Below are 57,671 nucleotides of genomic sequence, written 5' to 3'. Positions count from 1 at the left end.
CAAGTACTCCGGCGACCTGTTCCACGGCGACAAGGACGCTGAGAAGCGGGCCGATCTCCTGTGGAGCCTGGACCATCTGCCGCAGGGCAACTCCTCCTTCCTGGTCTCCACGTCCCTGCAGGGCGAGGAGAACTACCAGCCGACGCAGAAGTTCATCGAGAAGGTGAAGGCGCCCGCGCGCGTCTCGTCGATCACCCTCGACCACGGCGGCCACAACTTCGTCACCTGGGGCCGGGAGATCCCGCCCAGCCTGGAGTGGCTCAGCGGCCGCCTCTCCGCCGAGTGAGAGGGCGGCGCCCGCGCGGGCGAGTGCGGGGGGCGGCGCGGGAGATCGGGTGTGACCGGATAGGGCGACTGGTGGCGAACTGCCCGGTACATGGATCTGGCGCACGCGGGCCGGGGTGCGCGAGGATCACGCCTCACCCGCACCACATCCCGTCACAGGAGGATGTCCATGCCTCGCCGCACACCCCGCGGCCTCACCGCCGCGGCCACCGCCACCCTGGCGCTGGCCACCCTGACCAGCCTGGCCGGACCGGCCACGGCGTCCGGGACGGCCGCCGCCGCGCCGCTGCCCCAGGCCCGCGTCTTCATGGTCAACCCCGTCCAGTCCTCGGGGGATCAGACCCTCACCGACGCCAAGGACTCCGCCGCCGCCGTGCCCGCCTCGGCCTACACCACCGCCGCCCTGCGCAACCTCGACGCGAGCGGCCGGCTGTCGGGGAAGTGGGCGTACGTCAGATCGGACACCGGCGCCTCGGCGAACCCCGCGGACGCCGGCGGCTACGACCGCACCGACGACCAGTTCGAGCAGGTCATGGCCTACTTCTGGGTCAACGAGGCCCAGGAGTACCTGCAGGGGCTGGGCTTCGGGACCGAACTGCCCGGGGCCAACGACCGGGCCCAGCCGGTCCGCATCAACCAGTGGGGGGCCGACAACTCCTTCTTCACCGACAAGAAGTCCGAGATCCGCTTCGGCAAGGGCGGGGTCGACGATGCCGAGGACGCCGAGGTCATCGTCCACGAGTACGGCCACGCCGTGCACAACGCGCAGGTCCCCGGCTTCGGCACCTCCCCCGAAGCCGGTGCGATAGGCGAGGCCTTCGGCGACTACCTGGCCGTGGCGGTCGGGTCGCACGCGGCCGCCGCGTACGGCTGGCCGCAGCGGGCCGACCTGGCCTGCGTCGCCGACTGGGACTCGATCGCCTACAGCGCCGCCCCGCACTGCCTGCGCCGCATCGACGGGAACAAGGTCTACGGCGACCTGGAGGGCGAGGTGCACGCGGACGGCGAGATCTGGTCCCGTGCCCTCTTCGACATCCGCGGGGCCCTGGGCGCCCGGACGGCCGACCGCGTCATCGTCAACGCGCAGTTCGGGTTCGCGCCCGACACCTCCTTCCAGGACGCGGCACTGACGACCATCGCCACCGCGCAGCGCATGTACGGCACGGGCACCGCCGACGCCGTGCGCGCCGCGTTCAAGGCCCGTCAGATCCCCGGCATCCGGTAACACCCGGCCGCTTCCCCGGACGTGGCACACCACCGCGTCCGGGGAAGCGGAATGTTCCGTTTTTGGTCGCTGAGCGAACATCGCTCCTCCCTCTCCGGACAACAGCTGGTCAAATCCTTGTTGCATACCTGTCAATCGGACGCTCCTTCCTGGCAAGGTCAATTGCCTGACCCCCCACGGCAATTGAAGGAGCACGAGTGATCCTCCCCACGGCCTCATCCCGCACCTCCCGCAGCCGCACCCGAGCGCTGCGCGCCGCCGCCGTCGTCGCCTCGGCGGCCATGGTCGCCATCTCCGTCCAGAGCGGCTCCGCCAACGCGTCGGCCGAGCGGGAGGCGGGAGCCACCGCTCTCGCCCTGACCGCCGACGCGCGCGCCCAGGCGATCAGCGCCGCCCAGGACACGGCGGCGGACACCGCGCGGGCCATCGGCCTGGCCGACGAGGAGCGCCTCGTGGCCCGCGATGTGATCAAGGACGCCGACGGTACGGTGCACACGCGCTACGAGCGCACCTACGCCGGAATGCCGGTCCTCGGCGGCGACCTGGTGGTCCACCAGAAGAAGGACGGCAGCCGCAAGACCACCAAGGGCGTCGAGGCCCGAATAGCCCCGGCCGCCGCCCGCGCCTCGCTGAAGGCCGCCCCCGCCGGTGCCCGCCAGGTCGTGTGGGCCGCGAGCGGCAAGCCGGTCTTCGCCTACGAGGCCGTCGTCACCGGCACCCAGCACGACGGCACGCCCAGCGAGCGCCACGTCATCACGGACGCCGCCACGGGCGCCGAGCTGTACGCGTACGAGGCCATCGACACCGGCACCGGTACGAGCGGGTACTCCGGCACCGTCACGCTGGGCACCACGCAGAGCGGGTCGGCGTACAACCTGACCGACGGCGGTCGCGGCGGCCACAAGACCTACGACCTGAACGGCGGCACCACCGGCACCGGCAGCCTCTTCACCGACGCCGACGACAAGTGGGGCGACGGACTGCCCTCGAACCGTCAGACAGCCGCTGTCGACGCCCACTACGGCGCTGCCGTGACCTGGGACTTCTACAAGTCCGAGTTCGGCCGCAACGGGATCGCCGGAGACGGCAAGGCCGCCTACTCCCGCGTCCACTACGGCAACGCCTACGTCAACGCCTTCTGGTCCGACAGCTGCTTCTGCATGACCTACGGCGACGGCGCCGCCAACCAGAAGCCGCTCACGTCCCTGGACGTCGCCGGCCACGAGATGAGCCACGGTCTGACCGCCGCCACGGCCAAGCTGAACTACAGCCGCGAGTCGGGCGGGCTCAACGAGGCCACCAGCGACATCTTCGGCACCTCGGTGGAGTTCTTCGCCGCCAACTCCACCGACGTCGGCGACTACCTCATCGGCGAGAAGATCGACATCCGCGGCGACGGCACGCCGCTGCGCTACATGGACAAGCCCAGCAAGGACGGCGCCTCGGCCGACTACTGGTCCAAGAACGTGGGCCGGCTCGACGTGCACAACTCCTCGGGCGTCGCCAACCACTTCTTCTACCTGCTGTCCGAGGGCAGCGGCGCGAAGACGATCAACGGCGTCTCCTACAACTCGTCCACGTACGACGGCTCGACGGTCACCGGCATCGGCCGGACCAAGGCCTACAAGATCTGGTACAAGGCGCTCTCGACCTACATGACGTCCACCACCAACTACGCGGGGGCGCGGACCGCGACCCTGCAGGCGACGGCCGACCTGTACGGTTCGACCGGCGCCGAGTACCAGCAGGTGGCGGCCGCCTGGAAGGCCGTCAACGTCAACTGACGCACACCGTCGGCCACCGCTCCGGACGTCCGGAGCGGTGGCCGCCGCGTGCGGGCGCGTCCGATGCGGCGCCGGGGGCCCGGGTCGGGGATCGTGGGCACATGACCGAGGACCGATTCGAAGGCCGCTTCGACACCTGGGCCGCCGGGGATGCCTACGAGCGCTACATGGGCCGCTGGAGCCACCCGGTGGCCGAGCGGTTCGTGGCGTGGCTCCGCTGGGGAGCCGGTGGGCGGTGGCTGGACGCGGGCTGCGGCACCGGGGCCCTGACCAGCGCGCTGACCGCCCACGCCCGGCCCCGTACGGTGGTGGGGTTGGAGCGCTCCCCCGCCTTCGCGGCCTCGGCGCGCCGGGCCACCGGCGCACCCTGCGTGGTGGCCGACGCGCAGGCGCTGCCGTTCGCCGACGCGGTCTGCGATGCCGTCGTCAGCGGACTGGTGCTCAACTTCCTGCCCGCTCCGGAGGCGGCCGTCGCCGAGGCGGTACGGGTGGTGCGGCCCGGCGGGCTGGTCGCCGCCTACGTGTGGGACTACGCCGAGGGCATGGACCTCCTGCGGTACTTCTGGGACGCGGCCGTGGGCGTGGACGCGTCGGCCGCCCCGCTGCACGAGGGCCGCCGGTTCCCCGTGTGCCGGCCCGGGCCGCTGCGCGCGCTGTGGACTCGGGCGGGGCTGGTGGACGTGGACCTCGCCGCGATCGAAGTGGCCACCGTCTTCGCCGACTTCGCGGACCTGTGGGAGCCGTTCCTGGCCGGCCAGGGCCCGGCTCCCGGTTACGTCGCCTCCCTCGACCCGCCCGGGCGGGGCCGGCTGCGCGCGGGACTCCGCGCGTCCCTGCCGGTACGGCCGGACGGATCGGTCCCGCTCACGGCCCGCGCGTGGGCGGTACGGGGAGTGCGGCTCCCCGGGTGAAGTAACGTTCGGTCATGAGCATGCCGCCGCCCCAGCACTCCCCCGGCCCGTACGGGAGCCCGCCCCCTCCGCATCACCCGCACCAGCCGCACCAGCCGCCGTACGCCGGTCAAGGACCGTGGGGCTACCCGCCGGTGGGACCGCCGCCGCGCAAGGACCGGACCGGCATGGTGATCGGGATCGTCATCGCCGTGCTGGCGGGGCTCGGTGTCGCCGGCTTCGCGGTGAACCGGCTGTCGGAGGCCGGAGCCGTGGCGAGCGGAGCAGGCTTCCCGAAGGCGGAGTACAAGCTCACCGTGCCGAAGACCCTGCTGAACGGCGAGTACGAGCTGGCCCAGGACCTGTCGCAGACCCAGGGCAAGGAAGCGGTGAAGGGCGGTTACGACCCGAAGATCCGCAACCCGGAGCCGGCGGTCGGCCAGTACACCGCGGACAGTCCGAAGGGCATGGGCGTCCTCGTCATCTCGGGGATGTACGGCCAGTTCAAGGACCCCGCGAGTGCCCGCAGGAAGATGCTGTCCGGCGCCGCGGACGCCGAGGGCGCGTCCATGGCCGTCCCCGCCAAGGACATCACTCCGGCCGGATCGGGCATCACGCTCTCCTGCCAGGTGCTGACCACGACGGAGGACGGGGCCAGGACCACCGTGCCCATGTGCGCCTGGGCGGACGAGAACACGGGCGCCGCGGTCGGTGTCATCACCCCGGAGAGCGCGAGCCAGGCCCCCGCGTCCGTCGACCTGGCGAAGGTCGCGGAGACCACCCTCAAGGTGCGCGCGGAGGCCCGGACGCCGATCGGCTGATCAGCTCGCGCCGGACGCCGTGTCCGGCCCTGCCCGGAGCGTCCGGCGCGGGGCCTCGAACGTCGTGAACGCGCTCCGTTTCGGCAGCCGGTAGGCCTCCCGGCCCGTGACCGCGTTCAGGATCGTGGCGTTGCGCACCGCGCCGATGTCCAGGTTGGGCGAGGAGACGCCGTGGCTGTGGGTTTCGGCGTTGGCCACGAAGACGCGGCCGGTCACCCCGTCCGCGAGCTCGACGGAGTGGTCCAGGCGTACCCGGTGGCGCCCGCGTGCGTCCCGTACCAGCAGGTCCTCGATCGGTGTCAGGAACGCGGGCGGGCGGTTGCGGTAGCCGGTCGCGGCCACCACCAGGTCGGTGGTGTGTTCGAAGGCCCGGCCCGTGTCGCGGTGCCGGCAGGTCAGCACCGCCCGCCCCGCCGGATCCGTGGCGGCCGACTCGACCGTGATGCCGAAGCGCAGCTCGACCTCGGCCAGACCGTGCTCCAGCTGGCGGCGGTAGAGCAGTTCGTGGATCTCTTCGAGGGTGTCGGTGGAGATCCCCTTGTAGAACTGCCACTGCTCGCGGGTCAGCCGGTCGCGTACCTCCTCCGGCAGGGAGTGGAAGTACTGCATGTACGCCGGGGTGGTCATCTCCAGGACCATCTTGGTGTAGTCCAGCGGGGCGAACGAGGAGGTGCGCGTCAGCCAGCTCACCGCCGGTCCGCCCGCGAGGTTGCGGCCCAGCAGGTCGGCCGTGACCTCGGCCCCGGACTGGCCCGAGCCGATCACCGTGACCTTCGCGGCGGCGTCCACCTCGGACGCCCGGTACAGGTAGTCGGCGGTGTGCAGCAGCCGGGACGGGGGCAGGCCCGCCAGGGCGTCCGGTACGTACGGGGCCGTGCCGATGCCCAGGACGAGGTTGCGGGCCCGCATCCGCAGGCGCGTGCCGTCGCCGCGCACGGCGTGCACGGTGAAGGCCTCGGCGGCGGCGTCCCAGTGGACTTCCAGGACGCGGTGCGAGAAGCGCACCGCGGGAAGTCGCGCCGCCGCCCAGCGCAGGTAGTCCTCGTACTCCCGGCGGGAGGGGAAGAAGTTCTCGCGCACCGTGAAGGTGTAGAGCCGGTCCATGTCGTGGAGGTACGTGAGGAACGACAGCGGATGGCCGGGCGCGACGAGGGTGACGAGGTCGGCGAGGAAGTTCACCTGCATCGAGGCGTCGCCGAACATCATCCCGCGGTGCCAGGTGAGCTCGGGCTGCTCCTCCAGTACGACCAGGTCCAGGCCGTCCACGGTCGAGGCGAGTGCGGCGAGCCCGAGGTTGAAGGGGCCGCAGCCGACGGCCACCACGTCGTGCTCGCTGGTGGGTCCGTTCATCGGGGCATGTCCTCCTCCCGGCGCGGGTGCACGAGCAGGGCGGCGGTCTTGTCGGGGAGGACGAACTCCCCGGCGTGGCGGAACCCGGCCGCGGCGAACGCCTTGAGCGAGGGGGCGTTGTCCACGTCCGGCTCGGCCACCACCCGCGTGCACGCGGGGTCGGCGGTGAGCAGGCCCTCGGCGAGCACCCGCAGCAGGGTCCGGCCCAGGCCGCGTCCGGTGCGGCTCGCCTCGCCGATGGCGATGTGCAGGCCCAGGTCGTGGGGCAGGTGCGGGTAGTGGCCGGCGAGGCGGTCCCGTGTCACCCGGTAGACCTCGATGTACGCGAACGGCTGTCCGTCGTGGCCGATCAGGACGGGCAGGATGGCGTCGTCGGCGAGGTGTCCGGCAATCTCCTCCGCCCAGCGTTCGCGAGGCCATGCCTGGTGCCAGAAGGCGTCGATGTGCGGTGACTGCATCCAGCCGTGCACGAGGTCCAGGTCGGCTCCGTGGGCCTGCGCCACCCGTGCCGACCAGGGGCCGCCCAGGAGCGGGATCGGCGGGCCGGGGACGGTGGCGCCGGCGGCGAGCCGGTCGTCGTCCTGGTGTAACGGCTGTGCCGAGGTCATGCCGTGGCCTCCTGGAGGGGGTTGGGGGCGTCGAGGTACACGGACTGGGCGTCGAGGGGGGCGAGCACCTCGTCGATTCCGTGCAGCCGGGTGAGCAGGTTGCCCTTGCAGGGCAGGGTGGCGGCCTCCAGCCAGCGGCGGGCGAGGCGGTCGCCGTCGGGTCCGGCCGCGGCGAGGGCGGGCAGCGCGGCGCGCAGCCGGTCGGCGAGTACGGCGAGCAGCTCGCGCTCGTCCGCGAGGCCGTCGACGGCGAGGCAGCCGATGACCGACAGGGCCTGGTTGCGCAGCAGGTAGTACGACAGCCGGTCGTCGACGAGGGCGTCGTCGACCACGGCCAGGGTGGAGGAGCCGGCGCCGAGCCGCCCCAGCAGACCGGGCAGGTACGAGGCGGCCAGGTAGTAGCCCTGGTTGTCGCGGAACGTGCCGCCGGTCACCCGGCCCCGGCCGTCCAGCCTGACGAGGGTGTTCTGCTGGTGGGCCTCCAGACCGATCCCGGTGGCGGCGTACAGGTGCAGCATGGGGACCAGCACCTTGTCGGTGTAGTCGGCGGTCCACCGCTCGGCGGCCCCGGCGCCGAGGCCGGACACCAGCTCGCCCAGCCTGCTGCGGCCCAGCCCGGGGCGGGGTGCGACCAGGCCCACCAGGCAGCGCAGGTCGGCGATGTCGCGGGGCACTTCGCGTACGGCGACGTCGAGGCCGGTGACCTCGGGTCCGTCCGGGCGGCCCGGCTCGTCCACCGCGAGCCAGGCGGGGTCCCGGGTGATGGCGAATCCGGGGTGGGCGTGGAGGGTGCTGTCCGCGTACCCGGCGTCGAGGAGCCGGTTGATCTCCAGGCCGCGGCGCAGCTCCGTACGGGTGGACTCGCGGCGGGAGTTGGTCAGGCGCAGGCCGAGCGAGAGCTTGAGCATGACGTCGGCGTCCGGCCGGTACACCGTGCGCACGCTGGAGGTCGGCCACCATGCGGGGCCCAGTTCGCCGAGCGGTTCGAGCGCGCCGGAGGCGATCAGGGCGGCGGTGCGCGGGCGGTGCAGCAGGTCGCGGGCCTGCCACGGGTGTGCGGGAACGAGGACCCGGCCGTCGTCCAGGCGGCGTCCGGCGAGATCGGCGAGGAGGGCGACCGTGTCCTGTCCGGCGAGGGAGGGCGCCTTGTCCACCGCGTCGTGCGAGACCACCGACTCGTCCGCGGCGAACCAGTGCAGCCGGAAGGAGCCGCGCAGCTCGGGCGAGAAGGCGGCCGCGTCGTTGTCCGAGATGCCGTCGCGGCTCTTGGGCGCCGGGTGGTTCAAGTGGCCGAGCAGCAGGGCTTGTTCGGAGTCGAGGAAGCCGTCCACCCCGGCGGGTGGCCGCGGGTGCGCGCGCCGGTCGGAGATGAAGGAGGCGACGCGGCGTACGGACTCGGCGGTGCGCTCCACCAGGTCGGCGACCTCGCCGGCCGGGACGCCGCCGGGGCGGGTTCCGCCGCGTACGGCCGCCTCGGTGGAGAGCAGGGCGACGGCGGTGACGGGGTCGGCGCTCGCGCCGAGCGGTCCGCCGGGTCCCTCCAGGCGGACGGGGGCGAAGCGGTGCCAGCCGGTCGGCGAGCGGTGGGTGACCTCGGTGACGAGCGCCAGTCCGGAGGTGGGGAGTTCGATCCGCAGCGGGCCGGGGGTGACCGGTGTGCCGGTCTCCAGCAGCCAGCAGCGCAACAGGGCCTCGACGTGCGCGTGTTCGGCGGCGCCGCGGGCGTCGGGTCCGTGCAACGGATCGGCGGGGGCGGCCGGGGAGGGGGCGGGGGTGGGTGCGGGGGCGGGGGTGGAAGCCGCGGCGGTCGTGCTCATGCGGCGCTCTCCTCTACGAGTCGTTCACAGGTGCGGCCGGCGTCGAGGACGATGTCCACGAGGCCGTCGATGTCGTCCGCGGTGGCGGTGGGGTTGAGCAGGGTGAACTTGAGGCACACCCGCGCCGGGGAGCCCGGTCCGGCGGTGCGGACCTCGGTACGCCCGATGAGGGCGCTGCCCGTTTCCAGGAGCCGCCTGCGCAGGGCGCCGTTGAGGCGGTCGGTGGCGTCGGGGTCGGGGTCGGCGCCCCGGTAGCGGAAGACCACGGTGGTCAGTTCGGCGGGCGAGACGAGTTCCAGTTCCGGTTCGTCGAGGATGCGGCGCTCGGCGTGCCGGGCGAGACCGTGGCAGACGTCGACCATGCGGCCCATTCCGGTGCGGCCGTAGGCCAGCAGGGTGGCGGCGGCCTTCACGGCGTCGGGGCGCCGGGTGGTCTGCAGACTGCGGCCGAGCAAACCGTCGTATCCGGCTTCGGAGTCGTCGGCCGGATTGAGGTAGGCGACCTCCCGGTCGAGGGCGGTGAAGGCGGTCGGGTCGGACACGAGCAGCACACTGGTGGCGGCGGGCTGCCAGCCGATCTTGTGGAGGTCGACGGTGACGGAGTCGGCCAGTTCCAGTCCGGCCAGTCGGTCGGCCAGCCGCTCGGAGAACAGTGCGCCGAATCCGTACGCGGCGTCCACGTGCATCCAGATGCCGTGCCCCGCGGCGATCTCGGCGAGCTCCGGGAGCGGGTCGACGGAGCCGAAGTCCGTGGTGCCGGCGGTGGCGACGACCGCGAGCGGCGTCCGGCCGGGGCCGAGCCCGTCCAGGGCGGCGGCCAGCGCGGCCGGCCGCATCCGCCACCGCTCGTCGGTGGGTACGAGGTGCACGGCCCGCTCGCCCAGCCCGAGGGCGGCGCAGGCCCGTTGCACCGAGAAGTGGGCGAGTTCCGAGCAGAACACGACCGGGCCGGGCAGGGCCGCCACCCCGTCCTCCCGGGCGTCGACGCCCAGCCGCAGGGCGGCGGCGTCCCTGGCCAGCAGCAGGCCCAGCAGGTTGGACAGCGAGCCGCCGGGGGTGAGGACGCCGTCGGCACGCTCCCCCAGTCCCGCGAGGCGGGTCAGTACGCCGATGAGCCAGCGCTCGACGGCGATGGCCGACGGGCCGGAGTCGTACGTGTCCAGCGAGGCGTTGGCCGCGCTCGCCAGGGTGTCGGCGGCGACGGCGACCGCCAGCGGGGGCGGCTGCAGGTGGGCGGCGGCCCGGGGGTGTGTCAGGTCGATGCCGTGTTCGACGAGCACGGTGGCCAGCAGGCGGAGCGCGGCTTCGGCGCCGAGTCCCTCGGCGGGGAGCCGGGCCGGCCCCAGTGTCCCGGCCGCCGCCGCGAGGACGTCCGAGGGCGTGCCGGCCGGGATCGGTCCGGACGGGCGACGGGCGTTCAGCACGGCGCCGACCGCGCCGGCCAGCGCCGCGGAGACCTCGGCCAGGCCCTCACGGGACCCGGCGAGCAGGGAGGACGGGAAGGAGGGCGGGAAGGGGAACGGCGCGGGTGGTGCCTCGGTGAGCGGTATCACTCCCTGGCCTCCTCAGGCTTCTGCCAGCGGGTTGGGGTGCGTGCCGTTCGGATACAGCGCGTGGCGCAGGGCGCGGTCGCCGTAGCGGGTGACGACGATCCGGTCGCGGTTCAGCCCGTACCGGGGGATCTGCGGGGTGAGCAGGTCGTACTCGGCGAACCGGTCGGCCAGTTCGGGGAAGCGGTGCTGGAAGTCGAGGATCGTCTGGCGGGCCATGCGCCAGAAGGTCTTCTCCGGTACGCCGAGCTGTTCGGCGCAGAGCGGGGCGAGGTAACGGAAGTGGCCGACGAAGACCTGGTCCATGACGTGTTGCTTGATGATGGAGGGGTGCTTGCGGGGCAGGACGTGGTCGTGTCCGTCCGGCTCCGGTCCGCGCTCGGGCACGTCGGTGAAGGACACGCACACGTCGTCGACGAAGTCCTTCAGGTACAGGCGGGCCGGGACGTCGTTCTCGTCGTAGCCGATCAGCGTGTTCTGCCCGTGCGGGTTGAAGGTGACCCCGTACCGGTAGAGCACGTGCAGGATCGGGACGAGCAGGGTGTCGAAGAGCCGGCGCAGCCATTCCTGCGGGTCGAGGCCCGAGGCGCGGACGAGTTCGGCCACGAACGCGTCGCCGGTGTGGTCGACGTGGAGCAGCGAGGCGAAGGTGCGGACCCGCTCGTCCGGGTCCTTGCGGGCGGTGACCGAGTCCCGCCATATGCAGCCCAGGGTCTCCAGGTGCTGGTAGGGCGCGTCCTCCAGCTTGGACAGGTAGGGGTGGCGGACGGTGACGGAGGCGACCTCGCCGAGGAACACGGTCCGGCACTCGTCGGCGAGGAAGGCGTCGCGCTCCACGAGTCCGCGCAGCCACTGGGTGACGACGGGGGCGCCCATGGTGCAGTGCGGCGGGATGCCGCGCCAGACGAGGGTGTTGAGGATCTTCAGGGGGAGTTTGACGTCGTACCGGTCGGGGGTGGTGGTGTTGGCCATGGTGCGGATGGACTGGCCCGGCAGGTACGCGTCGGGGCTGTCGCCCAGCGGGATGACGCGCCGCTGCGCCACGTCGGCCGCGTGCAGGATCTGGACGGCGTGGTCCCACTGCCAGGGGTGCACGGGCATCCACACGTAGCCCTGCGGGTCGACTCCGGCCGCCTCCAGGACCGCCGTGAAGCGAGCCCGGGTGTCCTCGTCCAGCTCGCGGGCCAGGATCTCCTGTTCGGACAGCTCGGAGGTGCCGCGGAACTCGGCGAGACCGCGGTGGACGGCCAGCCACCGGAGCCTGAGCGACTGGGCCGACTCGGGGGCGTAGTTCCGTACGTCGGTGGCCGAGAAGCCGATGCGGCCCTTGTTCGCGACGAGGAGGTTGTGCCCCGTCATCCGGCACTCCAGCTCGGTGTGGCCGAGGGCGCGCAGCTGCGCCACGGTCTCGCCGCCGTGCGTGATGCGCGCGGCGTCGACCGCGAGCGTGGCGGACAGCTCGGTGAAGTAGGTGGCGATCGTCGAGGCGTCGCTGCCGAGGGTCGACGCCGCTTCGAGGAGGAACTGCTGGGCGTCCCAGGCCGGTTCGGCCACCGCGTTGCCGAGCATGCTGGTGGCGGTGCGCGTGATCGAGCCCGGGTCGACCCGCAGCCATCCGAACGCGCCGGGCGCGGCGTCGAACGCGTAGGTCGTACCGCTGTCGAGATCGACGCGGTAGCCGCCGTCTCCGGTTTCCGTCGCCTTGAGCATGTCCTCGAAGCACCACTCGCCCAGCGCCTTGGCGAGAAGCCGGCGGTTGGCCTCCCGCCAGGCCGCGGGGGCCACTTCGGAGAGGGTGGGGACGGGATGGTCGGGGGGGATGGGCATCAAACGGCTCCGTGGTCGCTGGATCGGCTCGCCTGGGGGCAGGAGCAGCCCAGGCACAGGTCAGATTAGGTAAGCCTCACCTAACCAGCAAGCTCAACTTCCGGCCATCCGTGCCGCATGACGGGATGTCAATAGATTCATTAGGTTAGGCTAACCAAACCTTCCTCTCCTTCGGGATTCTTCTTCGAGGTGATCAGCGATGCCTCCCTGCCGTCGCACTCCCCGATGGACATTCGCCCTGGTCAGCGCCGGTGGCGTGGTGATGACCCTGGACGTCACCGTCGTGAACGTCGCCCTCTCGGACATCGCCCGGGACCTTGATGCCGGTCTCGGCCGGGTGCAGTGGACGGTGTCGGCGTACTCGCTGGCCTTCGGCGCCCTGCTGCTCACCGCGGGGGCGCTCTCCGACCGTGTGGGACGGCGGACGGTGTTCGCCTCCGGGATGGCGCTGTTCACCCTCGCCTCGGCAGGATGCGGACTGGCGCCCGACGCGGGCAGCCTCATCGCCGCCCGGGCGGCCCAAGGCCTGGGCGGCGCCCTGGTGTTCGCACCGACGCTCGCTCTGCTCGCGGCCGCCTACGAAGGCGTCCGCCGCCAGCGGGCGATAGCCGCGTTCGCGGCCATCGCCTCCGCCGCGGGGGCGCTCGGGCCCGTGGTCGGCGGTCTGTTCGTGCAGACGCTCGGGTGGCGGTGGATCTTCCTCGTCAATGTCCCGATCGGGATCCTGGTCGTGGCGGGTGCGCTGGCCCGTATGCCGGAGTCCGCCGCGCCGGGGGAGACGCGCCGGCGGCTGGATCCGCTGGGCGCGGCACTCGGCGTCGGCATGCTCCTGGCCCTGCACTATCCGCTGGTCACCGGCCCGGAGGCCGGCTGGACGGCGCCGCGGGTACTCGGTTCCGCCGCACTCGGCGTCGTACTCGCCGGGGCCCTGGTCGCCAGTCAGCGCGGCGGCGACGGACTGATCGACATGGCGCTGCTGCGCATCCGTGCCTTCTCCGGGGCGGCTCTCCTGGGATTCCTCGCCCGGATGTCGAGCCTGGGCGTCCTCGCCTTCACCACGCTCTGGCTGCAGAGCGCCCACGCGTTCTCGGCACTCGAAGTCGGCCTGTACTTGCTGCCGCTGACGGGCAGTCTGCTGGTGACGGGCCTGTTCGTGGCGCGGCTGCAGAAGGCCTTCGCACCCGATCGGCTGGTCGCCGCCGGGTTCGCCCTCCAGGGGCTGGGCCTGCTCGCGCTCGCCGCCGCCGCGGGGGCGGGCGCCGGGCCGGCCGCGACGACCGGCGGCCTGGTCCTCCTCGGCGCCGGCGGGGCGGTCATCTTCCCGCCGCTGATGGGCGTGGCGGTGGGTGCGGTGCCCGCCGAGCGGGCCGGGATGGCCTCCGGGCTGACCAACGCCTGCTACCCGCTCGGCACGGCGGCCGGTGTCGCCGTCTTCGGGGCGCTGTTCTCGGCCCGCCTGGAGGCCGGGCTGGGATCCGGACCGGGGTCCGGGCCCGAAGGCCTCGTACCGCCCCGGGCGGCGGTGGAGACCGGGCGGTTCGAACTCCTCGAACCCGCCCTCCGGCCGCTCGCCCGGTCCGCTTTCTCGGGCGCCTTCACCGCCGTCTGTCTGGCCTCCGCTCTCGTCTGCCTGTTCGGCGTACTGGCGGCACGCACGCTCAGGGCCGAGGCGCGAAGCCTCGGCTCCGCCGAGCGGCGCCGCTCGTCCTCGGTCGCTCAGACCTCCTGAGTCCGGCGCAGCAGCCACACCAGGTACGGGGCACCCACCAGCGCGGTGACGATGCCCACCGGAATCTCGGTCGGCGCGAGGAGCCAGCGGCCGAGCGCGTCCGAGGAGACGACCAGGACGGCTCCGAGCACCGCGGCCATCGGCACCATCCGCGCCGTGCTGTTGCCGACGATGCGCCGGGCCAGGTGCGGGGCGACCAGTCCGACGAAGCCCACCGCGCCCACCGCCGCGGCCGTCCCGGAGGCCAGTACGGCGCCCGCGCCCAGCACGAGCAGCCGGGCCCGCCCCAGGTCCAGGCCCAGTGCGCGCGGCAGTTCGTCACCGAGGGCGAGCAGGTTCACCGGCTTCGCCGCGATCACCAGCAGCATCGCGGCCAGCGCCGGCAGCGCGAGCCAGCCGAGCGCGGTGAAGTCACGGGCGTACGTACTGCCGGCGAGCCAGCTGAGCGCGGCCGAGATGTTCATCTGCGCGCCGACCACCATGATGTTGACCAGGGCCATCGAGGTGGCGGCGGCCCCGAGCCCGACCAGGACCACCCTGGTCGGGTCCAGGCCGGCACGGCCCCCCTCCCTGCTCCCCCGGGCCACGAGGAGCACGAGGGCGAGCATCAGCACACCGCCGATTCCCGCGGCCGCGGGCAGGGCGGCCAGGGGCGCCGAGGGCACGACGAGGATGACCAGGACGGCGCCGAGGGAAGCCCCTCCGGTCACGCCGACGAGCCCTGGTTCGGCGAGGGGGTTGCGTACGACCGCCTGCACGGCAGCGCCCGCCACGGCCAGGCAGGCACCGGCCAGGGCTGCCACCAGGATGCGCGGCAGCCGGTACGACACCACCGCTTCGGTGATCTGCCCGGCGGACCCGAACAGCGCCGTGCCGAGCTGACTCCAGCCGATCTCGACGTCGCCGACCCGCAGGGAGAGCGCCATCGCGACGGCCAGCGCGACGAGCCCGCTCCCGATGGCCACGGTGTAGGCGGGGGTCCGGCGGCCGCCCGAGACCGTGACCGCGGCGCCGGTGTCGGCGTCGCCGGTGCTCACCCGGCGCGCGAGCAGCATGAAGACGGGGCCTCCGATCAGCGCGGTCACCACGCCGACCGGGATCTCCGAGGTGTAGACGGCCGACGGCGGCACGGCCAGTTGCGCGGCCGCGTCCGCCGCCAGCAGCACAGTGGCGGCCAGCACCGCCGCCATCGGGATGAGCAGGGCGTGCTTGCGGATCCCCAACTGCCGCACCATGACGGGTGCGATGAGTCCGACGAAGCCGATCGGTCCGGCCAGCGACACCGCGGAGGCGGACAGCAGGACCGCGATGAGGAAGGCGGCGGGACGGATGCGCTCCACGCGCACGCCCATCGCCTCGGCCGTCTCGTCGCCGAGCGCCAGCAGGTCCAGCGGGCGCGCCAGCAGCGGCGCCGCCAGCGCGCCCAGGCCGACGACCGCGCCGAGCGTCAGCGGCCGTTCCAGCCCGGACTGCATCAGGGTTCCGTTGCCCCAGAAGAACAGTCCGCGGGTCGCCTGGAGGTCGAGCATCTGCAGGAACTCGGCGGCCGCCGTGCCGGCGAGCGCGACGGTCGCCCCGGCGAGCAGGACCCGCCCGGGTGTGAGCACGCCCCTGCTGCTGAGCAGGTAGACGAGGGCGATGGCGAGGACGCCGCCGAGGAAGGCCGCGGCTCCGGCGGGCAGCGGGCCCAGGCTCACCCCGGTGAACGCCACCAGCACCACGGCGAAGTAGGCACCGGCGTTGACGCCCAGGGTGTCGGGAGCGGCCAGCGGATTGCGGGTCGCGCCCTGGACGAGGACTCCGGAGACACCGAGCGCGACGCCGACGACCAGGCCGGTCAGCGTGCGCGGCAACCGGCTGCCGACCAGGACGTCCCGGGTGTGGGGTTCGCCATGACCCGCGAGCAGGTCCACGATGTCGCCGATGCCCACACCGGAGGCCCCCAGACCGAGGTGGACGACGGCGACCAGGCACAGGACGAGCGCCAGGGCGCAGCCCACGAGCACGGCGCGTGGGCTGCGGCCCGGCACGCGGGCGGGCGCGAGCGGACGGGCGCGGTCGAGCGGACGGGCGGGGGAAGTCATCAGACCTTCAGAGCCTTGCCGGTCTCGTCGAGGATGTGCAGCGCCGACAGCGGGCCGCCGAAGAGCCAGGTCCCGGGGTCGAGCGGGAGGACCTTGTCGTTCTTCACGAACTCCAGCCCCTTCCACACCGCGTTGCCGGCGAGGTCGCCGGTGAACGGGTTGTCCTTCTGGCTGGCGACGTACAGGAAGGTCGCGTCCTGCTCGACCTTGGTCAGGCCCTCCACGCCGACGGTGGTCATGCCCCACGCGTCCGGCTCGCCCTTCCAGCCGTTCTTCAGCCCCGCGAGGTTCAGCACCTGGGGCGCGATGGCGTCGTCGGTGAGCATCCGGATCGAGGCGGTGCCGTTCGCCGTGAAGCCCTGCGCGACGGCGTACTTGAGGCCGCCCTTGCCCGCCTTGTCCAGCCGCCCCTTGAGGTCGGCGGCCTTGGTGTCGATCTGCCGGGTGACCTCGGCCGCCTTGTCCTCCTTGCCCAGTGCCTTGGCCAGTTCGGTGAAGTTCTTCTTCATCGTGTCGAGCTGGGGCTTGGTCGTGTACTTGAACGACACGACCGGGGCGATGCCCTGGAGGGCCTTGAGGTTCGCCTTCGAGCGGTCGTCGTCGATCACGATGAGATCCGGCTGGAGCGCCCTGATCTTCTCCAGGCTCGGCTCGTTGCGGCTGCCGACGTCGGTGACGGATTCCGCGAGGCCGGCCCCCTTCGCGGTGATCCAGGTGCCGTAGCCCTTGTTGTCGGCGTTGCCCACCGGAGTGACGCCGAGGGCGACCAGCTCCTCGGTGTACGTCCACTCCAGCGTCACGACCTTCGTCGCGGGCTTGTCCAGGGCGATCTGGCCCTGAGCCGTCTCGACGGTGATCTTGCCGATCGCCGGCTTGTCCCCGGCGGGCTTGCCGCCCGCCGCGTCACCGGCGGTACCGGAACCGCAGCCGACGGCCGACAGCATGAGCGCCGCGGCCGTACCGCTCGTCGCGAGGGCGCGCAGGATCCTCTGCATGTGGAACTCTCCTTGGTGTGCGGGTTCAGGACGTGGCGGCGGGCTCGACGCCCGTGTCCGCGCCGGCGTCAGCGCCGGCGTCGGAGCGCTGCGGGAAGCAGGCGAGGTATCCGGTCCGCGGATCGCGGACGACGGTGACCCGCAGGCCGAAGGCGTGGTGGATGACGTCGGGGGTCAGCACGTCGTCCGGTGCCCCGGACGCGGCGACCGCGCCGTCCGCGACGACGACCACCTCGTCCGCGTAGGCCGCCGCCTGCATCAGGTCGTGCAGCACCACCCCGCAGGCGATGCCGTGTTCCCGGGCCAGCCGGCGCACCACGTCGAGCACTTCGAACTGGTGGCGCATGTCGAGGTAGGTGGTGGGCTCGTCCAGCAGCAGGACCCCCGCCCGCTGCGCCAGCACCATGGCCAGCCAGGCCCGTTGGCGCTCACCGCCCGACAACTCGTCGAGACGGCGGTCCATGAGGGGGGCGGCGTCGGTGACGTCGAGCGCCCACTCGATCGATTCGGTGTCCTCGCCGGTGTGCCGGGCGAGCGCGCCGCGATGGGCGTACCGGCCGTGGCGTACGAGCTCACGTACCGTCACCCCGGCCGGAGCGTGCGAGGTCTGCGGGAGGAACGCCAGGCGCTGGGACAGCGCGCGGCGGGCCAGCCGGCGCAGCGGCACGTCGTCGATGCGCACTTCGCCGCCGAGCGGCGGCAGGAGACCGGCCACCGTGCGCAACAGGGTGGACTTGCCACAGCCGTTGGGGCCGACCAGCACGGTGATCGCGCCGGCCCGCAGCGACAGGTTCACCTGTTTCAGAACCGGGCGACCCGCGTGCCCGACGTCCAGATCGTCCGCCACCAGACGGACGTCACCTAAGGACACCACTTGCCTCCCCCATTTGCCGAACTAACCGCGTCACCATACAACTTAGGTAAGGCACACCTAAAAGGAATGGTCCCGGCTCGGGTGCCTTGTGATCAGGTCGATATCTCGCGCACCACCACGCGCCCCCCTCGTCGCACTCACTCCCCCTTGCGGAGATCCGACCTGATCAGCCGTCATATTTCGGGGCCCTGCGGCGGCGCACCGGCACCGGCGGGCGTCAGCGATCCGTCAGGACTCGGCCACTCGCCGTATGGGTCGCGTTACGGGGTGGCCACAGCCGCGCGGATACGGGGATAGCTTCGACGGTGCGTCCCGGACCGCCTCTCCGCGCACGGGACACCGACCGCCACTCGTGGTTCCTCAGGGAGGGCCCCATGTGTTTGTTCCTGTACGACGACGACCCCGAGCCTGAAGAACGGACCCCGGCCGGGCCTCTGTACGTGCCCGCCCGGCCGGGAGACGCGCACCTGGTGGTGCGGCTGTTCCGCACCCCGCTGGGAACGCGAACCGCCGTCGGCTTCACCAGCCCGGACCGGCTGGCCGCCGCGCTCGGCGCGGCCCAGCCCTGGATCCGGCTCTCCGAAGCCGCGCTCCGGGCGATGGCCGAACCGCTCGGAGTGAACCTGCTGACCGTCGACCCGACCCTCACCGCTCCCCCGGTCACCCCGGCGGCGATCACCGCGCCGCTCGGGACGCCGGTCCCGCCGGCACCCGAGACCACGGCCCGGACCGCCTGAAGGGGATCACCATGACCATCGCCGTCCTTTCCGAAACGCCGTCCGGTGCCGGTGAACTGTCCATCTGGCCCGCGTCCACGGCCCCGCTCCCGCACGGCGGCCTGGCCGTCGGCGGAGTACCCCTCACCGAGATCGCCGACCGGTTCGACACACCGGCCTACGTACTGGACGAGGGCGAGGTGCGCGGGCGCTGCCGGACCTACCGGGACGCCTTCCCCGACGCCGACGTGCTGTACGCCGCCAAGGCGTTCCTGTCCCGTGCCATGGTGCGCTGGGTACGGGAGGAAGGGCTGGGCCTGGACGTGTGCTCGGCCGGGGAACTGGAGCTGGCCGTCACCGCCGGTTTCCCGCCGGAGCGCATCGTGCTGCACGGCAACGCCAAGTCGCCCCGCGATCTGGAGGCGGCGCTGCGCCTCGGTGTGGGGCGGATCGTCATCGACAGCCCGTCCGAGATCGCCCGGATCGCGGCCGCCGTCGGCCCCGACGGGCACCAGAAGGTCATGGTGCGGGTGGTGCCGGGCGTCTCGGCAGGCGGCCACGACAAGATCCGCACCGGTACGGAGGACCAGAAGTTCGGCCTCTCCCTCACCGACGGGGGCGCGCAGCACGCCGTCACGCGGATCCTCGGCCAGCCGCAGCTCGAACTGACCGGCCTGCACTGCCACATCGGCTCGCAGATCACCGAGGTGAAGCCCTACCTGGTGGCCCTGCGCCGGATGGTGGGGCTGATGGCCCGCATCCGCGACACGCACGGCATCGCCCTGCCCGAGCTGGACATGGGCGGCGGCCACGGAGTCGCCTACCGGCCGGGCGAACCCGTCCTCGACCTCACCGCGCTCGCCCGCAAGCTGCGTACCGAACTCGCCGCGGGCTGCGCCGCCGCCCGGCTGCCCGTCCCCCGGCTCCTCATCGAGCCCGGGCGGGCCGTCGCCGGTCCGGCCGGCATCGCCCTGTACCGGGTACTCGCCGTCAAGCACACCGGCGAGAAGGTGTTCGTCGCCGTCGACGGCGGCATGAGCGACAACCCGCGACCCGCCCTGTACGGGGTCCGCTACGCGCCCCGCCTGATCGGCCGCCACTCGGCGGCCGGACCCCGTACCGCCACCGTCGTCGGCCGGCACTGCGAGGCCGGCGACATCCTGGCGGCCGACGTGGAACTGCCGGGCGACATCCACCCCGGCGATCTGCTCGCCGTACCGGTGGCGGGTGCCTACCAGCTGTCCATGGCCTCCGGCTACAACCTCGTGGGCCGCCCCGCGGTCGTCGCGGTCCACGAGGGAACGGCCCGGCTCCTCGTCCGGCGCGAGACGCTGGAGGACTTCCGCAGCCGGGACATCGGCGACTGAGGCGCGGCGCCGCTCCGGTGGACCCGTGACTCAGCGGCCGAGGAACCGCTCCACCAGCTCGGCGAGGGCCTCGGGCGTCTCCTCCGGCGCGTAGTGGCCCGCGTCCGGAAGCACTTCGAGCTCGGCGTTGGGGTACCACTGGAGCCAGGTGCCCTGCATGGCCTCGGACCCCAGCGCCGGGTCGTTCGCGCCGGCGACGAGGAGTACGGGGACGGGGTTTCCCTTGCCCTCCACCCGTTCGTGGAAGTCGGCACGGGCCCAGGAGTCCAGGTACGCGCGGAAGGCCGTCGCCGAGGAGTTCCCCACCGAACGGCCCACCATGCCGTCCAGCCAGGTGTCGTCACGCTTTCCGCCGGTGGTGTAGTCGATGATCGCCCTGCGGTTGCCGGGATTCTTCGCCGCGCCGGCGAACAGCTCCCACATCTCCCCTTCGAGCGGGAAGCCGGACGCGGGCACGGGCGAGATGCCGATGATCGAGCGGACCCGCGCCGGGGCGTCCAGCAGCATCAACTGGGCCGCCTTGGCACCCATGGAGTGGCCGATGACGGAGAAGCTCTCCCAGCCCAGGTGGTCGGCCACCGCGAGGGCGTCCTCGGCGACCTCCTCCATGGTGAAGGCGCCCTCGGTGTCGATGGCTTCCCCGTATCCCCTGCAGTCCAGGAAGGCGTAGCCGAACGCGTCGCCGTCCAGGTACTCGCGCATCGGGTCGAAGCTCGACCGGTCGCCGAACCAGTTGTGGAGCACGAGCGCGCGCCGGGAGCCGCTGCCCTGTACCTCGTGCGGAATTACCTGTCCAGTCACAACGTCCCCTGCTCATGAGGTGGTCGCCCGGTCCGGATGCCGGAGGTCACAGGTATTCGAGTCTGGCGACCTCCGGCAGTCCCGGTCAACCGCACCACGCGAACTACCCGGCCGCACCTTGCGAGTCGGACGTTCCCGCGCGGATATGTTTTCCATAATTTCGCGGATTTGTTGCAAAACCGATACAGGCCAACCCATGTCGAAAGTGAATTGGGGGCCTCATCGGAGAAAACTGGTCGGCCGTTGCTCGCCAGGAACTACGTCACCGAAAGCAGGACTTCGACGTATTCGACCGACCGTTATCTGCAACCGAACGCGGAGGTATCGCGATGTCCGTCTCAAGGACCGACTCCCGTAAGGCCCGACAGGCTCAGCACCCTGTTCGCCGCGCCGCCCGATCCCGTCTCCCCCGCGCATTGCTGCTCCTTTTCCTCCTGACCTTCGGCACTTCGACCGGACCCGTCTCAGCCGCCGACGCGGCCGCGCCGTACGGCGTCACGGCGTTGGCCGTGGCCGCTTCCAAGGAGGGCGCGCCCTATGCCCGCGGCGCCACAGGACCCAGACGGTTCGACTGTTCGGGCCTGATGCTCTATTCCTTCCGGAAAGCCGGAAGACGGCTGCCCCGCACCGCCGACCAGCAGTACGAGAACACCTCGCACATTTCCCGGCGGAACCGCACGCCCGGCGATCTCGTGTTCTTCCCCAGAGGCTCGACCATGGAACACGTGGGCATCTACGCCGGCGACGACAAGATCTGGCACGCCCCCCGCCCGGGCACCCGCGTACGACTGGAACGGATCTGGAGCAGGAACGTCCGCTACGGGCGCGCTTCTTGAGCCTTGAGGAAGAATTCATGGACGCGGCCCGGGCCGCGTCCATGAACGACCTCGTCCCGCCCCGGCTGAGCGCCGGGACGGGACGAGTGGGGATTCGGGAACGTCAGGTGTTGACGCAGACGGTGCCGCCGGCCGGGTTCAGCGCACCGATCACGCTCACGCTGTTTCCGCAGACGTTGATCGGGATGTGAATCGGGATCTGGATCAGGTTGCCCGACAGCACGCCGGGCGAGCCCGCCGCGATCCCGTGGGCCTCGGCGTCCGCCGAGGCCGAGGACGCACCGCCGAGGACCGCCAGACCGACCGCCAGGGCAAGGCCCGCGCTCTTCCACACACGCATCACGTGTACATCTCCTCGCAACTGCCAGCGGCACCGCGGTGCCGCACAGCCCCGGCTGGGGCCGACACGATTTCTTCGGCAGCCGAGGGCGCCACCGACTGGTTCCGGCCCCCCGGTTCCCTCGAAGGAGTGCTGTTCCCGCCTCTGATCGGCCGTACCGGGCCCTCCGTCGCCCAGGTCCCGTACGCCCGCCCGGCTGCCCGCGCCCGACTGCCCGCCCGCGGTTCGGCCGGCGTTCCGTCCCGTATCCCGGACAAGGCCGCCCCGTCCCCCTTAGCCTGATGGCCGAGTCCCAACTCCCGTCATTTCAGGGAGTATCCGGCGCGAGAGGCCAGGCCAGACATGAGCTCCATCCCCGACCGGTACACGCGCGAACTGCACAAGAAGTACAAGTACCTCGCCTGCTGGCTCCCCTCCACCCCCCTCGCGCTGGGCGATGTCGGCCTCATCTCGCAGCACCGGTTCAGGAAGGTCACCACCCTCGACGAGCTGGGCATCCCTTTCGCCAAGGACGCCGAAAGCAAGATCGTCGATCTCGACTACTCCTCCGCGGACTGTGTCGCGGTGACCGCCGACACCCGCGTGGACGACCCCACGGCCGATGTCATGACCAATCTGTCCATCACCTTCGACCGGGGCGGAGCCACGCTCTTCCAGGCATCGGGCTGCGTGCAGGAGACCATCGGGAACCTGCTCGCACTCCAGGACGCGCTGCGCGAGCGGTACGCGAACAAGACCTGGCGCAGCGAGTACGTCGTGGTGACCGAGGTTGTGCGCACCGGCCCCACCGCCATCCTGGTCTCCGAGCAGCACGGCGCCCAGATGAACCTCCGGGTCCGCGCGGGCAGCCTGGGCGGCCCCCTGGCGGTCGCCGGCGCCATCGGGAAGTACGCGGTCACCGCCAAGTCCGGGATCGCGGCCAGCGTGCTCGCCCCGGACGGCGCCACCCCGCTGTTCCAGGCCGTACAGCTGCGCAGAAGGCTGGTGGGCCCGCCGGAGCTCGTCTTCCGCTCGGACGACGAGGACGAGGACGCGTACGAGGACGCATACGACGGCGAGGGCGAAGGGGGCCTCCCTCAGGGTCCCGGCGAGCCGGTGGAACTGGAGCTCGCCCCCGTCAGCTGGACCGACTGCGTCCCCGCGCAGGCCGGCCCGCTCGAAGACTGAGCCGCCCGATGACCACGCAGCCGCCCCCGGGCGCCGCTTTACCCTCCGTCCGCCGGACGCCCGCTCTGAGCGGCTGCGTCGAGGTCGCGCGGGCACTGGCCGACGGCGAGGGGGACCCGGTCGGGGTCCTGCACCTGCTGCTGGCGGCGATGTGCTCGGGGGATCCCTCCTCGCGGTCCCGGCTCGTGATGAAGTCCCTGGCCGCGCACCACTTCCTCACCGAGGAAGCGACCGGCGCGGTCGCCGCCGCGGAGGCCGGCGTGAACGGCCGGACCCGGGCGGTGCCGCTCTCCCCCGCCGCGGCGGCCGCGCTCGGCAGGCTGGGGTACTGGACGAGGCGGACCGGGGACGGCTCCGCCGACACCGCCCATCTCCTGCTGGCCTGTCTGGAGGCGCGCGCCGAGCAGGAGGACGTACGCCGGTTCCTCCGCGGGACGGGGCTGTCCGAACGGGTCGTGGTGCGCAGCGCCATGACGGAACGCCACCGCGTCTGCGTCCAGGACCGGCAGCCCTCCGACCGGGGGCCGATCCTTTCGCCCGGCCGCCCGGACCGCCCCGCGGCGTACTCCTTCGAGACCCGGGCGCGGCAGCAGGCCAAGCGGACGGTGCGGAGCATCGGCATGCGCTCCGAGAACAGCGGAGTCGCACACGTGAGCTCGCGGGTGCAGTCCCATCTCGTCCGCCTGCACATCTGGGTGCGGCTCTGGGCCCAGTTGGTGGTCCTGTGCACGCTGGCCGCCACGGCCTGGGCCTCCCTCACGGTGACCGCCTGGTCCGCGCTCTGGCTCGCGAGCCAGCTGGCCCGACGGCAGAACCTCTCACCGGCGGCCCGGCTGGCCGTGGACCTCGCCCTCCTCATCGCGTCGGCGGTTCTCGGCATCCCCTGGTGGCTGGCCCTGCTCGCCCTGGTGAACCGGGTGTTCGACCTGCTCGACGGCCGGCTCCTGCTGCTCCAGGTCAAGAGCGACACGGGCGACCCGGCGCTGACCGAGAAGGACATCAGGGCCGACCGCCGGGAGGACCGCCGGGCGGCCGGCTTGTACCGGGTGCTGAAGCTGACGGGGAAGCTGGCTCCAGAGTGAACATCTCGGTTTTCGATCCGTTCGGCCCGGCCGCCGAGGACGGGCTGCGCGACTGGCTCGCACAGCGCAACCGGCTCGACCACGACGAAGCGATCATCGAGGACGCGATCCCCCTGTCGGGCCTGTTCTCGACGGGGCTCAGTCCCTGGACCCGGCTCGGACTGCTTCCCCGCTTCGCCGTGTCCTGGCACCTGGCCCGGTCCGGCCGGTCGGGGAAGACCCGTATCGGGCTGTACGAGTGCGATCTGTTCGCCGCCCTCGAACGCACCGTGTGGTGGAAGGTCCTCGCCGTCCGCTCGGCCGTCGTGGCGCTGACGGTGACGGCGTGCCTGCTGCTGGACGCTCCCGGCTGGGCCGCGGTCTGCTTCCCGGTGACGGCGTGGGCCCTGACCGGCTGGCGCAGGCCCCTGGCCGGCGCCTCGCTCGTCGCCGTCCTCTCCTGGGCCGCCTGGACCGGTCCTCCCCTGCTGATCGCCGCCGCCCTGGCCGGCGCCGCGGTCGTCGCCCTCGTGCGGCTGGCGCTGATGGTGCAGCGGCTCGGGATCATGTCCCAGGCATCCGCCGGCAGCCCCGTACGGTTCCTGGGCCGATGGTTCCTGCTGCGCGCCCTGTGGGACCGTACGGCGGCCCGCGTGATCCTCGCCGTGGACAAGGCGACCCATGACGACCGGGCCCGGACCGAGTGCTTCCTCGGGGACGGTGGCGAACCGACCCCGGACCGGTTCGGGCCGGTCCTCGTGCAGTGCCGGGCCCTGGCCGCCGTCGCCCGGCTCGAATTCCAGTCGGCCATGGTGCTGTCGCAGGAAGCCCGCGCCCTCGCGGCGGCCGCGCCGCCCGGGATCCGCGGCTGGTGCGCGCTGCAGGCCGGGGACGTCCTGCTGGCCGCGGGTCAGCCCGCGGCCGCCGAAGCGCGCTGGCGGGAGGCCGTCCAGCTGCTGGGCCCCGTCCGCCGGGCCCGGTACTGGGCCGCCGAGGCCGAGCTGCGCATGTCCGAGGCGCTGACCGCGGACCCGCAGGACTCCACCCGGTGCGTCGAAGGCCTGCGGTTCATGTGCCGGACCCGCCATGCCGCGGTGCGCGCCGGGAACCTGGCCGTGCTGGCCCGGACGGAGCTGCTGGTCCTGCGTCTGATGCACGAGGCGGGCAACGCGGTCGGCGTGGTCGAACAGCTGATGGGCCAGTACGAGCAGAAGGAGGGCGGGGCCGATCTGGGCGCCTCCGTCGGGGACCACGCCGCGGAAGTGCTGCTGCTCGTCACCCTTTACCTGGACGTCATCGAGAACCCGGAGGACTACCCCGAAACCCACCGCGTCGACGAGGACGGACGGCACGAGCGCTACGTCTACGCCGCCGGACTCATGGACAACGTGCTGCGCCACCTGAGCCGGTCGCGGATGCCGCTGCTGGAGTCCCAGGCCTACGCCGTGCTCGCCCGCATCCAGCGCGCCGTCGGGATGTACGAGGAAGCGCTGGGCAACGCCCTGGAGAGCCTGGGCGCCGTCCAGCGCGTCCGCTACCAGCTGCCCACCACCCAGTGGCGGGCGCGCTGGGTCGCCTCCCACGCCTCCACGTACGCCCTCGCGCTGGACCTCGCGGCAGCCGATCCGGCCCTGGTCGGCGAGCTGCTGGAGATCATCCGCGCGCAGTCCGTACCCGTCGAGTCGGACGAACGGGGCGGCCGTCTGCGCGCGGTGCTCGACGCGCTGGTCTCCAGCACCGGCCTGCCGCCGCCCGGCCCCGGCGGCGCGGACGGGAAGGCCGCGCCGTCGGATCCGCAGTCCTCCGACCCGCTGCTGACCGACCGGACCATCCTGGTGCGCAGCGCCTCCTGGGTCGGCGGTGAGGAGCCGGCGGCCGTCGATCTCGACGGCGAGATCGACACGATGTTTCCGGGCGGGTGGTACTGGAGTTACGCGCGGGTCGGAGAGTGGATCTATCACGCGGTCCGCAGCCCGTCGGGCGACTGGCACGCCCAGCGCACCGCGCACGCGGAATTCGCCGGTCCCTACGAGGACTTGGTCCTGCACCTGCCGGTCCGGCTGCCGGGAGCGCCCTTGAAGGCGGAGCGGCTGCCGGGCAGCGCCTTGATGCTCACCGGCGCCGACGACCCGGTGGCGGGAGGGTCCCTGACCTCGGGCGAGGTGTGGTCACGGATCTTCGACGGGCTCGGCGCCGCGATGCTCCCCGGGGTGCTGCGCGAAGCCCTGCGCACGGCCCCGGCGCCGGTGCCGCTGGTGGTGGCCCCCACGGGCGCGCTGGCCCTCGTACCGGTCTGCGCGCTGACGCTCACGCCGCAGCGGCAGGTCCTGGACGCGGCGCAGGTGTCCTACCTGCCGTCGGTCGCCCTGTTGTCGCAGCGGCGGCGGCTCACCGTGCGGGACGCGGCGCTCGCGCCTCCCGCGCGGGACGATGCGGCGGCCACGAGGGGCGGCGAGGCCCCCGCGGCCCTGGCCGTCCTGGCGCCCGACCTGCCCCCGCACCATCCGCGCCAGAGGCTGCGGAACGCCGTGGCCACCATCCCCGAGGACAGCGAGGTGGTCGTCGGTCCCCTGAGCAAGGCCGGATTCGCCTCTCTCCTCGCCCGGGAAGGCACGGACCAGGCCGTCCTCTACCTCGCCGGCCACGTGGCCGGCCCGACCCGGACCGACCCCGGCGGCTCCGGCTTCAAGTTCAGCGACGGCCCCCTGGGACTGCACGACCTGTACCGGACCGATGACGCGGGGGCGCCCCTCTACCGGATGCCCGGCCGTGTGCTGCTCGCCGCCTGCGAGAGCCTCGGTGTGTACGGGCAGCCGGACAGCGGGTACGCCCCGTCCCTCCTGGACGTACCCGAATGGCTCGGGCTGGGCGCCGCGGTCGTCCACGGTGGCGCCCAGCACGTCTACTGCACCCTGTTCGAACTCCCGGACTCCCCGACCGCGCAGCGGATCGACCTCGGCCTCGTCGAGGCCCTGCGCCACCACGCCGAACCCGCGGCGGCGCTGCGCGCCGTGCAGCGCGCGGAGTTGCAGCGGTGGCGCGACGGGCGCGGTTCGCTCCCGCTGGCCTTCCTCGCCTACGCGTACGTGGGACTCGGCGAGGGACCGGGCAGGGAACCGCCCACCGCTCCCGCGGCCCGTCCGGATTCCCGGCGGCGCGGGCGGTCCGAGGAACCCTGGCAGCCGGAGCGGCCTCCGGTGGCCGCGCGGGCCGCCGCTCCGGGCGGTCCGGCCGTCCCGCCCCGGCCGCCCTCCCGCGTCGTGCACGAGCCGTTCATGATGATGGCCCGGCACGGCCTGGACGAACAGGAGTTCGCCGATGTGCGCCACACCCGGTTCCATCCGGACGGGCGGATCAGATTCAGCTCGTTCGACGGCGAGGTACGCGGTCCCATTCCGGTCCGCGGGGCGTGGTGGACGAAGGAGACGCTCGACTTCGCCAGCTTCCGCTCGACTACGGAGACCGAGTGGCGGCTCTTCGGGCTGAGCCTGTACGTGACCGAAGCCCGGCTGGTGCTGGTCGCCGACGAACCGGATGCAGAGGGCCGCAGGCTCGCGGGCCACATCCGCTATCCGTGGGCCAACTCGATCGGATTCCGGCCCAAGCAGAGCTTCCTCAACGACTGCGAGATGGTGGTGGAGGTCCAGCAGGACGGCGCGGACGGGAACGACTCCTACTACCAGCTCACCCTGCTCTTCGAGCGGGACACGGACAGCGGGGAGCTGGCACGGCACCTGGTCCGCCGACTGGCCGCGCACCACCTCGACCGCGGGATGCTCCCCGACTCCGTACGCGCGGAGTTCGAGGCCCTGCGCGACGCCCCGGCGCTGCCGCCCCCCAGGAAGGGCGAGCACGCGATGTACCGGCCCGCGGCGTTCAAGCGCTATCCGTACGGCGCCGAGTACCTGCTCGGACGCCCCGTGGAGGACACCTGGCTCGGCCCCGGCCTGGCCCCGCCCCCGGAAGGGGAGTCGAGATGACCGGTCAGGGTACGTCGGAGGCCGAGCGGGAGCTGACCGGCGCTCGGCGGGACGTCGACGAACACCGCCGGCTGGCGCGTGCCGATCCGGGCCGGTACCTCGCCGGATTCGGGCTCCGGCTGTGCCGGCTCTGCGCGCTGCTGACGGAACAGCCGGAGCAGCACGAGGAGCTGGCCGACGCCTGGGCGGAGGCGGTCGAGGTGTACCGGCGTCTCGCCGAGGTGGACCGGCGGCAATGGCTGCCGGGCCTCGCGCTGTCGTTGGCGCAGTGCGCCCTGATCACGGGCCCGCATCCACCCGAGCAGCGACACCGCCGCCCTCGTGGAGTCCCTGGCATGGCTCGGCCGGCGCCTGCGCCAGCACGGCCACCGCCGGGAGGGACGCGCCGTCACCCGGGCCGCGGAGGACCTGCGGCGCCGGTCGGCCACCAGGCGGTGAAGGGGCCGGCCGGTTGCGGACCGCCTCCCGTTGGCCCAGTCGGGGCCGGTTTCGGCGCGGCTGCGGCGACGTCCGAAACGGCCCGCCGGCGGCGGGTCAGGCTCTGACGGACGCGAACCACGGCTCGGCGGAGGTCTGTGCATGCCCGGTGCTCCCCGCGGCGGGCCGGCCGTCTACCTCGTCGCGGCGGTCGCGGGCTGCGTCGTCGGGCTGGTCGGCGCGAGCTTCCGCTGGTGCCTCGTACGGGCCCAGGAACTGCACGGTTCGCTGCTGAGCGCATCGGAGCGCCTCGGCGGGCCCGGCTGGCTGATTCCGGTCCTCACCACGGCGGCGGGCGCCGCCGTCGCGTGCGCGGTGGCCCAGCGGGTCCCCCTGGCCGCCGGCAGCGGGATCCAGGACGTCGAGGCCGTGTGGCGCGGCGAGCGGGAGCCGCGGCCCTTCTTGTGGCTCCTGCCGGCCAAGTTCGTGGGCGGCGTGATCGCCATGGGCTCGGGCCTGGTGCTCGGCCGGGAAGGCCCGACGGTGCACATGGGTGCGGCGATCGGGGCGGAGGCGGGGCGCCGCACGCGGATGAGCCCGCGGGACGTCACACTGCTGCACACCTCGCTCGCCGGCGCCGGGCTCGCGGTGGCCTTCACCGCGCCCCTCAGCGGGGTGGTGTTCGTCTGCGAGGAAGTGACCAAGGTGGTCAGGACGCGTGTGGTCCTCCTCACGCTCATCGGGACCGCCACGGCCGTCGGATGCTCCGAGCTCATCGTGGGCGACCGGCCCGTCTTCCAGGTCCCGGCCGCCTTGGCCGGCCCGCCGGTCGCGCTGCTGCCCGCCTTCCTCCTGTTCGGCGCGGCCACGGGCGTCCTGGGCGCGGCGTACAACCGGCTCGTCATCGGGTTCCTGGACCTCCCCGATCGCGTCACCAGGATCGGACCGGTGGCCCGGGCGGCCCTGATCGGGGCCGTCGTGGGACTCCTGATCAGCATCGACCCGTTTCTGGGCAGCGGCGGGGACGAGCTGAGCGGGCGCCTGCTGGGCGGCGACCTGCCCGTGGGCACCGTACTCGCGGGATATCTCGTGGTGCGGTTCGTGGCCGGGCCGCTCAGCTACGCGGCCGGTACGCCGGGCGGGCTGTTCGCACCCGTGCTGGCGCTGGGGGCCGTGTGGGGGGCGCTCGTGCACGGCCTCGCGCTGCCCCTACTCCCGGGCGGCGGCTCCGGCGCCGTGCCCTTCGCGATCGTCGGCATGGCCGCGTTGTTCTCCGCGGTCGTCCGCGCGCCCGTGACGGGCATCACGCTCGTCGTCGAGATGACGGGGACCACCTCGCTGGTCGTTCCGCTGTTCGCCGCCTGTTTCGCCGCGACGCTGACCGCCGACCGGATGGGGAGCATGCCGGTCTACGACAGCCTGCGGCTGCGCATGGCGAAACCTTCCTGAGGCCCACACCCCACAAATCCCACGTGGCCCACGTGACTCCGGTCACTTCAAGTGGCTGATGGGACATGACTTCCGGAGCGGGGGGCATGCGCGGTGATTGCCAGATCGCCGCGGGTTCGCCGCGGTGACGAAACCGGAGGTACTGCGCGTCGTGTCGGAGCAAAAGACCATCTACACAGCCGGGACATGGCGGTCCGCGGCCTCGGGGGCCATCAGGGAAATCCTGGATCCCGTGGACGCCACCGTCCTCGCCGTGGTCGCCGAGGGCGCCGCCGCCGACACGGACGCGGCGGTGAGCGCCGCACGGGCCGCGTTCGACGGCGGGCAGTGGCCGGGCACCCCGGTCGCCGAGCGTGCGGCCCTGCTGCGCCGCACGGCCGACCTGCTCCAGCGCGACCGCGAGCGCATCGGCCTCCTGGAGAGCCGGGACGCGGGCAAGACGCTCGAAGAGGGCCGCGTGGACGTCGACTGCGTCAGCGACGCCTTCCGCTACTTCGCCGACCTCGTCACCGAGGAGAGCGCCGGCCGGGTCGTGGACGCCGGATCCCCCGACATCCACAGCGTCGTCGTGCACGAGCCGGTCGGGGTGTGCGCCCTGATCACCCCGTGGAACTACCCGCTGCTCCAGGCCAGCTGGAAGATCGCCCCGGCCCTCGCGGCAGGCAACACCTTCGTGATCAAGCCGAGCGAGATCACCCCGCTGACCACGGTGGTCCTCATCGAGCTGCTGGCGGAGGCGGGCCTGCCCGCCGGAGTCGCCAATCTGGTCACCGGGGCCGGCGATCCGGTCGGCGCCCGCCTCGCCGCCCATCCCGATGTCGACCTGGTCTCCTTCACCGGCGGACTGGCCAGCGGTACGAAGGTCATGCGCGCGGCCGCCGACACGGTCAAGAAGGTCGCCCTCGAACTCGGCGGCAAGAACCCCAACGTCGTCTTCGCCGACGCCTGCGCCACCGCGGACGGCTTCGACACCGCCGTGGACCAGGCGCTCAACGCCGCCTTCATGCACAGCGGCCAGGTGTGTTCGGCCGGCTCGCGCCTGATCATCGAAGAGTCCGTGCGCGAACGCTTCGTCGACGAACTCGCCCGCCGCGCCGAGAAGATCCGCATCGGCCGCGGCACCGACCCGGGTGTCGAATGCGGCCCGCTGGTCTCCGCCGCCCAGCTCGCGCGGACCGAGTCGTACGTCGCCTCCGCGCTCGGCGAGGGCGCCGTACTGCGCGCCGGAGGCGAACGGCCCGAGGGCCCGGGCTACTTCTACCGGCCCACCGTCCTCGACCGCTGCCACCGCGGCATGCGCGTCGTGCGCGAGGAGGTCTTCGGTCCGGTCCTGACCGTCGAGACCTTCCGCACCGAGGAGGAGGCCGTCGCGCTCGCCAACGACACCGAGTACGGCCTCGCCGGCGCCGTCTGGACGGCGGACGGGGACCGCGCCCGCCGGGTGGCCGGCCGGCTGCGCCACGGCACCGTCTGGATCAACGACTTCCACCCCTACCTGCCGCAGGCCGAGTGGGGCGGCTTCGGGAAGTCCGGCATCGGACGCGAGCTCGGCCCGTCGGGCCTGGCCGAGTACCGCGAGACCAAGCACGTGTACGAGAACCTCGCACCGCGCCCCGTGCGCTGGTTCGCGGGCTGACGGGGGCAGGAGAGACATGACCACGACCACCAAGCACCACGAGAACCAGAAGCAGAACCCAGACGGGGAATTCGACTACGTCGTCGTCGGCGGTGGCACCGCCGGCTCGGTGATCGCTTCCCGCCTGACCGAGGACCCCGACGTCACCGTCGCCGTCATCGAGGGCGGACCGAGCGACGTCGACCGCCCCGACGTGCTCACCCTGCGCCGCTGGATGGGCCTGCTCGGCGGCGAGCTCGACTACGACTACCCCACCACCGAACAGCCGCGCGGCAACTCGCACATCCGGCACAGCCGGGCCCGTGTCCTGGGCGGCTGCTCCTCGCACAACACCCTCATCGCCTTCAAGCCGCTCCCCTCCGACTGGGACGAGTGGTCCGAGGCGGGCGCCGAGGGCTGGCACGCGGCCGCCATGGACCCGTACTTCGACCGGCTCCTCAACAACGTCGTGCCGGTCGCCGAGGCGGACCGCAACGCCATCGCCCGCGACTTCGTGGACGCGGCCCGGGGCGCGCTGGGAGTGCCCCTCGTCGAGGGCTTCAACCGGAAGCCGTTCCACGAGGGCGTCGGATTCTTCGACCTCGCCTACCACCCCGAGGACAACAAGCGCTCGTCGGCCTCGGTCGCCTACCTCCACCCGGTCATGGACGACCGGCCCAACCTGACGATCCTGCTGGAGACCTGGGCGTACCGCCTGGAGCTGGACGGCACCCGGGCGCGCGGCGTCCACGTCCGGGCCGCGGACGGCACGAAGTCGCTGATCACCGCCCGTCGGGAGGTGGTGGTGTGCGCGGGCGCCGTGGACACCCCGCGCCTGCTGCTGCACTCCGGCATAGGCCCCCGCGAGGACCTGGAGGCCCTCGGCATACCCCCGGTCCACGATCTTCCCGGCGTCGGCGAGAACCTCCTCGACCACCCGGAGTCCGTGATCGTCTGGGAGACGGACGGCCCGATCCCCGAGAACTCGGCGATGGACAGCGACGCGGGACTGTTCGTCCGGCGCGACCCGGACTCCCCCGGGCCCGACCTGATGTTCCACTTCTACCAGATCCCGTTCACCGACAACCCGGAGCGGCTCGGCTACGAACGGCCCGCGCACGGCGTCTCGTTGACCCCCAACATCCCCAAGCCGCGCAGCCGCGGCCGCCTCTACCTCACCAGCGCGGACCCCGAGGTCAAACCCGCCCTCGACTTCCGCTACTTCACGGACGAGGACGACTACGACGGCCGGACGCTGGTGGACGGCATCAAGCTGGCCCGCGAGATCGCCGCGACCGAGCCGCTGGCCGGATGGCTCAAGCGCGAGGTGTGCCCGGGCCCGGAGATCACCGACGACGAGGCGCTGAGCGCGTACGCCCGCTCGGTGGCGCACACCGTCTACCACCCGGCCGGCACCTGCAAGATGGGCGCCGCCGACGACGAAAGGGCTGTTGTGGGACCGGACTTGAAGGTGCGGGGTCTCGAAGGCGTTCGTATCGCGGACGCCTCCGTCTTCCCGACGATGCCCGCGGTCAACCCGATGATCGGAGTGCTGATGGTCGGCGAGAAGGCCGCCGAGCTGCTGGGAGGTGAGGTCCGGTGACCGCGGCCCATACCGGGTCCGCCGCGCCCGACGCCGGCGCGGCGCCCGTCTTCTCCGTCCAGGGCCTGTGGAAGGTCTTCGGCCCGGCTCGCAAGGCCGCCCGCGTGCCGGGCTCCGAGCACGCCGCGCTGCCCGCCGCCGAACTGCGCGAGCGGACCGGCTGCACCGCCGCCGTCCGAGACGTCTCCTTCGACGTGCGCAAGGGGGAGGTCTTCGTCGTCATGGGCCTGTCCGGCTCGGGCAAGTCCACGCTGGTGCGCTGTCTGACCCGGCTGATCGAGCCCACGGCCGGATCGCTCGCCATCGACGGCGAGGACGTCCTCGCCATGGACCCGGCCCGGCTGCGCGAACTGCGCCGCCACCGCGCCGCCATGGTCTTCCAGCACTTCGGGCTGCTGCCGCACCGCACCGTCCTCGACAACGTGGCCTACGGCCTGGAGATCCAGGGCATGAGCCGCGCCGACCGGCGCGCCAAGGCGGCCGAGATGATCACCAAGGTCGGCCTCGAAGGCCTCGGGGACCGCCGTCCCGGCCAGCTGTCCGGCGGTCAGCAGCAGCGGGTCGGTCTCGCGCGCGCCCTGGCGGCCGACCCGGAAGTGCTCCTGTTCGACGAGCCGTTCAGCGCGCTCGATCCGCTGATCCGCCGCGAGATGCAGGACGAGGTGGCCCGGCTCCACCACGAGGAGGGCCGCACGATGGTCTTCATCACCCACGACCTGTCCGAGGCGCTGCGCCTGGGCGACCGGATCGCGCTGATGCGCGACGGCCGGATCGTGCAGCTCGGCACGCCCGAGGAGATCGTGGGCTCGCCCGCCGACGACTACGTACGGGACTTCGTCCGCGACGTGCCGCGCGAGCAGGTGCTCACCGTACGCAGCGCGATGCGCCCCGCGACGGCCGACGAGGCCGGCCAGGGCCCCGCGCTCACCCCCGCCACCACGGTGGTGGAAGCCATCGAGGCGGTCGCCCGCAACGGCGGTCCGGCGCGGATCGTCGACGACGGCCGGTGCCTGGGTGTCGTCGACGACGCCGGGCTGCTCGCGGTGGTGGCCGGCCTGCCGGCCGGGGCCGGCCGGGGGGTGGCGGCATGACGCGCCGAGCCCGCTGCGCCGCCCCTGTCGCCGGCACGGGGAGGTGGCGCGGATGACCGCGACGACCACACCCGTACGGGACCCCGGTGAGCAGGACCGGTCCAGACGGCCGGCGCGCCCGGGCGCGGGCGGAGAGTCCGGCCGCCCGCGGTCCGCGGCGTCCGCGTCCCCCGCCAGCCGCCTGAAGGCCCTGCTGCTCCACCCCGGCGCCTTGCGCAGGGTCCTGCCCCTCGCCGTCGCCGCCGCGGTGCTGCTCCCGCTCGCGATGGCGTTCCCGGGCACCGGCAGCTGGCCGGCCGCCCTCGCCGTCGACCTCTCCGGGCCGCTCGGCCGGGCCGGCGACTGGATCATCGACAACCGGGACGGGCACCCGCTCTTCCTCTACTTCTTCGGGCACGTCAGCAACGCCGTGGTGGTGTCCGTCCGCGCGGTATACGTCGTCCTGCTCGCCGCGGGCTGGATCGGCGTCACCGCCCTGGCGGGCCTCGTCGCCCTGCGCCTGGCGGGCGTCCGGCTCGCCGCCACCTGTGTGGCCGCCTTCGCCGTGTGCGGGCTGCTCGGCATGTGGGTGCCGACGATGCAGACCCTCGCCCTGATGCTCGTGGCCGTCGCCGCCTCCGTGGCGGTCGGCGCGCTGCTCGGCCTCGCCGCCGGGTTGTCGCCGCGCGCCGACCGCGCGCTGCGCCCGGTCCTCGACACCATGCAGGTGCTCCCCGCCTTCGCCTATCTGCTGCCGATGGTGCTGGTCTTCGGCATCGGTGTGCCCGCCGCCGTCCTCGCCACCGTGGTGTACGCGGCCCCGCCGATGGCCCGGCTCACCGCGCTGGGCCTGCGCGAGGCCGACGCCGGGGTGCTGGAGGCCGCGGCCTCGCTCGGCGCGACCGGGCGCCAGCGCCTGCTCACCGCGCGGCTCCCGCTGGCCCGCCGCCAGCTCCTGCTCGGTGTCAACCAGACGGTGATGATGGCCCTTTCGATGGCGGTCATCGCCTCCGTGATCGGTGCGGGCGGCCTCGGCGACCGGGTCTACCAGGCCCTCGCCTCGGTCGACGTCGGCGCGGCGCTCGCCGCCGGCATCCCCATCGTGCTGCTCGCCGTGGTCCTCGACCGCACCACCGAGGCGGCGGGCACCCGACTGGGCGTCCCCCCGGCGCCGTTGGCGGAGCAGCCCCTGCTGCGCAGGGTGTTCGCGGGCTGGTACGGGCGGCTGCTCACCGTCCTCGCGGGTGTCGCCGCGGCGGTCGCCGGCCGGATGGCGGGCACCTCCCTGTGGCCCGGGTCCTGGACCGTGCCGATCGCGGAGCCCGTCAACCGGGCGGTCGCCTGGATGACCGACCACCTCTACTCCGGGGTGCCCGTGGTCGGCGGCACCGCCGATTGGGCCGCCCGGTTCACCGGCTGGATCCTCGATCCGCTGCGCTCCGGGCTCCAGGCCGCGCCCTGGTGGCTGCTCCTGCTCGTGGTCGCCGCGCTGGGCCTGCTCGTCGGCACCTGGCGCACCGCGCTGACCGCCGTACTCGCCCTGGCCGCCATCGGCGTCCTCGGCGTGTGGGAGCCGTCCCTCGACACGCTCTCGCAGGTGCTGGCCGCCGTCGCCGTCACCCTCGTCCTCGGTTTCGCGATCGGCATCGGCGCCGCCCGCAGCGCCCGCGCCCAGCGGCTGCTGCGCCCGGTGCTCGACGTGTGCCAGACCATGCCCCAGTTCGTCTACCTCATCCCGGTGGTCGCGCTGTTCGGCGTGGGCCGCGCGCCGGCGGCGGCCGCCGCCGTCGTGTACGCGCTGCCCGCCGTCGTCCGCATCACCACCGAGGGGCTGCGCGACGTGAACCCGGCGGCCCTGGAGTCGGCCCGCTCGCTGGGCGCCACCGGGTCGCAGCAGCTTCGGCAGGTCCAACTGCCGCTGGCCCGGCACGCGTTGCTGCTGGCCGTGAACCAGGCGGTGGTGCTGGTACTCGCCGTCGTCATCATCGGCGGCCTGGTCGGCGGCGGCGCGCTCGGTTACGACGTCGTCCTCGGCCTCGCCCAGGGCGATCTGGCCACCGGCCTGGTCGCCGGCGCCGCGATCGTCTGCCTCGGCCTGATGCTCGACCGCGTCACCCAGCCCGCGAAGGAGGCCTGACATGCCGGTCCGACACCACGAATCCGGCCGCCGGGGCCGACGGCGGGTCGCCGCCGCGCTTCCCGCCGCACTCGCCACCGGCACGGCCCTGGCCGTGCTCACCGGCTGCGGCGCGGCCGACATGACCCGCCAGACCTCCCCGTACGCCGCCGCGCAGGGCGCGAAGACCGTCACCCTGTCCGTCCAGTCCTGGGTCGGTGCCCAGGCGAACACCGCCGTCGCCGCCTACCTGCTCGAACACGAGCTGGGCTACCGCGTCGACACCGTCCAGGTGGACGAGGTCCCCGCGTGGGACGCGCTCAGCCAGGGCCGGGTCGACGCGATCCTGGAGGACTGGGGCCACCCGGAGCAGGAGAAGCGGTACGTCGAGGACAAGAAGACCATCACCCCGGGCGGCGACCTGGGCGTGACCGGCCACATCGGCTGGTACGTCCCGACGTACTTCGCCGAGGCGCATCCGGACGTCACCGACTGGAAGAACCTCGACAAGTACGCCGACCAGCTGCGCACCGCCGAGAGCCGCGGCAAGGGCCAGCTGATGGACGGCTCCCCGTCGTACGTCACGAACGACAAGGCGCTCGTGAAGAATCTCGACCTGGACTTCGAGGTCGTCTTCGCCGGCTCCGAGGCCGCGCAGATCACCCAGATCAGGCAGTTCGCGAAGGAGCGGAAACCCTTCCTCACCTACTGGTACAAGCCGCAGTGGCTGTTCGAGCGGGTCCCGATGACGGAGGTGAAGCTGCCCGAGTACCAGGAGGGCTGCGACGCCGACCCGCAGAAGGTGGCCTGCGCCTATCCCCACACACCGCTGCAGAAGTACCTGAACACGCGCTTCGCGGATGCCGGCGGCAAGGCCGCCGCTTTCCTGAAGAAGTTCCACTGGACCGTCGAGGAGCAGAACGAGGTGGCCTTGATGATCGCCGAGGAGAAGCTGCCGCCGGAGCAGGCGGCGAAGAAGTGGGTGGAGCGCAACGAGCAGGTGTGGAAGCCGTGGGTGCGCTGAGGGACTTCGCGTAACCACGCGCCGAGGCCGCCGCATCCCCCCTCGGGTGCGACGGCCTCGGTGCTTCAACGGGCGGGTCCGCCTACTGCTCGGACACCTTGAGCAGCTTGTTCGGCGTTCCGCTGCTCGGGTTGGTTATCTTCCCCGCGGTCGCACCCGCGGTCAGGGCCTCGGCGACCTGCGCGGGCGTCGCGTCCTTGTGCCCGGCCAGGTAGAGGGCCGCCGCTCCGACCACGTGCGGGGTCGCCATCGAGGTGCCGGAGATGGTCTTCGTACCGGTGTCGCTGTCGTTCCAGGCGGACGTGATCTCCGATCCCGGTGCGTAGAGGTCCACGACCGAACCGAAGTTGGAGAACGAGGACTGGGAGTCGTCGGCCGCGCTGGAGGCCACCGTGACGGCCTCCGTGACCCGCGAGGGAGAACCCTGTCCGGCGTCGGAGGACTCGTTGCCCGCCGCGACGGCGAAGGTGACACCGGCGGCTATCGACCGGCGCACCGCCTCGTCGAGCGCTTCGTCGGCGCCGCCGCCGAGGCTCATGTTGGCCACCGAGGGCCCGCTGTGATGCTGCGTCACCCAGTCGATGCCCGCGACGACCTGCTCGGTGGTGCCCGACCCGTTGTCGTCGAGCACCCGGACGGCGACGACCTTGGCCTTCTTGGCCACCCCGTGGGAGGTGCCCGCGATGGTCCCGGCGACGTGCGTACCGTGCCCGTTGCCGTCGTCGGCGCTCTGGTCGTTGTCCACGGCGTCGAAGCCGTGCTGGGCCCGGCCGCCGAAGTCCTTGTGGCTGATCCGTACGCCGGTGTCGATGACGTAGGCCGTGACGCCCTCGCCGCCCGCGTCGGGGTAGGTGTACTTCTTGTCCCCCGCGGTCTCCTTCTGGTCGATGCGGTCGAGGCCCCAGGACGGGGGGTTGTCCTGGGTGCTGTTGATGGAGAACTTCTTGTTCTGGACGACCTTGCCCACGGCCGGGTCGGCGGCGAGCCGCTTGGCGCCGGTCTCCGAGAGCCCGGACGCGGAGAAGCCGTTGACGGCGGACGTGTAGGTGCGCTTCAGCTCGCCGCCGTACTTCTTGGCGAGGGCCTGCTTGTCGGCGTTCTTGTCGAGGATGACGATGTAGCTGCCGCTGAGCGCTCCGGGTGCGCCGAGCCCGTACACCGTTCCCTCGGCCGGAGCACTCGCGCCGGCGAAGGGGGACAGCATCATGCAGACACCGGTTGCAGTGGCGACTCCCGTGGCCACTGCAAGAATCCTGAAGCCGCGCGAACGGGTGCGTGCGTGCTTGTGAGTTGACATGAAGAGAGTGCTCCTCGTGTTGACGTGTGGGGCGTCAAAGCGTGTTGCGTGACCCCGCTGGACCCGGAAGATCTCCGGGGGTCAGTTCGAAACCCTGACCGATTACGGGAGTTGATTCAAGGGCGCCCCGGGCGTCAGCGTTATTCAACAAGCTTTCTTAAAGAGACCTCCCCCCGGGCCCCACAGAATGACCACACCCTTCGAACTACCCACACATGGAAGACACTTGTCGATGCATTAGCGAACAGAGCCTCGTCCGTCATAGTCATGTCCATGACATTCACATGATCAAAAACAAACCGCCGGCCGCCGCTCTGGGCGGCAGCCGGCGGTCGGTGGTGCGGATCAGACCAGCGGAACCGGGTAGGTCGGGTACTCCACCCCGGACACGTGCTGGACGACGCGGATCACCTGGCACGAGTAGCCGAACTCGTTGTCGTACCAGAGGTAGAGGATCGCGTTGTCGCCGTCGACCTTGGTGGCACCGGCGTCGACGATCGAGGCGTGGCGCGAGCCGACGAAGTCCATGGAAACGGCGTCGGGAGCGGTGGTGAAGTCGATCTGGCGCTTCAGCGGCGAGTGCAGCGAGACGTCGCGGAGGTAGTCGAGGACCTCCTCGCGCGTGGTCTCGCGGCCCAGGCGCAGGCTGAGGATGGCGATCGAGACGTCCGGGACGGGGACGCGGATCGAGCTGCCGGTGATGGGCGCCTTGAGGTCGGGCAGCGCCTTGGCGACCGCGGAGGCAGCACCGGTCTCGGTGATGACCATGTTCAGCGGCGCGGAGCGGCCGCGGCGGTCGGCCTTGTGGTAGTTGTCCAGGAGGTTCTGGTCATTGGTGAACGAGTGGACGGTCTCGACGTGGCCGCGCAGGACGCCGTACTCGTCGTCCATGGCCTTCAGCGGCGGGACGATCGCGTTGGTCGTGCAGGAGGCGCAGGACAGGATCTGCTCGTCCGGCTTGATCGTGTCGTGGTTGACGCCGTGCACGATGTTCGGGACGTCGCCCTTGCCGGGAGCGGTCAGGACGACCTTGTCGATGCCGGGGCGCAGGTGCTTCGACAGGCCCTCGCGGTCGCGCCACTTGCCCGTGTTGTCGATGAGGATGGCGTCCTTGATGCCGTACGCCGTGTAGTCGACCTCGGACGGGTCGTTGGCGTAGATCACCTTGATCGCGTTGCCGTTGGCGATGATCGTGCTCGTCGCCTCGTCCACGGTGATGGTGCCCTGGAACTGGCCGTGGATGGAGTCGCGGCGCAGCAGCGAGGCGCGCTTGACCAGGTCCTGGTCACCGCCGCCGCGGACGACGATGGCGCGCAGGCGCAGGCCGTTGCCCGAGCCGGCCTTCTCGATGAGGAGGCGGGCGACGAGGCGGCCGATGCGGCCGAAGCCGTAGAGGACCACATCGCGGCCGTCGCCGCGCTCGATCTTGTTGGCGCCGGTGGCACCGGCGACGGCGGAGGCGGTGAATTCCTCCACCGACAGGCCACGGTCGTCGCTCTTGTACGTCGCGGCGAGCATGCCGATGTCGATCTGGGACGGGCCGAGATCGAGGGTGGTGAGCGCCTGCAGGAACGGCAGGGTCTCGGTGACCGAGAGCTCCTCGCCTGCTATCTGGCGGGCGAACCGGTGGGTCTTGAGGATGCTGACCACCGACTTGTTCACCAAGGAGCGGCTGTGAAGGAGGACTGTGACGTCCCGCTCCCGGTGCAGCTTCCCGATGATCGGGATCATCGACTCCGCGATCTCCTCGCGGTTCTTCCAGTTGGTGAACGAGTCGTCTTTGACAGTCACAGGTTTATCTTTCGAGCTAGGCGGCGCTCATATGCTACCTCTCCGTCTTTTCGGCCACTCAAGGGGTGCCGCACGCGCGCTCCCACTGGCCCCGTCCCCTACGAAATCCCTGATCAGCGCACCCTTCACCGGGGCCCCAGCCGGGTCGCGGGCAGGGCCGATCGAGGTACGCCGCGGTAGCGCGAAGAGCCTCTGACCTGCCCGTGGGGCACGCTGGTAACGGAGGTGATCGCCGTGACGCAGGCCGATCCGTTCCGGCAGCCGCCGCAGGGCGTTCCGCAGGACGTGGGCCTGGCGGTGCTGGACGCCCTGTTCACCCAGTCACCGGTGGGCCTGCACGTTCTGGACACGGAGCTGCGGATCGTGCGGGTCAATACCGCCACCCGGGCCATGCACGGCGTACCCGCCGAGCGGATCCTCGGGCAGCGTTTCACCGATGCGTTCGCAGGTCCCTCCTCACCGGGGTTCGCGGACCCCTCCTCGCCCGAGGAGGTGGAGACGATGTCCTCGCCCGAGGAGGTGGACAGGATGATCCGCGGCGTGCTGGACAGCGGCGTGGCCGTGCGTGAGCAGCTGGTGCGCTCGCGGCTCGAGGCCTTCCAGGGCCGGGGGAGAACGCACTCGGTCTCGGTGTTCCGCCTGCAGGACCCGGAGGGGAAGGTCCTGGGGGCCGCCGTCGCGGTGGTCGACGTGACGGATCGGGTGGAGGCGCGTGCCCGGCTGCGCGTACGGGACGCCGTACGCGAACGCGTGGGACAGACCCTCGATGTGATCGCCACCTGCCAGGAGCTGGTGGAGACCTTGGTGCCGGCCTTCGCCGACGTCGCCGTCGTCGAGATGGTGGAGGCGGTGGTGCGCGGTGAGGAGCCCCCGACCGGGCCGCTCGCCCAGGACATGCCGTTGCGCCGTGTGGCCTTCCGCGCCCGCGAGGGCCGGCATCAGGCTCAGGCGCATGCCGTGGGCGACGTGCGGAGCCTTCACTACCCGACTCCCTTCACCCAGACGCTGACCGACCTCGTGCCCCGCCTCGTGCCCCTGAGCGGCGACAGCCCGTGGCTGGAGGCCGACCCGACGAGAGCCGCTGCCATCCGCGCGGCCGGAGCCCACACACTCCTCGTGGCCCCCCTGGCTCTGCGCGGGACGGCCCTGGGCCTCGTCAGCCTCTACCGCACCGGACCGTCCGACCCTTTCGACCGACGCGACGTCGGCCTTGCTCGCGACGTGACCACCCACACCGCCCTGTGCGTCGACAACGCGCGCCGCTTCACCCGCGAGCACACCATCGCCGCGACGGTCCAGCGCCATCTGCTGGCCCGCCGCCCCTCCCCGCGGAGCACCCTGGAGACCGCCCGCCTCCACGTGCCCGGCACCGAAGGCGGGGGAGGCTGGTTCGACACGATCCCCCTGTCCGGCGCCCGCACGGCCCTGGTCGTCGGCAATGTCGCCGGCCACGGCATCCAGAGCGCCACCACGATGGGGCAGCTGGGCACCGTCATTCACTCTCTTGCAGCACTGGAGCTGGAACCGGACGAACTCCTCGCGCGCCTCAACGACACGGCCGTCTTCCTGGCAGGAGAACGCGCGGCCCTGCCCGCCGGTGACCCCATGTACCGGCAACCGCTCTCCGCGAGCTGCGTCTACGCGGTGTACGACCCCCTCACCCGCGCGTGCACCTTCGCCTCGGCCGGTCACCCCACGCCGCCGGTGATCGTCCACCCCGGGGGCACCACCGAGGCCGCGGACATCACCGTCGGACCTGCCCTGGGCAGCGCGGAGGGCTCGCCCTTCGCCACCACCACCGTCGAACTCGCCCACGGCAGCATCCTCGCCCTGTACACCCCCTCGCTCCTCTCCACGGCCCGTGACGGCGCCGACGACGACCCCGGCCTTGTCCGGGATGTCCTCGCCCACCCCCACCGGCCTCTCCAGGAGCTGTGCGACGACGCCCTCTACGCCCGCAACGGCAGCAGCCCCGGTGACGCGGTCCTCCTGCTCGCCCGCACCCACGCCCTTCCCGCCCACTCCGCGGTCACCTGGCTCCTCGGCCACGACCTCGCCGAGGCTGCCACCGCCCGCAGACGAACCCGACGGACACTCGCGGACTGGAACGTGGACGAGGACACCGCCGCCGCCACCGAACTGATCGTCAGCGAACTGGTCACCAACGCCCTCCGCTACGGAACTCCGCCCCTGCGGCTACGTCTCATCAAGGACCTCACCCTCACCTGCGAAGTCCATGACACGAGCATCACCACCCCTCATCTGCGCCATGCCCGCACGGTCGACGAGGGAGGGCGCGGCCTGTTCATCGTCGCCCAACTCGCCCAGAGGTGGGGCAGCCGGTACACGGCCGAAGGAAAGACGGTCTGGACCGAACAGGATCTCCTCCCCTGACGCGGCCGGACGTGGCAGACGGGTGATGCGGCGGCTTCGCCGGAATGCGGATCGGCCGCCTCGTGTCCAGGATGGTCTCGACCCCCACCCGTCACGAGGTCCGGGTCGGCCCGTGCTGTCGCCCGCACCAGCCCGATGTCCGCGCCTGCTTCCGGCGCGCAGTCCGATGAAGGAGCTCCTCATGGCACAGCCCTCCACCCCCGCCGCTCCCCGTGGCAGCGCGCCGCACGACAGCCGTAACGCCTGGGCGGCGGGAGGTGCCATGTTCGCCGGTGTCCTGCTCCTGGTGGACGGCGTGTTCGCCATCATCAAGGGCATCTCCAGCATCGCCGACGACGAGGTCTACACACGGCTGGGCAGCTACGTCTTCAAGTTCGATCTGACGGCGTGGGGCTGGATCCACCTCATCCTCGGGATCATCCTCGTCGTCGTCGGCATCGGCGTCCTCAAGGTCGCGGCCTGGGCGCGGGCGCTGGGCGTGGCATTCGCCGCCTGCAGCATCATCCTCAACTTCATGTGGCTGCCGTACACGCCGTTCTGGGCGATCATCTCGATCGTCATCGACATCTTCGTGATCTGGGCGCTGTGCACCGAACCCGGTCGCTCCCGCTCCGCCACCGCCTGACGCACGGCGGGCGCGAGGAGCCGCGAGGCCCCCGGGGCGGGGTCGCGCCACCCGAACGGCCGCTCACAACCCGCACCCCGGTCGGCACGGTGGCCTATTGGGGGTACGACAAGCAGCCCGCCCCGACACCGTCCCCTGGAGCGTCATGAGTCTGCCGTCCGAACCGCCCGGCGAGGCGCCCGCACCGCGTGAAAAGGGCGAGTCCTCGCGGGCCGGGAAGATCGTGAAGAGCTGTGTCTCGGCCGTGCTGATCACGCTCACGTGCATCCTCGTGCCGGTCTCCCTGCTCACCGTCTGGGTGCACGACATCGTGCTCGACACCGACCGGTACGTCTCCACCGTGTCCCCGCTCGCTTCGAACCCGGCGATCGAGGAGGCCGCCGTCCACCGCATCACGGAGGCAGCGGACGTGCGGGTCAACGGCGCGCAGGTCACCGCCGACCTGGCGAAGTGGCTGGAATCCCAGGGGCTGCCGCCCCGGGTCGGTACGGCCGTCAAGGCGCTGGGTCCGCAGCTGGACTCGGCCGCGAACGCGGCGGTCTCGAAGGTGGCGACCCGCTTCGTGGAGAGCGACCGGTTCGAGAGGGTCTGGACCGGAGCGAACCGTGCCGCCCACACCGCGGTGGTGCGCGCGCTGACCGGTGAGGGCCGCGGCGCGGTCGAGGTCGAGGGCGGGACCGTCACCCTCGACGTGGGCGTCGCCGTGGAGAACGTCAAGGAGGAGCTCGTCAAGGCGGGGATCTCCCCGGCCGAGAAGATTCCCGACGTCAAGAAGCAGATGGTGCTCTTCCAGTCCGACAAGCTGGAGAAGATCAGAGGAGGGGTCCACCTCCTGGACGTCGTCGGGAACTGGCTGCCCATTCTCACGGTGGTCCTCGGTGCGATCGGAGTGCTGCTCGCGCGGCGCCGACGGCGTGCCCTGGTGACCACCATGCTGTGCGCGGCCGCCGCCTGCCTGATCGTCGCCATCGGCCTGGTCATCGCCCGCCGCTACTACCTCGACCACCTCCCGCAGCAGGTTCAGTCGCCGGCGGCGGCAGCGGCGGTCTTCGACACGCTCGTGCGGTTCCTGAGAGTCAGCCTCCGGACCGCGATGGTCCTCGGCGTCGTCGTGGCGCTCGGCGCCTACCTGTCCGGCGCCGGCCGGCTGCCGCGCGGCCTGCGCGGCAGGGCCGAGCGCGCGGCCGACTCCGCCGCGCACTGGGGCGCCGGTCACGGGGTACGCACCGGCGGCGTCGGCACGTGGGTGGAAGCCCACCGGCGCCTGCTCACCGTGGGCGCACTCCTCATCGTCGCGCTCGTGTTCGCACTGTGGAACCACCCCACGGTGCTCACGGTCCTGCTGCTGGTCCTGATCCTGCTCGCCGTACTCGCCGTACTCTCCCTGCTGGCGGCCAGTGGCCGCACCCCTCCTGGAGCCACTCGGTCGCCCTCCGCTCCATCGGACGAAATCTGATGGTGAGTCATTTCGCTGATGAGCGGGGTGGGTTGAACACATTCGCCCCGGTGCTCGGCCGGGAGCACTGCGTCCGAACGGCCGTCGGCGGCCTATGCCTTGCGCCCGGCGGTTGCCCGGGGCGACACGGGCACCCGGGGCGACACGGGCACCCGGAGCCGGTAGGCGAGCGCCTCCCCGCCCGCATGGCGATACCCGGTGAGGGAGACGAGAATGAGAGGGCCGGATGAGAGGCGCCCGGTCGCAGACGGCGCCGCCCGCAGCACGTGCGGGAACGTACTGGTACCTCCCGCGGTGCAGTAGGAACACAGGTGATCGCGTATGTGCCGATGGCTCGCCTACTCGGGAACGCCCATGCTGCTGGACACCATCCTGTACAAACCGGCCCACTCGCTGATCGACCAGAGCCTGCACTCGAAGCTGGGTGTGGAGACGACGAACGGCGACGGCTTCGGCGTCGGGTGGTACACGGAGGACGACAACAGCACTCCGGCGCTCCTCAGGGACGTCGGCCCCGCGTGGAACAACCGCAACCTGCGGGAAATCGCGGACCATGTCCGCTCCCCGTTGTTCTTCGCCCATATCCGGGCGTCGACCGGTACGGCGGTACAGCAGTCGAACTGCCACCCGTTCCGGCACGGCCGTTGGATGTTCATGCACAACGGCGGCATCTCAGGTTTCCACCTCATGCGCCGGGACCTCTGTCTGCTCGTCGACCCCGCCCTGTTCGCCGACATCGAGGGAACGACGGACTCCGAGGTGATGTTCTACCTGGCCCTCACCTTCGGCCTGGACCAGGACCCGCCGGCCGCCGTGGCCCGAATGGCCGGGGTGGTGGAGCGCGCCGGGCGCGAACACGGCGTGGAGTTCCCGCTCCAGATGACGCTCGCCGTGACCGACGGCGAACGCGTGTGGGCCTTCCGCTACTCCACCCAGGGCGCTTCCCGGTCGCTGTTCTACAGCAGCCGGGTGGACGCCCTGCGCAGACTGCACCCCGATATGGCCTTCCTGCAGGAAGTGTCCGATGAGACCCGTCTCGTCGTGTCCGAACCCCTCGGTGACCTGCCAGGCGCCTGGAACGAGGTACCGGAGAGCACCTACGGCCTCGTACAACCCGGCGCGGACTCACTGCACCCCTTCGCCCCGGTGCCCGCCTGACGCGGTGAATGACTATCGACAGGAGACCTGGCCATGCAGGACTCGATGCTCTACCTGGCGTACGACTACCCCCTGCTGAACATGTTCTGGACCATGATGCTCATCTTCCTGTGGGTGCTCTGGTTCATGCTGCTCTTCCGCGTCATCGGAGACATCTTCCGTGACGACGACCTGAGCGGCTGGGGCAAAGCGGGATGGACCGTCTTCGTCATCCTGCTGCCCTTCCTGGGCGTCTTCGTCTATCTGATCGCCCGGGGGCGCGGAATGGGCGAACGCGAGCTGAGGCGGGCCCAGGACCAGGAGCAGGCCTTCCGCTCCTACGTGCGCGAGAGCGCCGGGACCACCAGCCACGTCGAGGAACTGTCCAAGCTGGCCGAGCTCAAGGACCGCGGCGACATCACGGCGGCCGAGTACGAGACAGCCAAAGCCAAGCTCCTCTCGGCCTGAGGCAGGTCCGGCCTGCCCGGCAACCGCCCGCCGCACCTCCTGTCGCTGCCCGGCCGGGCAGCGACAGCCCACCTTGGAGGACCGATGCGCGCCTACCCGCCGGTCGCCGAGCACGGCATGATCGGAGACCTGCAGACCTGCGCGCTCGTCTCGTCCGAGGGCGTGCTCAACTGGTTCTGCTCGCCTCGCTTCGACTCACCCAGCATCTTCGCCGGCTTGCTCGACCACGACCGCGGCGGATACTTCGCGGTCACCGCGGACGCGCCCGATGTCGCCGAAGGCGAGCCCGCGAGGAACGCCGAGGTCGTCACCCGCCAGCTCTACCTCGCCGACACCGCCGTCCTCATCACCCGTTTCCTCACCCACGAAGGCGTCGGCGAGGTCATCGACTTCATGCCCGTCCACGCGCCGCACGCCGCCACCGACCGGCACCAAGTGGTGCGGGTCCTGCGTGTGGTGCGCGGGACCGTGCGCTTCACGCTGGAATGCCGGCCGCGCTTCGACTACGGCCGGGCGCCGCACGACCTGACCGTCGACGGCGCCACCGCACGCTTCGACGGACCGGGCGTCACCGCACACCTGCAAGCCCTGGGCCCCATGGCCCTGGAGGCCGACGAGAGGGATGTGCGGGCCACCGTGACCCTGGCCGAGGGGGAACGCGCGGCCGCCCTGCTGACCGTCTGTGACGCCGACAGCGCGGCCCCGCCGGCGCCGACCGCGGATGCCGTGGCGGAGGAGTTCAACGCCGTGCGCGAGTTCTGGCACGGCTGGATCGGACGCTGCACCTACCGCGGCCGGTGGCAGGAGACGGTCAACCGGTCCGCCATCACCCTCAAGCTCATGACGTACGCGCCCACGGGGGCGCCGATCGCGGCCGCGACCATGGGGCTGCCCGAGCAGGTGGGCGGCGAGCGCAACTGGGACTACCGCTACACCTGGGTCCGTGACGCCTCCCTCGCGGTGCGTGCCATGCGCGAGCTCGGCTTCATCGAGGAAGCGAACGCCTTCCGCGGCTGGCTCATAGAGCGCCTGAGGGACGGCGGGGCGCCCAACGGCGAACCCCTGCAGATCATGTACCGCGTCGACGGCGACCCGCACCTGTCCGAGGAGGTCCTCGACCACCTGGAGGGCTGGCAGGCATCCGCCCCGGTGCGCGTGGGCAACGGCGCCGCCGACCAGCTGCAGATGGACATCTACGGCGAGGCCGTCTACGCCCTGGCCCAGACCGGCCAGGTCAGCGGTGTCGTCGGCTACGACGACTGGCAGCGCTCCGCGGCCCTGCTGGACTGGCTCTGCGACCACTGGGACCGCCCCGACGAGGGCATCTGGGAGACCCGCGGCGGCCAGAAGGACTTCACCTACAGCCGGCTCATGTGCTGGGTCGCCTTCGACCGCGGCATCCGCCAGGCCTCGGCCAACGCCCGCCCGGCCGACCTGACCCGCTGGACCGCGGCGCGCGACGCGATCCTCGAACAGATCATGACCAGCGGCTGGAGCGAGGAACGCGGGGCCTTCGTCCAGCACTACGGCAGCGCCGTCCTGGACGCCTCCCTGCTGATGATGCCGCTCGTCGGCTTCATCGCCCCCAAGGACCCGCGCTGGCTCTCGACCCTCGACGCCATGGACAGAGAACTCGTCTCCGACAGCCTCGTCTACCGCTATGACCCCGCCGCCTCCCCCGACGGCCTGCAGGGGTCCGAGGGCACCTTCTCCCTGTGCACCTTCCTGTACGTCTACGCCCTCGCCAGGGCCGGCCGGGTCCATCAGGCCCGCTACGCCTTCGACAAGATGCTCACCTACGCCAACCACGTCGGGCTCTTCGCCGAGGAGGTCGGCCTCACCGGCGAGCAGCTCGGCAACTTCCCGCAGGCCTTCACCCACCTCGCCCTCATCGCCGCGGCACTCGCACTCGACACCGAACTCGACCGGACCGCAAGCACCGCTTAGGAGCGCTCATGACCGACAACATCGAAGAAATGGGCCCCGTCGACTACGTGATCGTCGAGTTCCCGGGAAACAAGATGACGGGCGAGGCGTTCCCCCTGCTGGTCGACCTCGTGGACAAGGGCATCATCCGCCTCCTCGACCTCCGCTTCGTACGGAAGGACGCCGACGGGACGGTCACCGCCATGGAGCTCTCGGAAGCCGGGGACGGCGAGAGCACGCTCACCCTGTCCGTCTTCGAAGGCGCCTCCTCCGAACTGCTGGGCCAGGACGACCTCGACGAGGCGGGCAACGCCCTGCAGCCGGGCAACGCGGCCGCGATCCTGGTGTACGAGAACCGCTGGGCGGCCCCCTTCGCCGTAGCCCTGCGGCGCAGCGGCGCGCAGTTGGTGGCGAGCGGCCGCATTCCCGTGCAGGCCCTGCTGGCCTCCATCGACGCGGAGGAGGCCGACGAGAACGGCGGGCCGCCGGCCACGGGATGACCGGGTCGTCGGTGCGCGGCCGCTATCCCCTCACGTAGCCGGAGGCCGGGACGCTGTCCCGGCCTCCGGAGGAGGGTGTACGGATCCGGTCGGCACGACCGGAGGGGTCACGTGCCGAGGATCTTTCTCTTCTGCTCCGCGAACTCCGCCTCGGTCAGGAGTCCTTGCTCCTTCAACGCTCCGAGTTCCTTCAGCTGATCGATCCTGCTGCTCATGTCATCGGCCACCGGTGGCGCAGCAGCGGGTGCGGGTGCGGGGGCGGCGTCCTGCTGCTCAGCGGCTGGAGTGTCCTGCGCGGCCCACCGGCCCGCCTGGCGCCGCGAGACCCGATTGGAAACCGCCGTTGCCGTACCGGCCACCACTGCGGTGCGCGCTACTCCTCGAAGAAGACCAGGCACGTCGTACCTCCCTTGCTCTCGATCCTCCCCTTTCCTTCCAGCATCGCACCGGCGGAAGGCTTCGCGCGCCCCAGGGAACGGCTGCTGCTCGCCGATGCCGCATGTTCGCCGTCGGACTCGTCCTCTACGCGACGGGCTCCGCGATCACCGCCCTGTCTCCGACCGGCGCCATCGGCGGTCTGGCCGGCGCGGGCATCGCGGTGGGACCGCTGGTCGGCGGCTGGGTGACGACGTACCTGACGTGGCGGCTCGTCTTCGCCGCCGAAGTGGTCCTCGTCGCGGTCATCCTGTGTTTCATCCGGTGGATCAAGGAGGTGGCGTCACCACGCACCGTGGTGCGTTCGGCACTCCTGGTGCTGCTCGGGCTTCCTGTGGCTCGTCTCCACCATCGATCCCGAGATCGACGACGCGTCCTTCGCCGTGGCGATGGGCATCCTCGGGGTCGGCATCCTCCTTGGGGGCGGGCGTCAGCTTCGTGACCACCGACCAGGTACGTGCCGCCGCCGAACAGGCCTCGCTGCCCGCCCGGCCGCCCCGACCGCCCGGCCAAGGCCCCCGCCCCTCACAGAACAGCGCGGAAGGGAAGCAGGTCAGCGAGCCGGACGACGGGCGCCGGCCACCTCATGTCCGCACACTGACCCAAGAACTGACGGTTCATCAGAAGGAATGTCCACCTCCGCAGAAGATCTTTGACGGGGACAGTGATCGCTGTTAGCGTGCGCGTGTTTCCGGGACGATCCTCGGAAGGGATGCACGGGGGAGCTCGTACGCGAGTGTGCATCGCACGTGGTACAGCCACGTTCGGATGCGGTCCCCTTGAATGTCTAGTTCCGGCTTCGTCCGGCGCCAGTGGTACTGGCCAGACATACAGTCCTGCACAGTGTCGTGCTCGGATGTTGCTCCTTCCCACGTCCTGTTTCTCATCGGTTGCTGCCGGTCATCGAGGCTCGGCAGGCATGCATGGGGGGCGTTTGATCATGCGCGTAGCGGAACACAACGGGGGCGTCGTCGCCCTGGTCGAAGAGGCCGGGCGGCTCGACCAGTCGTCCGAACTCACCACCGAGACCCCTGTGGTCTCGTCTTCTCCCTATGCGTTGGGGGAGGTGTGGGCCGACGGCTGGGTGTCGGACGCCATGGAGCGTCTGGCCTCGGACTTCGTTCTCGACAACACCTACCGGGACCAGCACCTGAGCCTCACCGCCAGCGAGAACTACCCGAGCAGGCTGGTGCGGATGCTCGGCAGCGGTTTGCAGGGCGGGTTCTACGAGTTCGCCCCGCCGTACCCCTCCACCCCCGGTGAATGGGCCTTCCCCGACTCGGGGGCCATGGCATCACTGGTGGCGAAGCTGACGGGCATCGGGAAGCAGCTCTTCGAGGCGGCCTCCTTCGACTGGCGCCCCAACGGAGGGTCGGTGGCGGAGCAGGCCGTCCTGCTGGGCACCTGCGGACGGGGTGACGGCTACGTGCACTTCGCGCACAAGGACGGCGGCCACTTCGCCCTGGAGTCGCTGGCCACCGTCGCGGGCATCAACACGTACCACCTCCCGATGGTGGACCGGACCCTCCTCATCGACGTGGACCGCCTCGCCACCCTGGTGAAGGAACATCCGGAGATCAAACTCGTCCTGCTCGACCAGTCGTTCAAACTGCGCTGGCAGCCGTTGGCGCAGATCAGGGCCGCCCTTCCCGAAGGCGTGTTCCTCGCCTACGACGCCAGCCACGACGGCGCCCTGATCGCGGGCGGAGTGCTGCCGCAGCCGACGCTGCTCGGCGCGGACGCGGTACACGGGAACACCCACAAGACCATCCCCGGGCCGCAGAAGGCCTACATCGCCTTCCGGGACGCCGACCATCCGAAACTGCGGGCGGTCTCGGACTGGGTCTGCCCGCAGATGCAGAGCAACTCCCACGCCGAGCTGATCGCGCCCATGTACGTGGCCCTCTCGGAGATGTCCCTCTACGGCCACGACTACGCACGCCAGATCGTCGCCAACGCCAAGGCGCTGGCCACCGCGCTGCACGAGGAGGGAGTGCGCGTCTCCGGGGAGTCCTTCGGGTTCACCGAGACCCACCAGGTCCACGTCATCACCGGATCGGCCTCCGACGCGCTGCGGCTGTCCCTCGGGGACCTGGCCCTGGCCGGCATCCGTACCACCAACATCGAGGTGCCGGGCAGCAACGGACTGCACGGCCTGCGGCTCGGCGTGCAGGCGATGACCCGGCGCGGACTCGGCGAGGCGGCGATGCACGAGGTGGCCCGGCTGGTGGCCAGGGTGGTGCTGGGCCGGGCCGAGCCCGCGGCGGTCCGGGCCGAGGTCGCCGACCTGCTCCAGCACCACACCCTCGACCGACTCGCCTACTCCTTCGACCACTACGCCGACTCCCCCGCCGCGCAGACGCTGCTGGCCGAGGTGCTGCGGTGAACCCGGTGCCGGGCACGGCCGGTCGGCGCGGCGACACCCCGCACGCCGTGGTCGACGCGGACGTCTGGAACACCGAGTGGGCCCGACTGCTCCTGTCACGGCTCGGGATACGGGCCATCATCGCGGACGGCCGGTTGTCCCCCGAGCGCGTGCTCGACACGCTCGCCGCCCAGTCCGTGGCCGTCGTGTGCGAGGAGCTGCCGGTCAGCGGCCTCGCCGCGATGACCTGGGTCGCGCGCCGGACCGAGGCGCTGCGGCGAAGCGATCCGACGCTCGGGATCGTCTTCGTGGTCGAGGACCGTGCGGCACTGGATCCGCGCACCCTGCCCCCGCTGGTGCGGATCCTGGCTCCCGGCGACACCGATCTGCACGCCTTCGTGGAAGAGGTGCAGCGCGTCCGCCGGGAGGTCCACTGGGAACTGCGCAACAGACGTCCCGCCGCGGTGGCCGCCACCGTCGACACACGGCCCGGACGCTGGGCGGGCAGCGTGCCGAACTTCAACGTCAAGCATCCGTCCATGCTGCTGCCCTTCGCCCTGCTCTCCGCGCGGACGCGGCAGGAGGTCTACTGCGAGATCTCGCCGCAGGAAGCGCTGCTGTTCATCGCGCCGACCGCGGGCGAGGGTCCGCTCGCAGCCGTCACCGAGGTCTTCCGTACGCTGAAGCGGGACGTCGACCGGCTCAACGCCGAGCTCGGCTCACGTCTGCGCCTGCACCTGGACCACGCGGATGACTACGAGGTCGTCCGCGCGGCCTGCGAGGCGGGATTCGACTCGGTCATGGCCGACGGGTCCGGCCGTACGCTGCACCAGAACGTGCTGTTCACCAACGCGGCCACGGCGCTGGCGCGCCAGTACGGCGTACTCGTCGAGGGCGAGATCGGGGCCATTGACAGCGCGGGACTGCGCAAGTGGTCCAAGACGACCGAAGCCGACTTCACCCGCTTCGTCGAGGACACGGACCTCGACTTCATCGGGGGTCACGTGGGCCAGTTCCACAGCTTCGACTACGGCTTCGCCTCCACCCGCCGGTCGCTGGCCGAGATCGGCCTGCTGGACGACCGCGCCTCGGAGGGCGACCTGCACGCCTTCGCCGAGGCGTGCACCCGGGTCGTGGCATCCCTGACGGACGTCGGGTTTCCCGCCCACTCGGCCGAGCACCGCCTGGTCGCCGCCCTGGCCCGCCGAGCGATGGACGGCGACGAGGAGGAGCAGCTCCACTCGGTGCTCCGCGATGCCCGCGCCGCCGTCCCCGTCTTCCGGCGGCCGCTGCTGGACGTCCTCGAGAGGGAGTGGCTGGAGCGGCGGCTGGAGAAGGCCCGGCGCAAGGCGCAGCTGTGGGAGGAGGTCTTCCACACCGAGCCCGCGCGGGAGCACCGGCACGCCGTCATCGACCACGGGCTCATCCGGACCCTGGTGGGGACGCTGAAGGAGAGCGGCCGGGGACTGGTCGTGCACGGCGGCAGTTCACTCTCCAGGGTCGACCTCTCGGTCCTCCCGTCGCACGGCGTCGCCCGGGTGAACTTCGGCAGCGGGATCTACTCCGACTACCTCGAAGCGCTGCGCGCCCACGTCCCCGTGGACCCCACCGCTCCTACGGGTACGGGGACGTGGAAGCACATGCGCCGCATGTCCTATCTTGCCGAAGCGACCAGCGACTGGCGCTCCTGGACCGACGCGCCACCGCCGTTCGTCGACACGTTCGTCAGCCTGCTGGAGCGCCGCTACGCGGCCCCGCTCCGCCGCACCCGCACACAGAGCACCTGGGAGCCCGCAGTTGAGTCCGTTTGAGCAGATCATCGACCTCCTCGAGCGTGAGAAGGCCGAGTACCGCACGATCGAGCACGCCCCCGAGGGACGCTCCGAAGAGGTGTCCGCGGTGCGCGGCACGACCGTGTCGCAGGGCGCCAAGGCGCTGGTGTGCAGGGTGAAGGGGATCGACTCCCCCGCGGTGCTCGCCGTTCTGGGGGGCGACCGGCGCGCGGACATGAAGAAGATCGTCGCCGCCGCCGCCGGCCGCAAGGGCGGCTTCGCACCGGCGGAACTGGCGGAGGAGCTGACCGGCTGCGTCATCGGAGCCATCCCGCCGTTCTGGCTCACGGCCGCCCTGCCCGTGGTCGTGGACGCGGACTTCCTCGGAACCTACGAGGAGATCGCCTTCAACGCCGGGCGGCTGGACCGGTCCGTCGTCATGAGCGCGGAGGACTACGTGAGGATCGTCGCGCCCACCGTGGCCCCCATCTCCGCCGACTGACGGCTGACGCTGAGGGCCGCGCGGCCCGAGAAGGAGGTACGTCGGCGTGCGTGCGAAAATCGTCGCGCAGTTCGTCGCCCTCGCCTGTGCGTGGGGGTCGAGTTTCCTGTTCATCAAGGTCGCCCTGGCAGGCATGACCCCCGGTCAGGTCGTGTGGGGGCGCTTGGTGCTGGGCGCGCTGACCCTCTCCGCGATCGTGATCGTGACGCGCAGCCGGATTCCCCGGGAGCCGGGGCTCTGGCTCCGGCTCAGCGTCGTCGCCGTCCTGCTGTGCGTGGTGCCGTTCCTGCTCTTCTCCTGGGCCGAGCAGCACCTCGCGTCCGGCATGGCGAGCATCCTCAACGCGACCACTCCGCTGCTGACGCTGGTGGTCAGTACGGTCGCCCTCGCGGACGAGCGGCTGACCCGGCGCCGGACGGCCGGCCTGCTCACCGGGTTCCTCGGAGTGCTGACGCTGATCGGTGCGAGCGGCCTGTCCGGCGGCGGCCACCTGGGAGCCGAACTCGCCTGCCTGGGAGCGACCACCTGTTACGGCTTCGCCTTCGTCTACTTACGCCGTCACATCGCCCCCAGGGCACTGCCGGCGGTGAGCGTCGCCTTCGTCCAGGTGGCGATCGGCGCGCTGATCATGCTGGCGGCCACGCCCTGGCTGGCGCGGTCCGCTCCACGGCTCGACACGGGCATCACGCTGAGCATGGTGGCGCTGGGGGCGGTGAGCACCGGTCTCGCCTATCTGTGGAACAACAACATCGTCCAGGCCTGGGGCGCGGTGAACGCCGCTGCGGTCACCTACCTCACGCCCGTGGTCGGAGTCACGGCGGGTGTGGTCCTGCTGGACGAGCAACTGACCTGGAACCAGCCCCTCGGTGCCGGGCTCGTCATCGTCGGGATCCTCGCCGCCCATGGTGCCCCGCGCCCGGCGCACCGGCCTGCCGAGTCCACCGGATCCGCCGGGTCCACCGCCCCCGAGTCCGCCGAACGTATATCCGGAGCCGCCACTCCTGTGGCCGACTCCACCGAACGCATTGCGCCGTGAATCACGAACTGCGCCTGCCGTGACGGCGTCGCGGGCAACCGGATGACGTTGAAGCTCTTACTAAATCCGGAATGCCTTACACCGTATCCATGCATGGGACTGCCTTTTGTTGCGCCCGGATGGCGGAATGACTGATACCGCATCCATATATTGGACCGGTTTTCTACTGGACGGCATGGCCTGTATATGCTGCGTGCCGATCGCCGGAAGAAGTGTCGGTGGTCGCACATAAACGTATGAGGGGGAGGGCTCAGAGCCATGCCGATGAGTGTCTGGATAACCTGTTTCGCGGCTTCGTGGATATTTTCCCTGTCGCCGGGTTCGGGTTCTGTTTTCTCTATGTCGAACGGCCTGAACTACGGTTTCCGGCGCGGCTATCTGGGAGCGGTCGGCCTGGTGATCGGCCTGTGGGCCGTATTCCTCGCCGTCGTCGTCGGGCTCGGGGTGGTGATCCAGGCGTCGCCGATCGCCTTCAACGTGCTCAAGTGGGCCGGCGTTGCCTATCTGTTCTACCTCGGCCTGTCGCAGTGGCGGTCCAAGGCGTCGCCGATCACTCTCGGCCAGAAGGAGAAGGCGCGTATCGGCGCCCTTGAGATCATCGGCAAGGGCATTTCGCTGAACCTGATCAACCCCAAGGGCTACATCTTCATGCTGGCGGTGATCCCCCAGTTCATCGTCGCCGGACTGCCGCTCACTCCCCAGTACCTCGCAGTCGCCTTGACCATGGCCTTCACGGACCTCGTGGTGATGGCGGGATACACCGGACTCGCGTCCCGCGTCGCCCTCCGCCTGAAGACCGAGAGCCAGGTCAACACCCTGAACAAGGTCTTCGGAGCGCTGTTCATGGTCGCCGCCGTCGTGCTGGCGACGTTCCAGCAGACCCACAGCTGACACCGGCCGCTTCGAGGGCCGGCCCGGCCCCGCGCCTGGGCCGGTCCCCACCATTCGGCGTCCGTGGCCCACTGAGAACACGAAATCCTCACCCGAGGCAGATCAGTGAGGAAACCTCATCAGATGGAAGGAACAGCCGTGCAGGCGGTCCACACCCTTTTGCAGCGGGCGTGCGAGAAATACGCTCACGCGACCGCCATCACCTCCTCCTCCGAGTCGATCACATTCTCCGATCTTCTGGTGCGCGCCCGAAAAATGGCTGTCGATCTGGAGTCCCAGGGCATCGGGAAGGGCGATGTCGTCGGAATTCTCGGCCGCCGTGGCACGCCGGCGATCGTGGCCGTATTCGGCGTGTGGATGGCGGGCGCGATCGTCATGCTCGTCGACGAAACCCTGCCGGATATGCGGCGTGAGACCATGCTCGATTCCGGCGGTGTCCGGGCGACCGTCTCCTGCGCGGACGACCAGCGAATCAGCTTGCGGGCCGACCCCGTGGTCCTCGACGACGCGGACTACGCCTATGTCGCCTTCACCTCCGGATCGACGGGCAAGCCCAAAGCGATCATCGGCAGCCACACGGGCCTGTCGCTGTTCCTCCAGTGGCAGTCCGACGAATTCTCCATCGGGCCGGACGACCGCTTCGCGCACCTCACCAACCTGTCGTTCGACGTCTGGTTCCGGGACGCCCTGACGCCCCTCATATCCGGCGCCACCCTGTGCATTCCGGATGAGCCGCACCTCGATGCCGTCGGCGTTCTGGAATTCCTGCGGAGCCGGCAGATCACGGGGCTGCACCTGGTCCCTTCGCTCGGCAAGCTGTGGACGGCCGGACCCGCGGAGATCGAGCCGGTACCGACCGTCCGCCATGCCTTCTTCGCCGGTGAGCCGCTGGACGGCGCGCTCGTGAGCCGTTGGCGGGACCTGTTTCCGCACTGCCAGGTGGTGAATCTCTACGGTCCGACCGAGACGACGCTGGCTCAGCACTTCTACCGGGTGCCGCGGAGCGTGACCTCCGGGATCCAACCGGTGGGCCGGAGCCTTCCGCGGTCGAAGAGCTACGTCCTGGACGACGACAAGCGGCTCTGCGCGGACGATGCCGTCGGCCAGATCTTCATCGCGGCGGACCATCCCTCGTACGGCTATCTCGTCGACGGCCGGATCGTGTCGCCCTTAGTGGAGGTCCACGTCGGCGGGGAGCGCGTCACCGCCTATCCGACGGGCGATCTCGGTCGCCGAACCGGGCAGGGAGAGCTGGAGATCCTCGGCCGCGCGGACGAGCAGATCAAGATCGGGGGTGTCCGGATCGAGCTGCAGGAGGTGCGCTCCGCGATCCAGTCGCACCCGAGTGTCCGCGACGCCTTCGTGTGTGCGCAGGAAGACCGTTTCACCAAGGTCATCGTCGCGGTCGTGGAAGGCGACGCGACGGCCGAGCAAGAGCTCCGCGCGTATCTGAACGTACGCCTGCTGAGTGCCATGCTCCCGTCGGCGTTCCTGTTCGTGCCCGAACTGCCGAAGCTCCCCAACGGGAAGGTCGATCGCAAGACGCTCGCGGAAGTCGCCCGCAGCCATGTCCAGGACCGGGCCCGACGCGCCGTCTCCACGGGACATCCGGGCGGGAAGGCCGGGTCGGTGGCCGACCGGCTGGAGCGGATCTGGCTCGCCGTGGCGGGCGGCG

At 71.5% G+C, this 57,671-nt stretch carries 44 protein-coding genes and 1 pseudogene (2 of these 45 only partly in view); 32 read left to right on the top strand and 13 right to left on the bottom strand.

What is annotated here, in order from left to right:
* The 5 genes from ACGFYQ_RS11400 to ACGFYQ_RS11380 all read left to right on the top strand — a co-directional run.
* Positions 1-286, top strand: the 3' end of a protein-coding gene (locus tag ACGFYQ_RS11400; RefSeq protein WP_393742433.1) for an alpha/beta hydrolase. The gene continues 824 nt to the left of window position 1, outside the view; the window shows 286 of its 1,110 coding nt (coding positions 825-1,110); its start codon lies off the left edge, out of view; the stop codon is at positions 284-286.
* 168 nt (positions 287-454) lie between these two features.
* Complete coding sequence (locus ACGFYQ_RS11395) at positions 455-1,510, top strand: M4 family metallopeptidase (protein ID WP_393742431.1); 1,056 nt, start codon at positions 455-457, stop codon at positions 1,508-1,510.
* 281 nt (positions 1,511-1,791) lie between these two features.
* Positions 1,792-3,294, top strand: coding sequence for a M4 family metallopeptidase (locus tag ACGFYQ_RS11390; protein WP_393743257.1), 1,503 nt, complete (start codon positions 1,792-1,794; stop codon positions 3,292-3,294).
* Positions 3,295-3,395: 101 nt separating this feature from the next.
* Positions 3,396-4,205, top strand: a complete 810-nt coding sequence (locus tag ACGFYQ_RS11385) for a class I SAM-dependent methyltransferase (RefSeq protein ID WP_393742429.1) — start codon at positions 3,396-3,398, stop codon at positions 4,203-4,205.
* A 14-nt stretch (positions 4,206-4,219) separates the two neighbouring features.
* Positions 4,220-5,005, top strand: a complete 786-nt coding sequence (locus ACGFYQ_RS11380) for a hypothetical protein (protein ID WP_393742427.1) — start codon at positions 4,220-4,222, stop codon at positions 5,003-5,005.
* Here ACGFYQ_RS11380 and ACGFYQ_RS11375 read toward each other — a convergent pair whose 3' ends face one another.
* From ACGFYQ_RS11375 to ACGFYQ_RS11355, 5 genes are read right to left on the bottom strand one after another with little or no spacing between them, the layout of a single operon-like run.
* Positions 5,006-6,355, bottom strand: coding sequence for a lysine N(6)-hydroxylase/L-ornithine N(5)-oxygenase family protein (locus ACGFYQ_RS11375; protein WP_393742425.1), 1,350 nt, complete (start codon positions 6,353-6,355; stop codon positions 5,006-5,008). It abuts the gene before it with no gap.
* Entirely contained in the window at positions 6,352-6,963 is a 612-nt protein-coding gene (locus tag ACGFYQ_RS11370) for a GNAT family N-acetyltransferase (RefSeq protein WP_393742423.1), read from the bottom strand. Before ACGFYQ_RS11370 ends, ACGFYQ_RS11375 begins: the two co-directional genes overlap by 4 nt.
* Positions 6,960-8,780 carry an IucA/IucC family protein gene (locus tag ACGFYQ_RS11365; RefSeq protein WP_393742421.1) on the bottom strand — a complete coding sequence of 607 codons (1,821 nt, stop codon included), beginning with the start codon at positions 8,778-8,780 and terminating at the stop codon, positions 6,960-6,962. Before ACGFYQ_RS11365 ends, ACGFYQ_RS11370 begins: the two co-directional genes overlap by 4 nt.
* The gene (locus ACGFYQ_RS11360; RefSeq protein ID WP_393742419.1) at positions 8,777-10,333 is read right to left on the bottom strand and encodes a pyridoxal phosphate-dependent decarboxylase family protein; all 1,557 of its coding nucleotides are present in this window, start codon (positions 10,331-10,333) and stop codon (positions 8,777-8,779) included. The genes ACGFYQ_RS11365 and ACGFYQ_RS11360 overlap by 4 nt, the downstream gene beginning before the upstream one ends.
* Positions 10,334-10,345: 12 nt before the next feature.
* The gene (locus tag ACGFYQ_RS11355) at positions 10,346-12,157 is read right to left on the bottom strand and encodes an IucA/IucC family protein (RefSeq protein ID WP_393742417.1); all 1,812 of its coding nucleotides are present in this window, start codon (positions 12,155-12,157) and stop codon (positions 10,346-10,348) included.
* Positions 12,158-12,356: 199 nt separating this feature from the next.
* Between ACGFYQ_RS11355 and ACGFYQ_RS11350 the strand changes: the two genes are divergently transcribed.
* Positions 12,357-13,886 carry an MFS transporter gene (locus ACGFYQ_RS11350; RefSeq protein WP_393742415.1) on the top strand — a complete coding sequence of 510 codons (1,530 nt, stop codon included), beginning with the start codon at positions 12,357-12,359 and terminating at the stop codon, positions 13,884-13,886.
* Here the strand turns inward: ACGFYQ_RS11350 and ACGFYQ_RS11345 are convergent.
* From ACGFYQ_RS11345 to ACGFYQ_RS11335, 3 genes are read right to left on the bottom strand one after another with little or no spacing between them, the layout of a single operon-like run.
* Positions 13,874-15,970, bottom strand: a complete 2,097-nt coding sequence (locus ACGFYQ_RS11345; protein WP_393742413.1) for an iron ABC transporter permease — start codon at positions 15,968-15,970, stop codon at positions 13,874-13,876. The genes ACGFYQ_RS11350 and ACGFYQ_RS11345 overlap by 13 nt on opposite strands.
* Positions 15,970-16,965, bottom strand: coding sequence for an ABC transporter substrate-binding protein (locus tag ACGFYQ_RS11340; RefSeq protein WP_393742411.1), 996 nt, complete (start codon positions 16,963-16,965; stop codon positions 15,970-15,972). The genes ACGFYQ_RS11345 and ACGFYQ_RS11340 overlap by 1 nt, the downstream gene beginning before the upstream one ends.
* A 25-nt stretch (positions 16,966-16,990) precedes the next feature.
* The gene (locus ACGFYQ_RS11335; protein WP_393742409.1) at positions 16,991-17,836 is read right to left on the bottom strand and encodes an ABC transporter ATP-binding protein; all 846 of its coding nucleotides are present in this window, start codon (positions 17,834-17,836) and stop codon (positions 16,991-16,993) included.
* A 377-nt stretch (positions 17,837-18,213) separates the two neighbouring features.
* Here ACGFYQ_RS11335 and ACGFYQ_RS11330 point away from each other — a divergent pair, with 377 nt between their 5' ends.
* On the top strand, positions 18,214-18,576 hold the full coding sequence (locus tag ACGFYQ_RS11330; protein ID WP_393742407.1) for an SAV_915 family protein: 363 nt from the start codon (positions 18,214-18,216) through the stop codon (positions 18,574-18,576).
* 11 nt (positions 18,577-18,587) lie between these two features.
* Positions 18,588-19,922 carry a diaminopimelate decarboxylase gene (lysA, locus tag ACGFYQ_RS11325; protein ID WP_393742405.1) on the top strand — a complete coding sequence of 445 codons (1,335 nt, stop codon included), beginning with the start codon at positions 18,588-18,590 and terminating at the stop codon, positions 19,920-19,922.
* A 30-nt stretch (positions 19,923-19,952) separates the two neighbouring features.
* On the opposite strand, the gene ACGFYQ_RS11320 is transcribed toward lysA, so the two are convergent.
* Positions 19,953-20,723 carry an alpha/beta fold hydrolase gene (locus ACGFYQ_RS11320; RefSeq protein ID WP_393742403.1) on the bottom strand — a complete coding sequence of 257 codons (771 nt, stop codon included), beginning with the start codon at positions 20,721-20,723 and terminating at the stop codon, positions 19,953-19,955.
* A 416-nt stretch (positions 20,724-21,139) separates the two neighbouring features.
* On the opposite strand from ACGFYQ_RS11320, the gene ACGFYQ_RS11315 reads away from it, so the two are divergent.
* Positions 21,140-21,559 (top strand): C40 family peptidase, encoded by a 420-nt coding sequence (locus tag ACGFYQ_RS11315; protein ID WP_393742401.1) that lies wholly within the window; start codon positions 21,140-21,142, stop codon positions 21,557-21,559.
* Positions 21,560-21,662: 103 nt separating this feature from the next.
* Here the strand turns inward: ACGFYQ_RS11315 and ACGFYQ_RS11310 are convergent, their stop codons facing one another.
* Positions 21,663-21,899, bottom strand: a complete 237-nt coding sequence (locus ACGFYQ_RS11310; protein ID WP_393742399.1) for a chaplin — start codon at positions 21,897-21,899, stop codon at positions 21,663-21,665.
* A gap of 342 nt (positions 21,900-22,241) precedes the next feature.
* On the opposite strand from ACGFYQ_RS11310, the gene ACGFYQ_RS11305 reads away from it, so the two are divergent.
* The 9 genes from ACGFYQ_RS11305 (at position 22,242) to ACGFYQ_RS11265 (ending at position 37,401) form a co-directional block, all read left to right on the top strand.
* On the top strand, positions 22,242-23,066 hold the full coding sequence (locus tag ACGFYQ_RS11305; RefSeq protein ID WP_393742397.1) for a hypothetical protein: 825 nt from the start codon (positions 22,242-22,244) through the stop codon (positions 23,064-23,066).
* An 8-nt stretch (positions 23,067-23,074) separates the two neighbouring features.
* Complete coding sequence (locus tag ACGFYQ_RS11300) at positions 23,075-24,148, top strand: hypothetical protein (protein ID WP_393742395.1); 1,074 nt, start codon at positions 23,075-23,077, stop codon at positions 24,146-24,148.
* Positions 24,145-28,107: a CHAT domain-containing protein gene (locus tag ACGFYQ_RS11295; protein ID WP_393742393.1), complete on the top strand. Its 3,963-nt coding sequence runs from the start codon at positions 24,145-24,147 to the stop codon at positions 28,105-28,107. The genes ACGFYQ_RS11300 and ACGFYQ_RS11295 overlap by 4 nt, the downstream gene beginning before the upstream one ends.
* Positions 28,108-28,686: 579 nt before the next feature.
* Positions 28,687-29,973 carry a ClC family H(+)/Cl(-) exchange transporter gene (locus ACGFYQ_RS11290; protein ID WP_393742390.1) on the top strand — a complete coding sequence of 429 codons (1,287 nt, stop codon included), beginning with the start codon at positions 28,687-28,689 and terminating at the stop codon, positions 29,971-29,973.
* A gap of 151 nt (positions 29,974-30,124) precedes the next feature.
* Entirely contained in the window at positions 30,125-31,609 is a 1,485-nt protein-coding gene (locus ACGFYQ_RS11285; RefSeq protein WP_393742388.1) for an aldehyde dehydrogenase family protein, read from the top strand.
* Positions 31,610-31,625: 16 nt separating this feature from the next.
* Positions 31,626-33,191 carry a GMC family oxidoreductase gene (locus ACGFYQ_RS11280; RefSeq protein WP_393742386.1) on the top strand — a complete coding sequence of 522 codons (1,566 nt, stop codon included), beginning with the start codon at positions 31,626-31,628 and terminating at the stop codon, positions 33,189-33,191.
* Positions 33,188-34,282 carry a glycine betaine/L-proline ABC transporter ATP-binding protein gene (locus ACGFYQ_RS11275; RefSeq protein WP_393742384.1) on the top strand — a complete coding sequence of 365 codons (1,095 nt, stop codon included), beginning with the start codon at positions 33,188-33,190 and terminating at the stop codon, positions 34,280-34,282. The genes ACGFYQ_RS11280 and ACGFYQ_RS11275 overlap by 4 nt, the downstream gene beginning before the upstream one ends.
* A 52-nt stretch (positions 34,283-34,334) precedes the next feature.
* On the top strand, positions 34,335-36,398 hold the full coding sequence (locus ACGFYQ_RS11270; protein ID WP_393742382.1) for an ABC transporter permease: 2,064 nt from the start codon (positions 34,335-34,337) through the stop codon (positions 36,396-36,398).
* A gap of 121 nt (positions 36,399-36,519) precedes the next feature.
* Positions 36,520-37,401, top strand: a complete 882-nt coding sequence (locus ACGFYQ_RS11265) for an ABC transporter substrate-binding protein (RefSeq protein WP_393743255.1) — start codon at positions 36,520-36,522, stop codon at positions 37,399-37,401.
* Between the two features lie 82 nt (positions 37,402-37,483).
* On the opposite strand, the gene ACGFYQ_RS11260 is transcribed toward ACGFYQ_RS11265, so the two are convergent.
* Together ACGFYQ_RS11260 and ACGFYQ_RS11255 are read right to left on the bottom strand one after the other, a co-directional pair.
* A complete protein-coding gene (locus ACGFYQ_RS11260; RefSeq protein ID WP_393742380.1) occupies positions 37,484-38,698 on the bottom strand; it encodes a S8 family serine peptidase in 1,215 nt (404 codons plus the stop codon).
* Positions 38,699-39,043: 345 nt separating this feature from the next.
* Positions 39,044-40,489: a glyceraldehyde-3-phosphate dehydrogenase gene (locus ACGFYQ_RS11255; RefSeq protein WP_393742378.1), complete on the bottom strand. Its 1,446-nt coding sequence runs from the start codon at positions 40,487-40,489 to the stop codon at positions 39,044-39,046.
* 234 nt (positions 40,490-40,723) lie between these two features.
* On the opposite strand from ACGFYQ_RS11255, the gene ACGFYQ_RS11250 reads away from it, so the two are divergent.
* The 7 genes from ACGFYQ_RS11250 (at position 40,724) to ACGFYQ_RS11220 (ending at position 48,995) form a co-directional block, all read left to right on the top strand.
* Positions 40,724-42,883, top strand: coding sequence for a SpoIIE family protein phosphatase (locus tag ACGFYQ_RS11250; protein WP_393742376.1), 2,160 nt, complete (start codon positions 40,724-40,726; stop codon positions 42,881-42,883).
* A 181-nt stretch (positions 42,884-43,064) separates the two neighbouring features.
* Positions 43,065-43,508: a hypothetical protein gene (locus ACGFYQ_RS11245; RefSeq protein WP_393742374.1), complete on the top strand. Its 444-nt coding sequence runs from the start codon at positions 43,065-43,067 to the stop codon at positions 43,506-43,508.
* A 145-nt stretch (positions 43,509-43,653) separates the two neighbouring features.
* A complete protein-coding gene (locus tag ACGFYQ_RS11240) occupies positions 43,654-44,964 on the top strand; it encodes a hypothetical protein (protein WP_393742372.1) in 1,311 nt (436 codons plus the stop codon).
* A gap of 321 nt (positions 44,965-45,285) precedes the next feature.
* Positions 45,286-46,122 carry a class II glutamine amidotransferase gene (locus tag ACGFYQ_RS11235; RefSeq protein ID WP_393742370.1) on the top strand — a complete coding sequence of 279 codons (837 nt, stop codon included), beginning with the start codon at positions 45,286-45,288 and terminating at the stop codon, positions 46,120-46,122.
* Positions 46,123-46,155: 33 nt separating this feature from the next.
* Positions 46,156-46,569, top strand: a complete 414-nt coding sequence (locus tag ACGFYQ_RS11230; protein ID WP_393742368.1) for an SHOCT domain-containing protein — start codon at positions 46,156-46,158, stop codon at positions 46,567-46,569.
* Positions 46,570-46,653: 84 nt separating this feature from the next.
* Positions 46,654-48,516 (top strand): glycoside hydrolase family 15 protein, encoded by a 1,863-nt coding sequence (locus tag ACGFYQ_RS11225; protein WP_393742366.1) that lies wholly within the window; start codon positions 46,654-46,656, stop codon positions 48,514-48,516.
* Positions 48,517-48,524: 8 nt separating this feature from the next.
* Positions 48,525-48,995: a DUF6325 family protein gene (locus ACGFYQ_RS11220; protein WP_393742364.1), complete on the top strand. Its 471-nt coding sequence runs from the start codon at positions 48,525-48,527 to the stop codon at positions 48,993-48,995.
* Between the two features lie 107 nt (positions 48,996-49,102).
* On the opposite strand, the gene ACGFYQ_RS11215 is transcribed toward ACGFYQ_RS11220, so the two are convergent.
* Entirely contained in the window at positions 49,103-49,393 is a 291-nt protein-coding gene (locus ACGFYQ_RS11215; protein WP_393742362.1) for an SHOCT domain-containing protein, read from the bottom strand.
* A gap of 50 nt (positions 49,394-49,443) precedes the next feature.
* Between ACGFYQ_RS11215 and ACGFYQ_RS11210 the strand changes: the two are divergent.
* From ACGFYQ_RS11210 to ACGFYQ_RS11180, 7 genes and pseudogenes are all read left to right on the top strand, one after another.
* A pseudogene (locus ACGFYQ_RS11210) lies at positions 49,444-49,710 on the top strand (MFS transporter); the annotation flags it as partial.
* 660 nt (positions 49,711-50,370) lie between these two features.
* Entirely contained in the window at positions 50,371-51,816 is a 1,446-nt protein-coding gene (locus ACGFYQ_RS11205; RefSeq protein WP_393742360.1) for a hypothetical protein, read from the top strand.
* Complete coding sequence (locus ACGFYQ_RS11200) at positions 51,813-53,606, top strand: class II fructose-bisphosphate aldolase (RefSeq protein ID WP_393742358.1); 1,794 nt, start codon at positions 51,813-51,815, stop codon at positions 53,604-53,606. Before ACGFYQ_RS11205 ends, ACGFYQ_RS11200 begins: the two co-directional genes overlap by 4 nt.
* Positions 53,593-54,069, top strand: coding sequence for a YbaK/EbsC family protein (locus tag ACGFYQ_RS11195; RefSeq protein WP_393742356.1), 477 nt, complete (start codon positions 53,593-53,595; stop codon positions 54,067-54,069). Before ACGFYQ_RS11200 ends, ACGFYQ_RS11195 begins: the two co-directional genes overlap by 14 nt.
* A gap of 46 nt (positions 54,070-54,115) precedes the next feature.
* The gene (locus tag ACGFYQ_RS11190) at positions 54,116-55,105 is read left to right on the top strand and encodes a DMT family transporter (RefSeq protein WP_393742354.1); all 990 of its coding nucleotides are present in this window, start codon (positions 54,116-54,118) and stop codon (positions 55,103-55,105) included.
* Between the two features lie 258 nt (positions 55,106-55,363).
* Positions 55,364-55,996 (top strand): LysE family transporter, encoded by a 633-nt coding sequence (locus ACGFYQ_RS11185; protein ID WP_393742352.1) that lies wholly within the window; start codon positions 55,364-55,366, stop codon positions 55,994-55,996.
* Positions 55,997-56,119: 123 nt separating this feature from the next.
* A protein-coding gene (locus tag ACGFYQ_RS11180) for a non-ribosomal peptide synthetase (protein ID WP_393742350.1) crosses the window boundary here: on the top strand, positions 56,120-57,671 show its 5' portion. Its footprint extends 275 nt past the window's final position; 1,552 of the gene's 1,827 nt are visible here — the first part of the coding sequence; it begins with the start codon at positions 56,120-56,122; its stop codon lies off the right edge, out of view.

Origin of the sequence: Streptomyces sp. NPDC048258 (genome assembly GCF_043201995.1) — a bacterium.
In the GTDB taxonomy this organism is placed as follows: domain Bacteria; phylum Actinomycetota; class Actinomycetes; order Streptomycetales; family Streptomycetaceae; genus Streptomyces.
This window is presented reverse-complemented; position numbering and strand designations above follow the sequence as displayed.

Coding starts and splice junctions, on each gene's coding strand:
- ACGFYQ_RS11270 (WP_393742382.1), top strand. CDS start 34,335: ATGACCGCGACGACCACACCCGTACGGGACCCCGGTGAGCAGGACCGG.
- ACGFYQ_RS11240 (WP_393742372.1), top strand. CDS start 43,654: ATGAGTCTGCCGTCCGAACCGCCCGGCGAGGCGCCCGCACCGCGTGAA.
- lysA (WP_393742405.1), top strand. CDS start 18,588: ATGACCATCGCCGTCCTTTCCGAAACGCCGTCCGGTGCCGGTGAACTG.
- ACGFYQ_RS11185 (WP_393742352.1), top strand. CDS start 55,364: ATGCCGATGAGTGTCTGGATAACCTGTTTCGCGGCTTCGTGGATATTT.
- ACGFYQ_RS11370 (WP_393742423.1), bottom strand. CDS start 6,963: ATGACCTCGGCACAGCCGTTACACCAGGACGACGACCGGCTCGCCGCC.
- ACGFYQ_RS11355 (WP_393742417.1), bottom strand. CDS start 12,157: ATGCCCATCCCCCCCGACCATCCCGTCCCCACCCTCTCCGAAGTGGCC.
- ACGFYQ_RS11235 (WP_393742370.1), top strand. CDS start 45,286: ATGTGCCGATGGCTCGCCTACTCGGGAACGCCCATGCTGCTGGACACC.
- ACGFYQ_RS11205 (WP_393742360.1), top strand. CDS start 50,371: ATGCGCGTAGCGGAACACAACGGGGGCGTCGTCGCCCTGGTCGAAGAG.
- ACGFYQ_RS11290 (WP_393742390.1), top strand. CDS start 28,687: ATGCCCGGTGCTCCCCGCGGCGGGCCGGCCGTCTACCTCGTCGCGGCG.
- ACGFYQ_RS11305 (WP_393742397.1), top strand. CDS start 22,242: ATGAGCTCCATCCCCGACCGGTACACGCGCGAACTGCACAAGAAGTAC.
- ACGFYQ_RS11395 (WP_393742431.1), top strand. CDS start 455: ATGCCTCGCCGCACACCCCGCGGCCTCACCGCCGCGGCCACCGCCACC.
- ACGFYQ_RS11390 (WP_393743257.1), top strand. CDS start 1,792: ATGGTCGCCATCTCCGTCCAGAGCGGCTCCGCCAACGCGTCGGCCGAG.
- ACGFYQ_RS11345 (WP_393742413.1), bottom strand. CDS start 15,970: ATGACTTCCCCCGCCCGTCCGCTCGACCGCGCCCGTCCGCTCGCGCCC.
- ACGFYQ_RS11385 (WP_393742429.1), top strand. CDS start 3,396: ATGACCGAGGACCGATTCGAAGGCCGCTTCGACACCTGGGCCGCCGGG.
- ACGFYQ_RS11350 (WP_393742415.1), top strand. CDS start 12,357: ATGCCTCCCTGCCGTCGCACTCCCCGATGGACATTCGCCCTGGTCAGC.
- ACGFYQ_RS11340 (WP_393742411.1), bottom strand. CDS start 16,965: ATGCAGAGGATCCTGCGCGCCCTCGCGACGAGCGGTACGGCCGCGGCG.
- ACGFYQ_RS11245 (WP_393742374.1), top strand. CDS start 43,065: ATGGCACAGCCCTCCACCCCCGCCGCTCCCCGTGGCAGCGCGCCGCAC.
- ACGFYQ_RS11260 (WP_393742380.1), bottom strand. CDS start 38,698: ATGTCAACTCACAAGCACGCACGCACCCGTTCGCGCGGCTTCAGGATT.
- ACGFYQ_RS11265 (WP_393743255.1), top strand. CDS start 36,520: ATGACCCGCCAGACCTCCCCGTACGCCGCCGCGCAGGGCGCGAAGACC.
- ACGFYQ_RS11365 (WP_393742421.1), bottom strand. CDS start 8,780: ATGAGCACGACCGCCGCGGCTTCCACCCCCGCCCCCGCACCCACCCCC.
- ACGFYQ_RS11225 (WP_393742366.1), top strand. CDS start 46,654: ATGCGCGCCTACCCGCCGGTCGCCGAGCACGGCATGATCGGAGACCTG.
- ACGFYQ_RS11300 (WP_393742395.1), top strand. CDS start 23,075: ATGACCACGCAGCCGCCCCCGGGCGCCGCTTTACCCTCCGTCCGCCGG.
- ACGFYQ_RS11310 (WP_393742399.1), bottom strand. CDS start 21,899: ATGCGTGTGTGGAAGAGCGCGGGCCTTGCCCTGGCGGTCGGTCTGGCG.
- ACGFYQ_RS11280 (WP_393742386.1), top strand. CDS start 31,626: ATGACCACGACCACCAAGCACCACGAGAACCAGAAGCAGAACCCAGAC.
- ACGFYQ_RS11330 (WP_393742407.1), top strand. CDS start 18,214: ATGTGTTTGTTCCTGTACGACGACGACCCCGAGCCTGAAGAACGGACC.
- ACGFYQ_RS11230 (WP_393742368.1), top strand. CDS start 46,156: ATGCAGGACTCGATGCTCTACCTGGCGTACGACTACCCCCTGCTGAAC.
- ACGFYQ_RS11375 (WP_393742425.1), bottom strand. CDS start 6,355: ATGAACGGACCCACCAGCGAGCACGACGTGGTGGCCGTCGGCTGCGGC.
- ACGFYQ_RS11380 (WP_393742427.1), top strand. CDS start 4,220: ATGAGCATGCCGCCGCCCCAGCACTCCCCCGGCCCGTACGGGAGCCCG.
- ACGFYQ_RS11220 (WP_393742364.1), top strand. CDS start 48,525: ATGACCGACAACATCGAAGAAATGGGCCCCGTCGACTACGTGATCGTC.